This is a genomic window from Achromobacter sp. Marseille-Q4962 (assembly GCF_943737005.1).
GTDB lineage: Bacteria > Pseudomonadota > Gammaproteobacteria > Burkholderiales > Burkholderiaceae_B > Achromobacter.
Genome location: NZ_CALSFU010000007.1, coordinates 167,882 through 215,115 on the forward strand (window position 1 = coordinate 167,882; position 47,234 = coordinate 215,115).

The 47,234-nt window shown below is 69.4% G+C and carries 49 protein-coding genes and 1 pseudogene (1 of these 50 cut by a window edge); 20 read left to right on the forward strand and 30 right to left on the reverse strand.

Annotated elements, in window-relative coordinates; translation table 11 throughout:
- From NGJ44_RS08200 to NGJ44_RS08235, 8 genes are all read right to left on the reverse strand, one after another.
- A protein-coding gene (locus tag NGJ44_RS08200; RefSeq protein ID WP_251863641.1) for a MaoC family dehydratase crosses the window boundary here: on the reverse strand, positions 1 to 92 show its 5' portion. Its footprint begins 352 nt before the window's first position; only the first 92 of its 444 coding nucleotides appear in the window; its start codon is at positions 90 to 92; its stop codon lies off the left edge, out of view.
- Positions 93 to 244: 152 nt separating this feature from the next.
- Positions 245 to 1,804, reverse strand: a complete 1,560-nt coding sequence (locus NGJ44_RS08205) for an acetolactate synthase large subunit (RefSeq protein WP_251863642.1) — start codon at positions 1,802 to 1,804, stop codon at positions 245 to 247.
- 159 nt (positions 1,805 to 1,963) lie between these two features.
- On the reverse strand, positions 1,964 to 2,713 hold the full coding sequence (locus NGJ44_RS08210; protein ID WP_286012349.1) for an amino acid ABC transporter ATP-binding protein: 750 nt from the start codon (positions 2,711 to 2,713) through the stop codon (positions 1,964 to 1,966).
- Between the two features lie 4 nt (positions 2,714 to 2,717).
- A complete protein-coding gene (locus NGJ44_RS08215) occupies positions 2,718 to 3,410 on the reverse strand; it encodes an amino acid ABC transporter permease (RefSeq protein ID WP_053245516.1) in 693 nt (230 codons plus the stop codon).
- Between the two features lie 30 nt (positions 3,411 to 3,440).
- On the reverse strand, positions 3,441 to 4,232 hold the full coding sequence (locus tag NGJ44_RS08220) for an ABC transporter substrate-binding protein (protein ID WP_053245515.1): 792 nt from the start codon (positions 4,230 to 4,232) through the stop codon (positions 3,441 to 3,443).
- Between the two features lie 40 nt (positions 4,233 to 4,272).
- On the reverse strand, positions 4,273 to 5,181 hold the full coding sequence (locus NGJ44_RS08225; RefSeq protein WP_251863670.1) for an arginase family protein: 909 nt from the start codon (positions 5,179 to 5,181) through the stop codon (positions 4,273 to 4,275).
- A 313-nt stretch (positions 5,182 to 5,494) separates the two neighbouring features.
- Positions 5,495 to 6,337 carry an IclR family transcriptional regulator gene (locus tag NGJ44_RS08230; protein ID WP_251863643.1) on the reverse strand — a complete coding sequence of 281 codons (843 nt, stop codon included), beginning with the start codon at positions 6,335 to 6,337 and terminating at the stop codon, positions 5,495 to 5,497.
- 51 nt (positions 6,338 to 6,388) lie between these two features.
- Positions 6,389 to 7,666: an MFS transporter gene (locus NGJ44_RS08235; RefSeq protein WP_251863644.1), complete on the reverse strand. Its 1,278-nt coding sequence runs from the start codon at positions 7,664 to 7,666 to the stop codon at positions 6,389 to 6,391.
- A 115-nt stretch (positions 7,667 to 7,781) separates the two neighbouring features.
- Between NGJ44_RS08235 and NGJ44_RS08240 the strand changes: the two genes are divergently transcribed.
- Positions 7,782 to 8,696 (forward strand): LysR family transcriptional regulator, encoded by a 915-nt coding sequence (locus NGJ44_RS08240; RefSeq protein ID WP_251863645.1) that lies wholly within the window; start codon positions 7,782 to 7,784, stop codon positions 8,694 to 8,696.
- A gap of 46 nt (positions 8,697 to 8,742) precedes the next feature.
- On the opposite strand, the gene NGJ44_RS08245 is transcribed toward NGJ44_RS08240, so the two are convergent.
- Positions 8,743 to 9,765, reverse strand: coding sequence for an amino acid ABC transporter substrate-binding protein (locus NGJ44_RS08245; RefSeq protein ID WP_053245518.1), 1,023 nt, complete (start codon positions 9,763 to 9,765; stop codon positions 8,743 to 8,745).
- Positions 9,766 to 10,094: 329 nt separating this feature from the next.
- On the opposite strand from NGJ44_RS08245, the gene NGJ44_RS08250 reads away from it, so the two are divergent.
- Genes NGJ44_RS08250 through NGJ44_RS08265 form a run of 4 tightly spaced genes read left to right on the forward strand, consistent with a single transcriptional unit; the run spans position 10,095 to position 13,322 of the window.
- Positions 10,095 to 11,114 carry a Bug family tripartite tricarboxylate transporter substrate binding protein gene (locus tag NGJ44_RS08250; RefSeq protein ID WP_053245519.1) on the forward strand — a complete coding sequence of 340 codons (1,020 nt, stop codon included), beginning with the start codon at positions 10,095 to 10,097 and terminating at the stop codon, positions 11,112 to 11,114.
- A gap of 48 nt (positions 11,115 to 11,162) precedes the next feature.
- On the forward strand, positions 11,163 to 11,843 hold the full coding sequence (locus NGJ44_RS08255) for a 3-oxoacid CoA-transferase subunit A (RefSeq protein ID WP_053245520.1): 681 nt from the start codon (positions 11,163 to 11,165) through the stop codon (positions 11,841 to 11,843).
- 10 nt (positions 11,844 to 11,853) lie between these two features.
- Positions 11,854 to 12,495, forward strand: coding sequence for a 3-oxoacid CoA-transferase subunit B (locus NGJ44_RS08260; protein WP_053245521.1), 642 nt, complete (start codon positions 11,854 to 11,856; stop codon positions 12,493 to 12,495).
- On the forward strand, positions 12,495 to 13,322 hold the full coding sequence (locus NGJ44_RS08265; RefSeq protein ID WP_053245522.1) for an IclR family transcriptional regulator domain-containing protein: 828 nt from the start codon (positions 12,495 to 12,497) through the stop codon (positions 13,320 to 13,322). Before NGJ44_RS08260 ends, NGJ44_RS08265 begins: the two co-directional genes overlap by 1 nt.
- Positions 13,323 to 13,331: 9 nt before the next feature.
- Here NGJ44_RS08265 and NGJ44_RS08270 read toward each other — a convergent pair whose 3' ends face one another.
- The 6 genes from NGJ44_RS08270 to NGJ44_RS08295 all read right to left on the reverse strand — a co-directional run bounded on the left by NGJ44_RS08270 (position 13,332) and on the right by NGJ44_RS08295 (position 18,031).
- On the reverse strand, positions 13,332 to 14,384 hold the full coding sequence (locus NGJ44_RS08270; RefSeq protein WP_251863646.1) for an L-threonylcarbamoyladenylate synthase: 1,053 nt from the start codon (positions 14,382 to 14,384) through the stop codon (positions 13,332 to 13,334).
- Positions 14,385 to 14,387: 3 nt separating this feature from the next.
- Positions 14,388 to 15,578, reverse strand: a complete 1,191-nt coding sequence (locus NGJ44_RS08275) for a 5-(carboxyamino)imidazole ribonucleotide synthase (RefSeq protein ID WP_053246763.1) — start codon at positions 15,576 to 15,578, stop codon at positions 14,388 to 14,390.
- 4 nt (positions 15,579 to 15,582) lie between these two features.
- On the reverse strand, positions 15,583 to 16,104 hold the full coding sequence (gene purE, locus NGJ44_RS08280; protein WP_053246762.1) for a 5-(carboxyamino)imidazole ribonucleotide mutase: 522 nt from the start codon (positions 16,102 to 16,104) through the stop codon (positions 15,583 to 15,585).
- 96 nt (positions 16,105 to 16,200) lie between these two features.
- The gene (locus NGJ44_RS08285; RefSeq protein WP_251863647.1) at positions 16,201 to 16,782 is read right to left on the reverse strand and encodes a disulfide bond formation protein B; all 582 of its coding nucleotides are present in this window, start codon (positions 16,780 to 16,782) and stop codon (positions 16,201 to 16,203) included.
- Between the two features lie 7 nt (positions 16,783 to 16,789).
- Positions 16,790 to 16,951 (reverse strand): DUF5993 family protein, encoded by a 162-nt coding sequence (locus NGJ44_RS08290; RefSeq protein WP_251863648.1) that lies wholly within the window; start codon positions 16,949 to 16,951, stop codon positions 16,790 to 16,792.
- A 198-nt stretch (positions 16,952 to 17,149) separates the two neighbouring features.
- Positions 17,150 to 18,031: a phosphoribosylaminoimidazolesuccinocarboxamide synthase gene (locus NGJ44_RS08295; protein ID WP_053246761.1), complete on the reverse strand. Its 882-nt coding sequence runs from the start codon at positions 18,029 to 18,031 to the stop codon at positions 17,150 to 17,152.
- Between the two features lie 252 nt (positions 18,032 to 18,283).
- On the opposite strand from NGJ44_RS08295, the gene NGJ44_RS08300 reads away from it, so the two are divergent.
- Positions 18,284 to 18,742 (forward strand): GFA family protein, encoded by a 459-nt coding sequence (locus tag NGJ44_RS08300; protein WP_053245943.1) that lies wholly within the window; start codon positions 18,284 to 18,286, stop codon positions 18,740 to 18,742.
- 184 nt (positions 18,743 to 18,926) lie between these two features.
- On the opposite strand, the gene fba is transcribed toward NGJ44_RS08300, so the two are convergent.
- Together fba and NGJ44_RS08310 are read right to left on the reverse strand one after the other, a co-directional pair.
- Entirely contained in the window at positions 18,927 to 19,991 is a 1,065-nt protein-coding gene (gene fba, locus NGJ44_RS08305; RefSeq protein WP_053245942.1) for a class II fructose-bisphosphate aldolase, read from the reverse strand.
- A 187-nt stretch (positions 19,992 to 20,178) separates the two neighbouring features.
- The gene (locus tag NGJ44_RS08310; protein WP_251863649.1) at positions 20,179 to 21,078 is read right to left on the reverse strand and encodes an SMP-30/gluconolactonase/LRE family protein; all 900 of its coding nucleotides are present in this window, start codon (positions 21,076 to 21,078) and stop codon (positions 20,179 to 20,181) included.
- A gap of 248 nt (positions 21,079 to 21,326) precedes the next feature.
- Here NGJ44_RS08310 and NGJ44_RS08315 point away from each other — a divergent pair, with 248 nt between their 5' ends.
- The 5 genes from NGJ44_RS08315 to NGJ44_RS08335 all read left to right on the forward strand — a co-directional run bounded on the left by NGJ44_RS08315 (position 21,327) and on the right by NGJ44_RS08335 (position 24,836).
- Positions 21,327 to 22,604, forward strand: a complete 1,278-nt coding sequence (locus NGJ44_RS08315) for a dicarboxylate/amino acid:cation symporter (RefSeq protein WP_152968142.1) — start codon at positions 21,327 to 21,329, stop codon at positions 22,602 to 22,604.
- 110 nt (positions 22,605 to 22,714) lie between these two features.
- On the forward strand, positions 22,715 to 23,137 hold the full coding sequence (locus tag NGJ44_RS08320) for a hypothetical protein (RefSeq protein ID WP_053246113.1): 423 nt from the start codon (positions 22,715 to 22,717) through the stop codon (positions 23,135 to 23,137).
- 89 nt (positions 23,138 to 23,226) lie between these two features.
- Positions 23,227 to 23,655, forward strand: a complete 429-nt coding sequence (locus NGJ44_RS08325) for a GFA family protein (protein ID WP_053246109.1) — start codon at positions 23,227 to 23,229, stop codon at positions 23,653 to 23,655.
- Between the two features lie 487 nt (positions 23,656 to 24,142).
- Positions 24,143 to 24,403: a translation initiation factor IF-1 gene (gene infA, locus NGJ44_RS08330; RefSeq protein ID WP_053246108.1), complete on the forward strand. Its 261-nt coding sequence runs from the start codon at positions 24,143 to 24,145 to the stop codon at positions 24,401 to 24,403.
- 145 nt (positions 24,404 to 24,548) lie between these two features.
- Positions 24,549 to 24,836: a hypothetical protein gene (locus NGJ44_RS08335; protein WP_053246107.1), complete on the forward strand. Its 288-nt coding sequence runs from the start codon at positions 24,549 to 24,551 to the stop codon at positions 24,834 to 24,836.
- 9 nt (positions 24,837 to 24,845) lie between these two features.
- Here the strand turns inward: NGJ44_RS08335 and NGJ44_RS08340 are convergent, their stop codons facing one another.
- From NGJ44_RS08340 to mog, 3 genes are read right to left on the reverse strand one after another with little or no spacing between them, the layout of a single operon-like run.
- Positions 24,846 to 25,733: a peptidoglycan DD-metalloendopeptidase family protein gene (locus NGJ44_RS08340; RefSeq protein WP_251863650.1), complete on the reverse strand. Its 888-nt coding sequence runs from the start codon at positions 25,731 to 25,733 to the stop codon at positions 24,846 to 24,848.
- A 6-nt stretch (positions 25,734 to 25,739) separates the two neighbouring features.
- Positions 25,740 to 26,078, reverse strand: coding sequence for a hypothetical protein (locus NGJ44_RS08345; RefSeq protein ID WP_053246106.1), 339 nt, complete (start codon positions 26,076 to 26,078; stop codon positions 25,740 to 25,742).
- Between the two features lie 58 nt (positions 26,079 to 26,136).
- The gene (mog, locus tag NGJ44_RS08350) at positions 26,137 to 26,769 is read right to left on the reverse strand and encodes a molybdopterin adenylyltransferase (RefSeq protein ID WP_251863651.1); all 633 of its coding nucleotides are present in this window, start codon (positions 26,767 to 26,769) and stop codon (positions 26,137 to 26,139) included.
- A 195-nt stretch (positions 26,770 to 26,964) separates the two neighbouring features.
- Here mog and NGJ44_RS08355 point away from each other — a divergent pair, with 195 nt between their 5' ends.
- Positions 26,965 to 28,440, forward strand: a complete 1,476-nt coding sequence (locus tag NGJ44_RS08355; protein ID WP_053246105.1) for an inorganic phosphate transporter — start codon at positions 26,965 to 26,967, stop codon at positions 28,438 to 28,440.
- 16 nt (positions 28,441 to 28,456) lie between these two features.
- Here NGJ44_RS08355 and NGJ44_RS08360 read toward each other — a convergent pair whose 3' ends face one another.
- The 5 genes from NGJ44_RS08360 to NGJ44_RS08380 all read right to left on the reverse strand — a co-directional run bounded on the left by NGJ44_RS08360 (position 28,457) and on the right by NGJ44_RS08380 (position 31,558).
- Complete coding sequence (locus tag NGJ44_RS08360; protein ID WP_053246104.1) at positions 28,457 to 29,083, reverse strand: glutathione S-transferase family protein; 627 nt, start codon at positions 29,081 to 29,083, stop codon at positions 28,457 to 28,459.
- A gap of 55 nt (positions 29,084 to 29,138) precedes the next feature.
- Positions 29,139 to 29,492 carry an AzlD domain-containing protein gene (locus tag NGJ44_RS08365; RefSeq protein WP_251863652.1) on the reverse strand — a complete coding sequence of 118 codons (354 nt, stop codon included), beginning with the start codon at positions 29,490 to 29,492 and terminating at the stop codon, positions 29,139 to 29,141.
- Positions 29,489 to 30,196 carry an AzlC family ABC transporter permease gene (locus tag NGJ44_RS08370; RefSeq protein ID WP_251863653.1) on the reverse strand — a complete coding sequence of 236 codons (708 nt, stop codon included), beginning with the start codon at positions 30,194 to 30,196 and terminating at the stop codon, positions 29,489 to 29,491. Before NGJ44_RS08370 ends, NGJ44_RS08365 begins: the two co-directional genes overlap by 4 nt.
- A gap of 93 nt (positions 30,197 to 30,289) precedes the next feature.
- A complete protein-coding gene (locus NGJ44_RS08375) occupies positions 30,290 to 30,613 on the reverse strand; it encodes a chaperone modulator CbpM (RefSeq protein WP_251863654.1) in 324 nt (107 codons plus the stop codon).
- Between the two features lie 3 nt (positions 30,614 to 30,616).
- Positions 30,617 to 31,558, reverse strand: a complete 942-nt coding sequence (locus NGJ44_RS08380) for a DnaJ C-terminal domain-containing protein (protein WP_251863655.1) — start codon at positions 31,556 to 31,558, stop codon at positions 30,617 to 30,619.
- 178 nt (positions 31,559 to 31,736) lie between these two features.
- Between NGJ44_RS08380 and NGJ44_RS08385 the strand changes: the two genes are divergently transcribed.
- The 7 genes from NGJ44_RS08385 (at position 31,737) to fabI (ending at position 38,649) form a co-directional block, all read left to right on the forward strand.
- Positions 31,737 to 32,066, forward strand: a complete 330-nt coding sequence (locus tag NGJ44_RS08385; RefSeq protein WP_251863656.1) for a DHCW motif cupin fold protein — start codon at positions 31,737 to 31,739, stop codon at positions 32,064 to 32,066.
- A gap of 111 nt (positions 32,067 to 32,177) precedes the next feature.
- On the forward strand, positions 32,178 to 32,813 hold the full coding sequence (gene yfcF, locus NGJ44_RS08390; protein WP_251863657.1) for a glutathione transferase: 636 nt from the start codon (positions 32,178 to 32,180) through the stop codon (positions 32,811 to 32,813).
- A gap of 6 nt (positions 32,814 to 32,819) precedes the next feature.
- Positions 32,820 to 33,215: a VOC family protein gene (locus NGJ44_RS08395; RefSeq protein ID WP_251863658.1), complete on the forward strand. Its 396-nt coding sequence runs from the start codon at positions 32,820 to 32,822 to the stop codon at positions 33,213 to 33,215.
- 155 nt (positions 33,216 to 33,370) lie between these two features.
- Positions 33,371 to 35,719, forward strand: a complete 2,349-nt coding sequence (locus tag NGJ44_RS08400; RefSeq protein WP_251863659.1) for a DUF3141 domain-containing protein — start codon at positions 33,371 to 33,373, stop codon at positions 35,717 to 35,719.
- Positions 35,716 to 36,660: a phosphate acetyltransferase gene (locus NGJ44_RS08405; protein ID WP_251863660.1), complete on the forward strand. Its 945-nt coding sequence runs from the start codon at positions 35,716 to 35,718 to the stop codon at positions 36,658 to 36,660. The genes NGJ44_RS08400 and NGJ44_RS08405 overlap by 4 nt, the downstream gene beginning before the upstream one ends.
- Positions 36,661 to 36,694: 34 nt before the next feature.
- Complete coding sequence (locus NGJ44_RS08410) at positions 36,695 to 37,879, forward strand: acetate/propionate family kinase (protein WP_251863661.1); 1,185 nt, start codon at positions 36,695 to 36,697, stop codon at positions 37,877 to 37,879.
- Complete coding sequence (gene fabI, locus NGJ44_RS08415) at positions 37,876 to 38,649, forward strand: enoyl-ACP reductase FabI (RefSeq protein WP_251863662.1); 774 nt, start codon at positions 37,876 to 37,878, stop codon at positions 38,647 to 38,649. Before NGJ44_RS08410 ends, fabI begins: the two co-directional genes overlap by 4 nt.
- A gap of 15 nt (positions 38,650 to 38,664) precedes the next feature.
- On the opposite strand, the gene NGJ44_RS08420 is transcribed toward fabI, so the two are convergent.
- Positions 38,665 to 40,353 (reverse strand): SulP family inorganic anion transporter, encoded by a 1,689-nt coding sequence (locus tag NGJ44_RS08420; RefSeq protein WP_251863671.1) that lies wholly within the window; start codon positions 40,351 to 40,353, stop codon positions 38,665 to 38,667.
- Between the two features lie 289 nt (positions 40,354 to 40,642).
- Here NGJ44_RS08420 and NGJ44_RS08425 point away from each other — a divergent pair, with 289 nt between their 5' ends.
- Entirely contained in the window at positions 40,643 to 41,632 is a 990-nt protein-coding gene (locus tag NGJ44_RS08425; RefSeq protein WP_251863663.1) for a Bug family tripartite tricarboxylate transporter substrate binding protein, read from the forward strand.
- A gap of 287 nt (positions 41,633 to 41,919) precedes the next feature.
- On the opposite strand, the pseudogene NGJ44_RS08430 reads toward NGJ44_RS08425, so the two are convergent.
- The 4 genes and pseudogenes from NGJ44_RS08430 to tkt form a co-directional block, all read right to left on the reverse strand.
- Positions 41,920 to 42,345 (reverse strand): annotated as a pseudogene (locus NGJ44_RS08430) (transposase); the annotation flags it as partial.
- 251 nt (positions 42,346 to 42,596) lie between these two features.
- Positions 42,597 to 43,790, reverse strand: coding sequence for a phosphoglycerate kinase (locus tag NGJ44_RS08435; RefSeq protein ID WP_053246467.1), 1,194 nt, complete (start codon positions 43,788 to 43,790; stop codon positions 42,597 to 42,599).
- Positions 43,791 to 43,890: 100 nt separating this feature from the next.
- Positions 43,891 to 44,901 carry a type I glyceraldehyde-3-phosphate dehydrogenase gene (gap, locus tag NGJ44_RS08440; protein WP_251863664.1) on the reverse strand — a complete coding sequence of 337 codons (1,011 nt, stop codon included), beginning with the start codon at positions 44,899 to 44,901 and terminating at the stop codon, positions 43,891 to 43,893.
- 15 nt (positions 44,902 to 44,916) lie between these two features.
- On the reverse strand, positions 44,917 to 46,956 hold the full coding sequence (tkt, locus tag NGJ44_RS08445; RefSeq protein ID WP_251863665.1) for a transketolase: 2,040 nt from the start codon (positions 46,954 to 46,956) through the stop codon (positions 44,917 to 44,919).
- Positions 46,957 to 47,234 lie beyond the last annotated feature (278 nt).

A 47,234-nucleotide genomic window follows, 5' to 3' on the forward strand; every position in this document is an offset into this window, starting at 1 on the left:
TAGCGCGTGGCGAATTCCAGGATTTCTTCCTGCGTGACGGCGACCGGCCCGCCCTTGATCACCATGCCGTCTTTGAATTCGGCGAATTTCATCTTGTGCAGTTCCCCTCGCGAACACGGGCGCCCGCGGCGCCCGTCCATGGCGCATGGCGCCTGTTCTGGATGTCGGCAATGGCCCCGCCGCGGCCGGGCCCGCCTTGCAGGATAGTCCAATCCGCGGCGGATTGCACCGCCGCGGACGGCGTTCAGATGACGGCTTCGATGAGAAACGGGCCGCGCCGCCGCAGCCCTTCCTGCAGCGCCCGCGCGAAGCCTTCCACCGTGTCCGTGCTGACCGCCTCCACGCCCATGCCGCGCGCGAGGTGGGTCCAGCCGAGATGGGGCTCTTCGAGGTCGAGCATGCGGCGCGCATTGCGGCCCGGCGCCTCCACGCCCACGTTCTTCATTTCGCCGTGCAGCGTGGCATAGGAACGGTTGGCGAGAATGATGGTGAGGCAGTCGAGGTTCTCGCGCGCCTGCGTCCACAACGCCTGCAACGTGTACATGCCGCTGCCGTCGGCCTGCAGGGTGACCACCTTGCGGTCCGGGCAGGCCACCGCGGCCCCCGTGGCCATGGGCAGGCCGATGCCAATGGCCCCGCCGGTCAGCAGCAGCCAGTCGTGCGGGGCGCTGCCCTGGCTCAGGCGGGAGAATTCGCGTCCCTGGGTAATGGATTCGTCGCATACGATGGCCTGCTCGGGCAGCAGGCGCGCCACCAGCATGTTCACGGCGGCGCCGGTGAGTTTGCCCTGGGACGGCGGCTCCCAGGCGGGCGCGGGCGGCAGCAGGCGGGGCGCGTCGGCGGGCACGCCCAATTCGTCGGCCAGCCATTGCAGCGCGTGCTCCAGGTCGTGCTCCTGCGTGGCCAGCGTCACTTCATGGCAATCGGGCGGCGCCAGCAGGCTGGGCTTGCCCGGATAGGCGAAGAAGCCCACGGGCGCGCGCGCGCCCGCCAGCACCAGATGCCGCACGTCTTTCAGCATGGCCACGGCCTGGTCGATGGGATAGGGCAGGCGCTCGACCGGGGTGCGCGAGCCGCCGCGTTCCACCCGCCGGTTGGAGGTTTCGGACACCAGGCGCACGCCGGCGGCGCGGGCGATGCGGCCGGCCGTTGCCAGCGCGCCGCCGCGCAGCGCCTTGCCGCCCAGCAGCAGCACCGTGGTTTCGCCCGAGCGTATGGCCTGCGCGGCGGCGCGCACCGCTTCGGCCGAAGTGTGCGGCGCCGCCTCGACGCGCGCCCGCGCGGGTTCCGCCGCGCCGCCGGGCAGCGCCGTCCAGGCCGCGTCGGCGGGCAGGATGAGCGTGGCGACGTTGCCGGGCTCGCGGCGCGCCACGGCGATGGCCTCGGCGGCATCGGCCGAGACTTCGGCGGCCGTCTGCGTGCGCCGCACCCAGTGCGACATGGGGCGCGCCACGCCCTCCACGTCGCTGGTGAGCGGGGCATCGTATTGCACGTGATACGTGGCGTGGTCGCCCACGATGTTGACCATGGGCGTGCGCGCGCGCTTGGCGTTGTGCAGATTGGCCAGGCCGTTGCCCAGGCCCGGACCCAGGTGCAGCAGCGTGGCCGCGGGCTTGTCGGCCATGCGGGCATAGCCGTCCGCAGCCCCCGTGACCACGCCCTCGAACAGCCCCAGCACGCAACGCATGCGCGGCTTGCGGTCGAGCGCCGCCACGAAATGCATTTCGGACGTGCCCGGATTGGCAAAGCACACGTCCACGTCATTGGCCAGCAAGGTGTCGCAAAGGCTGTCGGCGCCGTTCATCGTCGTTCCATGGAAAAAGGCTGAAGAGCCCGCGCCGTGCGCGGGCGCGAGGCGGGAAAGGGCATCATAGGAAGGGCCGCCGCGCGCGGCTAGATCCATTCGCGCGGCGCGGCATGGAACCAATTCCCGACGGTTCCGCAGGACGGAATTCCGGGCCGGTCAGGCCAGGATCTGCCCCAGAAAAGCCTGCGCGCGCTCCGAGCGCGGCGCGCGGAAGAAATTGTCCGGCGTATCGGATTCGACGATGGTCCCCTGGTCCATGAACACCACGCGGTCCCCCACTTCGCGCGCGAAGCCCATTTCGTGCGTGACGCAGACCATGGTCATGCCTTCCCGGGCCAGCTCCACCATGGTGTCGAGCACTTCCTTGACCATCTCGGGGTCGAGCGCGGAAGTCGGCTCGTCAAACAGCATGATCTTCGGCTGCATGCACAGCGCCCGCGCAATGGCCACGCGCTGCTTCTGGCCGCCCGACAGCTGCCCCGGATACTTGGCGGCGTGCTGCGGTATGCGCACCCGCTCCAGGTACTGCATGGCGCGCGCCCGCGCGTCCTGCGGCGCCACGCCCTTGACCAGCATGGGCGCCAGCGTGCAGTTCTCCAGCACGGTGAGATGCGGAAAGAGATTGAAGTGCTGGAACACCATGCCGACTTCGGCGCGGATGCGCTCGATGTTCTTCATGTCGTCGTCGAGCTCGATGCCGTCCACCACGATGGTGCCCTGCTGGTGCTCCTCCAGCCGGTTGAGCAGCCGGATGGTCGTCGATTTGCCCGAACCGGAAGGCCCGCACAGAATCAGCTTCTCGCCCGGCATCACGTCCAGCGTAATGCCGTCCAGCACCTTGAAGTCGCCGTACCACTTGCTTACGCCGCGCAGCGTGATGATGGGTCGATAGTTCATTGCGTCCATGGCGTCAGGCCTTGGTGATGTCGTGGTTTTCGCCGGCCCCGCTCCAGTAGCCCGGCACGGTGAGGCGACGCTCGGAGCGGCGGAAGAAATAGGAGAGCGCGCTGCACAGCACGAAATAGATCGCGCCCACCAGCGTGTACACCGTCAGCGCCTGAAAGGTGGCGCCGGCCAGCATCTCGCCGGCGCGCATCAATTCATAGACGCTGATGACCGCCACGAGCGAAGTCTCCTTGACCAGCACCAGCGCATAGTTGCCCAGCGCCGGGAACACTGTGCGCAGCGCCTGCGGCAGCACGATGCGGCGCAGTCGCTGCGTCTTGCGCAGGCCCAGCGCGCGCGCCGCCTCGTACTGGCCCGCATCCACCGACTGGATGCCGCTGCGGAACAGCTCGGCCAGATAGGCGCCAAAATTGAGCGTGAGCCCCAGCACGCCGGCGACGAAGCCGTTGATCACCACGCCCAGCTCCGGCAGCCCATAGTAGATGTAGAACAACTGCAGAAGCAGGGGCGTGCCGCGTATGACTTCGATGTAGAAACGCGCGGGCCGGTTCAGCAGCGGCGAGCGCGACAGGCGGCACAGGCAGACCAGCAGCCCCACCGCCATCGCGAGGAATGCCGAACAGAAAAACAGCGCCAGGGTCCAGACGGTGCCCTCGGCCAGGGGCTCCAGGTACATGCGCAGGGTATCGAGATCCACGTCGTGCTCCTTGTCCGTGCCGCGCGGGCGTCATTGGCTGAGCAGGTCGGATACGCCCCACTTCCGGCCAATGGCGGCCAGCTCGCCGTTTTTCTTCATCTCGGCCAGCGCGGCGTTCACGGCTTCCAGCAGCGCCGGATTGCCCTTCTGCACCGCCATGCCCACCTGCCACTTGCGCTGCGGCCGGTAGCCGGTGTCCAGCTTCACGCCCGGGATGTTCTTGGACTTGATCTGGTAGAGAATGCTGGGCGGATCGACAATGCCCAGGTCGATGCGGCCGGCGCGCACGTCGGCCAGCAAGGTGGAATAGTCCTGGTACGTGGAGACCTTGGTGTCGGGCATGTCCTTGATCATGTTGAACTGCACCGAGTCCACCAGCACGCCCACCCGGCTGCCCTTCATGTCCTCGAACCGGGTGTAGCGGCGGTCGGTCTTTGCGCTGACCACCACGCCTTCGCCCCACTCGTAGACCGGCGCCGAAAAGTCGATGACGCGGGCGCGCTCCTCGGTAATGAAGAGCGGCGCCGACATCAGGTCGGCGCGGCCCGAGGTAAGCGTGGGAATGAGCCCGGAGAACGGCACGTCGGCGAGCTTGTCGGACACGCCCAGATGCCTGGCCACCCCGGCGGCCACGTCCACCATGATGCCTTCGAGCTGGTTGCTCTTCGGGTTCTTGAAGCCATGCGGCGGCGCGGAGGCGGTGGTCACCACGTTGAGCGCCTTGTCGGCGCGGATCTCGTCCAGCGTGCGCGCGCCGGCCTGCACGGCCTGCATCGCCATGCCTGCGGCAAGCAGGCCCAGCAGCATCGATTTCAATTTCATGATTTCCCCTTGCTTGGATGCGGATGTGGAGATGGCCGGATCAGGCCGGACGGCCTTGCGGAAACCGCTGTACTGCCGCCGCCGCCAGTGCGCAGAACTCCTGCATGACGGTGGCGGCCAGGAAGGCCGTGGCGCCGCCCACGTCCTGCGGCGGCGAAACGGTATTGACGTCGAAGGCCACGAAGTTCAGGCCGGAGATCCGGCGCAGCAGCGCCAGCCCCTCCTTGGCCGAGAGGCCGCCCCATTCCGGCGTGCACACGCCCGGCGCGCACGACGGATCGAAGATGTCCATGTCGAAGCACAGGTACACCGGCCGCATGCCGATGCGTTCGCGGATGGCCGCCAGCGTGGCGCCCGGGTCGTGATCGAACTCGTCGTAGGGCACGATGGTGTAGCCCACCTCGCGGCCGAACTCGACCACGCCGGCCATGAAGCTGCCGCCGCGCGTGCCGACGTGGAAACTGCGGGCCACGTCCAGCAGCCCCTCCTCGGCGGCGCGGGTGAAAGTGGTGGCGGTGTTGTAGCCGGGAATGGGATAGGTGTCGGTGTGCGAATCGAAATGCAGCACGACGAAGTCCGGATGACGCCGGGCCACCGCGCGCAGCTGCGGCAGCGTCACCGCGCCGTCGCCGCCCATGGAAATGGGAATCGCGCCCGCGTCCAGGATGGCGCCGATGCCCGCCTCGATCAGCGGGTACGAGGCCCCGGGGTCCCCCGGATGGCAAGCCACGTTGCCGACGTCCACGGCCCGCAGGAACTCGGAGGGATTGGCAACCCCGGCCCGCTGGAACAGGTCGAAAGGCCGCACCAGGCGCGACTGCTCCCGGATGGCGTCGGGCCCTTGGCGCGCGCCGACCCGGAACGGATGCGTGCCGCAATCGAAGGGAATCCCCACCACGCAGGCGCGCGGCGCGCCCTGGCTCGCGGGCCGCGCCGGCGGCAACCCCATGAATCCCGGAACGGGCGTGAACAAGACTTCGGCGGATGGCTGCAATGCACACTCCTGGCCGGCACGATCCGCCGGCATTGTTTAGATTCAATCAAATCGCATAGCGATACGATCGTGTCATAAATAGCGTAGCAAGCAGCATGCCAAATGGCCAATCAGGGATTTTCCCTGAGATGCGGATTGAGTTTCCTACTTTGGGAAAGTGGTTATATCGGCCAAAATGCCCTGCGCTGGCGCACCGGCGGCGCACCAGCGCAGGGCAGGGGCGGCCATCGGGGAGCCGCGGTCCGGCAGCGGGCGTTTCTTTGTTTTTTTATTTGTCGCGCAGCGCGCCGCCGGGCGGCTCCAGCTCATAGAACGGGTAGCCCCGCCCCAGCGTGCGCGACGCGCTGATCGCGTGCGCGGTTTCCATGACTTGCGGCCCGAATACCGCCTGCGCCTGCTCGAACGACCAGCGCGAAGACGGCACCGACACATTCACCGCGCCCACCGGCGTGCCGCCGGCGTCGGTGACCGCCGCGCTGATGGTGATATCGCCGGGATAGAACTCGCCATTGGAGCGCGCATAGCCATGGCGGCGCGCGAAGTCCACCTCGGCCATCAGCGCATCCAGGTCGGTAATGGTGGCGGGCGTATATGCCACCCGCTCGCAGCGGTGCAGCAGTTCGCGCGCGCGGCCGGCGTCCAGGCGCGACAGCACCGCCCGCCCCGCTGCCGTGCAGTACAGCGGCAGGCGCATGCCCACCGGCATGTTGACGAACATTTCCTTGTGCGTGGCGAACCGCGCCACATACACCATGTCCAGCCCGTCGGGCTCGGCCAGGCTGCAGGTTTCCTGGCTGTTGCGGTTGAGCACATGCAGGAACGGATTGCCGCCCAGCACCAGCGGGCTGGTCTGCACATAGCGCATGCCCAGTTCCAGCGACCACGGACCCAGCGAGAACTTCTTGGTGGCCGGATCCTTGCGCAGGTAGCCCAGCGTCCAGAGCGTGTGGGCAAAACGCTGCACCGAGCTTTTGCTCAGGCCGGTGGCCTCGGCCAGCTCGGGCAGCGTCATGGCGGGACGTCCTTCGCTGAAAGCGCGCAGCAGCGAAATGCCGCGCGCGAGGGCGGCGATGAACAGGGGAGAATCCTCGGCGTTAGGGGCGGCGGTCATGGCGCGTGCAGGCAATCCGGCGGCAACGGTCAAAACGCATAGCGTACCGTATTACGGTTCGCTTATATCGCGTGGCGATGCCAGAAAGATGGCCATCATGGCCGCGCCGATCGCAACGCCCAGCGTGGCCACGCCGGACCATCCGCCCGCGTGCCAGACAGCCGCACCGCCGGCCGAGCCGGCCGCCCCGCCGAGGAAGAAAATGCCGACGAAAAGCGCGTTCAGGCGACCGCGCGCCTCCGGCCTGATCATATTGACCGAACGGCGTCCCAGGGTCTGGTCGGCCGTCACCGCGCCGTCCAGGGCGATGGCGGCCAGCGCCAGCAGGGCCAGGGCCGGCGCGGTATGCGCGCCGGGGTCGAATCCCAGGCCGCCCGCTCCCGCCAGCCCCGCCAGCGCCCACGACGCCGCCACCGCCGCATGGGCCCGGAGACTGGCGCGGCGCGTATGCCCGCGATCGCCGGCGCGGCCCGCATAAGGCGCGACCAGCGCGCCCGCGACTCCGCTCAAGGCCAGCAGCGCCACGCCTTCGGCGCCCACGGAGAAGGGCGGCTGCGCCAGCATGAGCGACACCGAGGTCCAGAACGCGCTGTAGCCGGCCATGCCCAGCGCCGCGAGCAGCGCCCGCCAGCGCAGCACGGGCTCCTGGCGCAGCAGCGCGGCCATCGACGCCAGCAGCGCCGGATACGACGGCCCGGGCTCGGGCGCGCGGGTGGGCAGCAGGCGGCTCAGGGCGAAACCCAGGCAGGCCGAGGCCGCGGCGAATCCCGCATAGATGGCGCGCCAGCCCCAGGCTGCGTCGAGCAGGCCGGCCAGCGGCCGCGACAGCAGCACGCCGACCAGCAGGCCGCTCATGACATTGCCCACGATGGCGCCGCGGCGTTCGGGCGGCGCCATCAGGGCCGCCAGCGGCACCAGCACCTGGATGGCGCTGGAGGCCATGCCGCCCAGGAAAATGCAGGCCGTGAACACCGCCGCGCCGGGTGCGGCGGCGGCGCCGGCCATGCAGCATGCGCAAAGCGCGATGACGGTCACGGCCAGGCGGCGGTTTTCCAGCCGGTCGGCCAGCGGCACCACGAATACCAGCCCGCAGGCATAGCCCAGTTGCGGCAGCATGGCGATCAGCCCGATGGCGGCGGGGTCCAGCCCCAGCGAACCGGCGATGGACGGCGCGGCCGTCTGCACGGCAAACAGGTTCATCACCATCACCGCCACGGCGGCGGCAAACAGCAGCACCCGCCCGCGCGTCAGTTCGGCAGGCGATCCTGCGGCAGCGCAGGCGCTCTCCCGCCGGGCGGCGGCGTCCGGCGGGACGGGGGAAGTTCTCACGGTCTGCTCTCCTTGACGGTTCGGCACCGGGGCATTGTGGAGAGCGGAACATATTGCGTCTATTGAATAATTTTTTGATTTATTATGCGATTTTATTTTTATAGCAGAGCCGCCTGTGAATACGCGCGACATCGAGGCTTTTGTGGCGGTGGTGGAAACGGGTTCCATCGTGGGCGCCTCCGCCCGGCTGCACCTGACCCAGCCCGGCATCAGCCGGCGCCTGCAAAGCCTGGAAGAAAGCCTGGGCGCGGTGCTGCTGGACCGCCAGTCCAAGCCGCTGCGCCCCAGCCCCGAGGGGCGGCGGGTCTACGAGCTGGGCCGCAAGGTGCTGGGCGCGGTGGACGAGCTGCGGCGCGGCGCCGCGCCCGAGGCCGAGCCGGAAGGGGAATTCCGCCTGGGCGTGCCGCCTTTCCTGGCCGAGCAGGCGCTGACCGAACCGCTGGACGTGCTGCGCGCCCGCTATCCGCGCCTGATGCTGCGCATCAGCGCGGCATGGTCGCCCGCCCTGGTGCCGCAGGTCGAAGCCGGCGCGCTGGACGCGGCCGCCGTCATGGTGCCCGACAACACCACCCTGCCCGCTCACCTCACGGCCCTGCCGCTGGCGCAATCGCCGGTGGCCATCGTGGCCTCGCCCGCGCTGAAAATTCCGCGTCCCGCGAGCGGCGTGACGCTGCGCAGCCTGTCGGCGCACCCCTGGGTGCTGAACCAGGACGGCTGCGGGCTGCGCAGCGCGATGCGCCAGGCCTTCGACGATGCGGGCCTGCCTTTCGTGGTGGCGGTGGAAGCCTTCGGCGCCGAACTGCAGCTCTCCCTCGTCGCCCGGGGCATGGGCGTCGGCCTGGTCACGCCGGGCGCGCTGGCGCGCAGCCGCTACCGCGACGCGCTGGATGTCCTGAATGTGCCGGATTTCGACGTGGGCCTGCGCGCCTACCTGGTCCACCTGCCCCGGCTGGGCGCGCTTGCGCGGCCCGTGGAGCGGCTGCGCGACGTGCTGACGCGCTCTCTGCAAAACGGGGCGGACCGCCTGTAGGGCCCGCCCCCGGGCCGCCGCGCGCGCCGCACGGCGGCCGGCCCGCTCAACGGATGGGCCAGGGATACATGGCCCCGCCCTGGCTCCACAGGGCGTTGGTGCCGCGCTGCAGGCCCAGCTTGCTGTTCTTGCCCACGTTGCGGTCAAAGATCTCGCCGTAGTTGCCCACCGCCTTGATGGCGTTGTAGGCCCACTTCTCGTCCAGCCCCATGTTCTTGCCCGCGCCCGGGGTCACGCCCAGGATGCGCTGCACGTTGGGGTTCTGGCTCTTGAGCATCTCGTCCACGTTTTTCTGCGTGATGCCGTATTCCTCGGCCTCCAGCAGCGCGAAGAGCGTCCAGCGCACGATGCCCAGCCAGTTCTCGTCGCCCTGGCGCACCATGGGGCCCAGCGGCTCCTTGGAAAAGCGCTCGGGCAGGATTTCGTAGTCGTCCGGGTTGGCGACCTGTGTCGCGCGCACCGCCGCCAGTTGCGAGGCGTCGTCCGTGAACGCATCGCAGCGGCCCGACTCGAAGGCGCGGACCACTTCCGTCACCTTGTCGATCACGACCGGCTTGAATTCGATGCCATGGGCGCGGAACCAGTCGGCCAGGTTGAGCTCGGTGGTGGTGCCGGGCTGCACGCACACGGTGGCGCCATTGAGCTCCTTGGCGCTCTTCACGCCCAGCTTCTTGCTCACCATGATGCCCTGGCCGTCGTAGAAACTGACCGCCACGGCCGACATGCCCAGCGCGGTGTCGCGCGTCTGCGTGAGCGTCACGGTGCGCAGCAGCACGTCAACCTCGCCGGACTGCAGCGCGGTGAAGCGCTGCTGGGTGGAAAGCGCCGTGCCCTTGAACTTGGACGGGTCGCCGAACACGGCGGCCGCCACGGCGCGGCAGATATCCACGTCCATGCCCTGCCACTCGCCCTTGCTGTCGGCCGCGCTGAAACCGGACACGCCGTCGCTCAGGCCGCACTGCACGAATCCTTTTTTCTTCACCGCGTCCAGCGTGGGGCCCGCCAGGGCCGCCTGGGACGCACAGGCCAGCGCGAACGCGCCCGCCAGCACTGAAATCAAGCGTTTCATTGGCTTCTCCTCTCTGTCGGCGCCCGGCTCCGGCCGGAGCCGGCGCGCCATGCACCCCGAGAGCATACGACGCACGCCTGGCGGCCACAATCGAGCCCACCCCGGAAACCGCCGATTGCGGCATCGTCCGGTGATCGAACTTTATTGAATGGCCGGCGCGCCATGAGCGCTGTCGCCCGATGCCATACTTTTTGCGCGGGCCGTCCGATAGCCGGCGAACGGGACTCCGTCTCCCTGCCCTCTCGCTTCCCGCAATTCCCCCTGGCGGCGCGTCATCAAAAAAACCAGGCGCGCCGCTTCACATGCCGATTCATGGAGGAGACAAATCCATGGCCAACGCTTCGAACCCGCCCCAAAGCGGGCAGTCGACCCCTTTGCGCCGCCGCGCCCTCAAGTTCCTGGCCGCCGCTGCCTGCGCCGCCGCGGGACTGGGCTCCGTGCCGGCCCACGCCGCCGACAAGTGGCCCAGCCACCCGATCCGCGTCATCGTGCCCTACACGCCCGGCGGCTCCACCGACACCGTAACGCGCATCGTCATGGAAAAGCTCGGGCCGCGCCTGGGCCAGACCATCGTGGTGGAAAACCGGCCCGGCGCGAACAGCACCCTGGGCGCCGCCATCGCGGCCAAGGCCGAGCCGGACGGCTACACGTTCCTGAGCGTGCTGCCCGCCTACATCATCAATTTCCACCTGTACAAGCTGGGCTACACGCCGGACGACCTGGTGCCGGTAGCGCAAATGGCCGACCTGCCGCTCTTCCTGTTCGTCGCCAAGGACGTGCCCGCCAACAGCGTGGCCGAGCTGGTCGACTACGCCCGCAAGAACCCCGACAGGCTCACCTACGCCTCCAGCGGCAACGGCTCCAGCGCGCACCTCACCGGGGCCGACTTCGCGCTGCGCAACAAGGTGGTCATGACGCACGTCGCCTACAAGGGCAGCGCGCCCATCCTGACCGACCTGCTGGCCGGGCGCGTCTCGATGGTGTTCGACCCCATCCTGGTGCCCATGCAGTACGTCAAGCAGGGCAAGCTCAAGGCGCTGGCCTTTACCGGCAAGGAACGCTGGCCCACCGAGCCCGGCATCCCCACCATGGAGCAGGCCGGCATGCCGGGCTTCGTCACCGGCTCGTGGGCGGGCCTGATGGCGCCGGCCAACACGCCCAAGCCCATCATCGAGCGCATGGCCAAGGAGATCAACGAGATCGTGCGGGAGCCCGACGTCAAGCAGAAATTCCTGGACGCGGGCTTCCTGCCGGCCGGCGGCACCGCGGCCGAATTCGCCGACCTCATGAAGAAAGACTCGGCCCGCTACGCCGAGATCATCAAGCAAGCGCACATCACCCTGCAATGACGGGCGGCGGGGCGCGGCCGCGCCCCGCCCGACGGATACATACCTCTCATGATCGACAAATTCATCGACACCGCCGCGGCGGCGGTCGCGGACATTCATGACGGCGCCACCGTGCTCATCGGCGGCTTCGGCGGCGCGGGCATGCCCACCGAGCTCATCCACGCCCTCATCGACCAGGGCGCGCGCGAACTCACCGTGGTCAGCAACAACGCGGGCAACCACGAAACCGGGCTGGCGGCGCTGGTCAAGGCGGGCCGGGTGCGCAAAGTGATCTGCTCGTTTCCCAAGGCCTCGCACTCCTGGGTCTTCGACGACCTGTACCGGCGCGGGCGCATCGAGCTGGAATGCGTGCCGCAGGGCACCATCGCCGAACGGCTGCGCGCCGCCGGCGCGGGGCTGGGCGGCTTCTACACGCCCACCGCCTACGGCACCGAGCTGGCCCGCGGCAAGGAAACCCGCGTGATCGACGGGCGCGGCTACGTGTTCGAGAAGCCGCTGCACGGCGACTTCGCCCTGGTCAAGGCGGAGCTCGCCGACCGCTGGGGCAACCTCACCTACAACAAGAGCGCGCGCAATTTCGGGCCCGTGATGTGCATGGCGGCGCGCACGGCCATCGCGCAGGTGCGCGCCACCGTGGGGCTGGGCGAACTCGATCCCGAATGCGTCGTCACGCCCGGCATCTTCGTCAAGCGGGTCGTCACGGTCGCCAACCCCGCGTTTTCGAGCTGAGGAGACTGGCATGCATACTCCCCTGAGCCGCGAGGCCATCGCGCGCCGCCTGGCGCTGGACATCCCCGACGGCAGCTACGTGAACCTGGGCATCGGCATGCCGGTGCTGGTGGCGGCGCATCTGCCGCCGGACCGCGAAATCGTGCTGCACAGCGAGAACGGCATCCTGGGCATGGGCCCGCCGCCCGCGGAATCGGCGCGCGACCTCGATCTCATCAACGCGGGCAAGCAGCCCGTCACGCTGCTGCCCGGCGGCTGCTATTTCCATCACGCCGATTCCTTCGCCATGATGCGCGGCGGCCATCTCGATTACTGCGTGATGGGCGGCATGCAGGTGGCGGCCAACGGCGACCTGGCGAACTGGTCGCTCGACCGCCCGGGCGAGGCGCCCGCGGTGGGCGGCGCGATGGACCTGGCGGTGGGCGCGCGCCGCGTCTACATCATGATGGAGCACAACAGCAAGAACGGCGAGCCCAAGATCGTGGAACGCTGCACCCTGCCGCTGACCGGCGCCGGCGTGGTCGACCGCATCTATACCGACCTGGCCGTCATCGACGTCACGCCGGACGGGCTGCAGGTTCGCGATATGATCGACGGTATCACCTTCGAGGAACTGCAGGCGCGCACCGGCGCGCCCTTGCGCAAAGGCTGATGCTGCCCACCCTGCCCCCGCCCGGCTACGCGGCGCCGCTGGCCGAAGAAGACCACCCCGACCGCCTGCGCGGCGACCCGGACTACATGCTCACGCTCGCGCGCGGCCTGCACGTGATCCGCGCGTTCGGCACGCGCCGCCATCCGCAGACCGCGGCCGACCTGAGCCGCCGGGCCGGCCTGCCGCGCGCGGTGGTGCAGCGCTGCCTGCACACCCTCACGCTGCTGGGTGTGGCCGAGCGGCACGGCAGGCACTATGTGCTCACGCCGCGCATCCTCAACCTGGGCTACGCCTACTTCTCTTCCACGCCCCTGGTCTCGCTGGCCCAGCCCGTGCTGGACGAGCTCAGCGCCACCGTCAACGAGACCTGCGCGCTCGCCGTGCTCGAAAGCCACGAGATCCTGTACCTGGCGCGTTCCGAGGTGCACCGCATCCTGGCCACGTCCATGGGACTGGGCAGCCGGCTGCCCGCGTACTGCACCTCCATCGGCCGCGCCGTGCTGGCGCACTTGTCCGAAGCGGCGCTGGACCGCTATTTCGCGGCGGTGGAACTCAAGCCCTATACGGAATTCACCGAAGTCAACGAGACGCGCCTGCGCGCCGAACTGGCCCGCGTGCGCGAACAGGGCTACGCGGTGGTCGACCAGGAGCTGGAGCTCAACGTACGGGCGATCTCGGTGCCGGTGCGCTCGGCCAGCGGGGCGGTCTGCGGCGCGGTGAACGTCAGCGTCAAGGCCGCGCGCGTGCCCACCCCGCGGCTGGCCGAGACATTCCTGCCTCCCATGCGCCAGGCGGTCGAGCGCATCGGCGAGCTGCTTGCGGCCTGAACGCCGCCGCTACCGCAGGCCGGTGGTTTCCAGCGTGAAGGCGGCCGCGGCGCGGCCGATGCGGTCGTTGACCGCATGCCAGGCATCGTCGGCGGGCGGAGCCTGGACGACGATGCGCGCATAGCCCTGGCTGTCCAGGTCGCGCAGCAGCGCGTAGAGCGCCTGGGCATAGCGCGCCGGATCGGCCGGCACGGCCTGCCATTGCACGCGCGGGTCGCGCGCGGCGGGCTCGGGCGTATACCCCACCACCACCACCTTGCCCTGCGACGGCAGCCCGCGTCCCTGCAGCACCTCCTGCAGGCGCGAGGGCGAAGCCAGTTCGAGCTCGGTGCGCGGCGCGTAGTGGGCCTTCAGCGTGCCGGAGGCGCGCGGCGCGGCCGCGTCGGGCGCGCGCACGGGTTCGCCCAGCACCGCCTCGATCTGCGCCGCGGTGATGTGGCCCGGCCGCAGCAGCACCACGCCGGCGCCGCTGTCCAGCCGCGACAGGTCGACGATGGTGGATTCGATGCCCACCTCGGACGCGCCGCCCTCCAGCACCGGCATGCCGGCGGCCACTTCTTCGGGGAATTCGCTGCGCACGTGTTCGGCGCGCGTGGGCGACACCTGGCCGAACTTGTTGGCCGACGGCGCGGCCAGCCCGCCCTGCCCGTTGGGTCTGGCGGCCGCGAACGCGGCCAGCAGCGCCTGCGCCACCGGATGCGAGGGGCAGCGCAGGCCCACGCTGTCCTGGCCGGCGCTGACCGCGTCGGGAATATGCGCGGCCCGCTTCAGAATGAGCGTAAGCGGCCCCGGCCAGAAGGCGTCGATAAGGCGGCGCGCCTGGTCGGGCACCTGCGCGGCCCAGTAGCCCACATCGCCCCGGGGCGCGATGTGCACGATGACGGGATGGTCCGACGGCCGGCCCTTGGCCGCATAGATGCGGGCCACGGCCTGCGGGTTTTCGGCGTCCGCCCCCAGCCCGTACACGGTCTCGGTGGGAAAGGCGGCCAGCTCGCCGTCGAGCAGGCGCCGCACGGCCTGCGCGATCTCGGCCTGCGAGGCCCGGGCGGAGACTTGGCTCATGGCTTACTCGGGCGCCTGCATGCCCAGCGCCGCCGCCACGCGCGCGGCGTCGGCGCGGGCCTGTTCCAGCGTTGGCGCCACGACGTTGACATGGCCCATCTTGCGCCCGCGCCGCGCCTCGCGCTTGCCGTACAGATGCAGCTTGGCGGTGGGCACGGCCAGCGCGGCCGCCCAGTCGGGCTCGCGCTGCGTGTCCGCCCCGGGCGAGGCATACCAGACGTCGCCCAGGATGTTCAGCATGACGGCTGGCGCGAGCAGGTCGGGCCCGCCCAGCGGCAGCCCCGCCATGGCGCGCGCCTGCTGCTCGAACTGGCTGGTGAGGCAGGCGTCCATGGTGTAGTGGCCGCTGTTGTGCGGCCTGGGCGCGATTTCGTTCACGATGAGGCTGCCGTCCTTGAGCACGAAGAACTCCACGCACAGCACGCCGTGGTAGCCCAGCCCCTGCGCGATGGATTGCGCCGCCTCGGTGGCGCGCGCCTGCTGGCGCGCCAGGGACTCGTCTCCCGCGGCCGGCGCCACGGTGGACACGGCCAGGATGCCGTCGCGGTGCACGTTGCGGGCCGCCGGAAACACCACGCAGGCCCCGTCGAAGCCGCGCGCCAGCACCACGGAGATCTCGTAGTCCAGAGGCAGCAGCGCTTCGAGCACGCAGGCCACGCCGCCGAATCCGGCGAAGGCGGCCAGCGCCTGCTCGCGGTCGGCGACACGGGCCTGGCCCTTGCCGTCGTAGCCCAGGCGCGCCACCTTCAGGATGCCCGGAAACAGATGGCCGGGCGCCGCGCGCAGATCGGCCTCGGTGCGGATGGCGGCGTGCGGGGCCACGGGAATGTTCTGCCCCGCGATGAACGCCTTCTCGGCGATGCGGTCCTGCACGATGGCCACGGCGTCGGCGGCCGGGCTGACGCGGCAGCGTGCGGCCAGCGCGCGCAGGCTGTCGGCCGGCACGTTCTCGAATTCGGTGGTCACGGCTTGGCAGGTGGCGGCCAGGCGCTCGAGCCCGGCCTCGTCGTCATAGGCGGCCTGGATGTGCAGGTCGGCCACCATGCCCGCCGGGCACTCCTGCGCCGGGTCCAGCACGGCCACCCGGTAGCCCAGGCTTTGCGCGGCGTGGCAGAACATGCGGCCCAGCTGGCCGCCGCCCAGCAGGCCCAGCCAGCCGCCGGGCGGGATCGTGAAAGCTTGCGTAGCGCTCATGGTGTCAAGCCTCGGGGGGAACCTTCATGTCGCGCGCGGCCTGTGTCTGGCGGGCGCGGAAATCCACCAGCTTGCGGCGCAGGGCCTCGTCGGTGCAGGCCAGCGTGGCGATCAGGTGCAGCGCCGCGTTGGCCGCGCCCGCCTCGCCGATGGCGAAGGTGGCCACCGGCACGCCCTTGGGCATCTGCACGATGGACAGCAGCGAATCCTCGCCGCGCAGGTACTTGGAAGGCACCGGCACGCCGAACACCGGCACTTCGGTAAGGGCGGCCATCATGCCCGGCAGGTGCGCCGCGCCGCCCGCGCCCGCGATGATGCCGCGCAAGCCGCGCGCGTGCGCCTGCGCGCCGTACTCCGCCATGTCGTGCGGCATGCGGTGCGCGGAAATCACGCGCGCTTCGCAGGGCACGCCGAAGTCTTCGAGCATGGCCACTGCGTGCTTCATGACCTCCCAATCGCTGGAGGAACCCATAATCACGCCGGCCACGGGGGATGCCCCGGCGCCTGCGGAAGTCTTGGCTGTCATAACGGTGTCTGAGCGGTGTGGAAATGAGGAAAGCGCCGGCGCCGCCGCGCGGGCCATGCGCGGCCCGCACGCGGGCCGGCCGCGAAACCGGGTATTTTACCCGGCGCGCGCGCCGTCCTGTCCGGGCGCGTCCGGCGCGCCCACGGCCCGCATGCCGCATGCGCCGCCTTCGCATTGCGCGAAAGCGCCCCCCACGCTGCCCAGGCTGGCCAGGAAGAACAGCGCCATGACGGCGGCGCCGGCCGCCGGCACGCGCCGCTTGATGGCGCTGTCGCCCCACTTGCGGTCCATGCACAGCATCAGCGCGCAGAAGGCGATGAGGGCCGCGCAGGCCATGAAAGTCCAAGTATAGAAATGCAGGCCGCCGAGCAGCGCCCCGTGGCCGGGATCGTCCGGCGCGATGTGCCGCAGCATCTGGCGGCCCGCCGCCGCCATGCCGGCCAGCGCGGCCGCGATGGTCATGCCGTAGTGCAGCGGCGACGGCCCGAGCCGCAGGTTGAGCAGCAGCCCGGCCCCGGCCAGCACCAGCGCCGCACGCTGCAGCAGGCAGAGCGGACACGCCGGCTCGCCCTGCACGAACTGCCGGAAGAGGGCGAGCCCCAGGAACAGGCTCACGCCCAGCAGGACTACCGCGTTGACGGCGCGCGAACCGCGCGCGGGATTGGCGGAGAACATCATGGCCGGCTCACCAGGACAGGCCCAGCGGCGCGCCCAGGTGCAGGCGCAGGCCCACCCCGAAGACGGCCAGGGACACCAGCCAGAGCGCCACGCAGGCGCGGCGCCTGCCCAGCATGCCGAACCACACGGCGGCCAGCCCGGCCAGAAAAGGCAACACGATTATTACCATCCGCAGCTCCTTCTTCCCCAGGACAGGCGCCTGCGACTTCCAGGACGGGCCCCGCCCGGCGCGGCGGGAACGCGAACGGCCGCTCCCCCTTCCGTCAAAGAGAGGGAGTATAGCGTAACAATGCGAAATATTTGAAAAGAACGGACAGATTCGCTGCCCGCGCGCCCGGCCGCCGGGGGGAAGGCCGGGCGGGACGCCTCAGGCGGTCAGGCGCTCGAGCGCCTCGCGGTACTTGGCCGCGGTCTTTTCCAGCACGTCCTTGGGCAGGCGCGGCGCGGGCGGGGTCTTGTCCCAGGGCTGGGTTTCGAGCCAGTCGCGCACGAACTGCTTGTCGAACGAAGGCGGGCTGATGCCCACGCGGTAGCCGTCGGCCGGCCAGAAACGCGAGGAATCGGGCGTGAGCACTTCGTCCATGAGGTGCAGGGCGCCGTTTTCGTCCAGGCCGAACTCGAACTTGGTGTCGGCGATGATGATGCCCTTGGAGGCCGCGTAGCGCGCCGCCTCGGTGTAGAGCCTGAGCGTGACATCGCGGATGCGCTCGGCCATTTCCTGGCCCACTTCCTTGACCACGTGGGCGAAGTCCACGTTTTCGTCGTGCATGCCGAACTCGGCCTTGGCCGCCGGCGTGAAGATGGGCTCCGGAAGCTGGCTGGCCTGCTGCAGGCCGGGCGGCAGCTCGATGCCGCAGATCGCGCCCGTGGCCTGGTAATCCTTCCAACCCGACCCGATCAGGTAGCCGCGCGCCACCGCTTCCACGAGGATGGGCTTGAGCCGCTTGACCACCACGGCGCGGCCGCGCACCTGGTCCACCTCGTCCGGGGCGACCACGTCTTCGGGCCTGATGCCGGTGGAATGGTTGGGCAGGATGTGCGCCAGTTTCTTCAGCCAGAACTCGGTCAGCTCGGTCAGCACCTGACCCTTGCCGGGGATGGGGTCGTCCAGGATGACGTCGAACGCGGAGATGCGGTCGGACGCGACGATCAGCAGCTTGTCGTCGCCCACGGCGTACATGTCGCGCACCTTACCGCGGCCCAGCAGCGGCAAGGACTTGATGCTGGATTGATGCAAAGCAGAAGTCACGGGGAATGGCCTATGGCAATAATGAAGATGCCCGCCGCGGACCGGGCCGGGGCGGGACAGAAGGGATAGGGGCGCGGCCGGCGCATGCCGCAAAGCGCATAGGTTACTGCAAATGGGCGCCGCTTGTCCGCGCCGCCGGGGCCCGCCGCCCTCGACGGCGCGGCGCCGGCGCGTTAGGCTGTGAGCCACGCAAACCGCAGCGCCGGCCACCCTTTCCAGGGTGTCACGGCCTCACCCAGGGAGGAGAAACTCGTGCAGGACGCGATACGCAAACGCCCGGCGGGCCCGGACGCGCAAGTGCATCTCACGGGCGGCTGCCAGTGCGGCGCCATCCGCTTTGCCGTTACCGATGAGCCTTTCACCGCCGCCACCTGTCATTGCCGGGATTGCCAGTATTCCAGCGGCGGCGCCCCCGCCCATGCCCTGCTGTTCCGGGCCGGCTCGGTCACGCTGCTGCGCGGCCGCCCCAAGGAGCACCGCTACAGGGGAGACTCCGGGCACACGGTGATGCGCAGCTTCTGCGCCGACTGCGGCACGCCGCTGTTCGGCGGGTCGGACGGCATGGGATACGAGATCGTGCGCGCCGGCGCGCTGGACGATCCCGAGGCGTTTCATTCTCAGGCCACGCTGTGGACGGCCTCCGCGCCGTCATGGCACCACGTCGACACGTCGGTGCCGCATTTCCCGCGCAACGCGCCGGCGCCGGGCTGAACGCGCCGCGCCGGGGCGCTGAGAAGCAACCTTACCTCCGGTTTTGACCTGTACGGATATTCCGGGGGCACGTCAAATAAAAACCCCCGAAGGTTGGATATACGTCCAACTTTCGGGGGCCAGTTCAAGGCTGATCCGTTTTGCAGGGATGGCGCGAGGCGCGCGGCCCCGGCGCCATGCCGGCTTACTGCACCACCTGGGCCAGCTTGCCCGAGGCGTATTGCGCGGCGATCTCGGTCAGCGGGACCGGCTTGATCTTGCTGGCGTTGCCGGCGGTGCCGAACTGCGTGTAGCGGGCGACACAGATCGCCTTGGCCGCGGCGCGGGCCGGCTTCAGGTATTCGCGCGGGTCGAACTTGCTGGGGTTCTCGGCGAAGAAGCGGCGGATGGCGCCCGTCATGGCCAGGCGGATGTCGGTGTCGATATTGATCTTGCGCACGCCGAACTTGATGGCTTCCTGGATTTCCTCGACCGGCACGCCGTAGGTTTCCTTCATGTCGCCGCCGAATTCGCGGATCTCGGCCAGCAGTTCCTGCGGCACGCTGGAGCTGCCATGCATCACCAGGTGGGTGTTGGGCAGGCGGGCGTGGATTTCCTTGATGCGCGAAATCGACAGGATGTCGCCGGTGGGCTTGCGGGTGAACTTGTAGGCGCCGTGGCTGGTGCCGATGGCGATGGCCAGGGCGTCGAGCTGGGTCTTGCGCACGAAGTCGGCGGCCTGCTCGGGGTCGGTGAGGAGCTGGTCCATGGTGAGCTTGCCGTCGGCGCCGTGGCCGTCTTCCTTGTCGCCCTGCATGGTTTCGAGCGAGCCCAGGCAGCCCAGTTCGCCTTCGACCGTGACGCCCAGCTTGTGCGCGGCGTCCACGACCTTCCTGGTCACTTCGACGTTGTAGTCGTAGTCGGCGATGGTCTTGCCGTCTTCTTTCAGCGAGCCGTCCATCATTACGCTGGAGAAGCCGAGGTCGATCGCGCCCTGGCAGACCGCGGGCGACTGGCCGTGATCCTGGTGCATGACCACGGGAATGTGCGGGTATGACTCCACCGCGGCCTGGATGAGGTGCTTGAGGAAGGTTTCGCCCGCGTATTTGCGCGCGCCGGCGGAGGCCTGCATGATGACCGGGCTGTCGGTCTCCGCCGCGGCTTCCATGATGGCCTGGACCTGCTCCAGGTTGTTGACGTTGAACGCGGGAATGCCGTAGCCGTGCTCGGCGGCATGGTCGAGCAACTGGCGCATGGAGACTAGGGCCATGAGTGGTCCTCCTTAGGTGCTGTCTATTGAAAGATGGTTGAAGCCTTGCTGAATGGCGTGATTTTACGGGGGAATCGGTGAAAGGTCTTGCAACGGCCGGTATCCCTCTACACCAGGACTAAACCGGCCGCAGCGGGGCGCGCGGCGCGGCGCCGCCAAAAGCATGAGGCCGGCGGCGGCGACGTTCTCAGGGCCGGCCGGCGTGCGGCACGTCCACCCGGGTCATGAGGATGCGGCCTTCGGGGCGCGCGCGGCGGTTGGCCTCGATGAAGTCCGGCGCCGCGGCCATGAAGAGCGTGCGGCCGTCGGGGCCGCCCAGCGCGGCCGCGAAAATGCCCAGCACGCCCGTGTCGATCTGCTCCAGGATGCGGCCGCCGCGCGCCACGCGGACGATGCGCTTGCCGATGGCGTCGGCCACCCACAGCGCGCCCTCGGCGTCCAGCGCGCCGCCGTCGGGGCCGATGGCCGAGGCGGCGATCAGCGCCTGCAGGTCGTCGGTGCGGGGCAGTTCGCCGAAGCTGGCCCAGTCGCGCCGCGGGCCGAGGCCGCCGTCGTCCAGGATGTCGAACTCGGAAATCCGGTTGCCAAAGGTTTCATTGACGATCAGCGTCCTGCCGTCCGGCGTGATGAACGAGCCGTTGGGGAAACAGAGGTCGTGCGCCACCGCGCGCACGCTGCCGTCGGGGTCGGCGCGGGCAATGACGGTATTGCGCACCGGCTCGCCGGCCATGAGGTCGAAACCGAAGTTGCCCACATAGGCCCGGCCCCGCGCATCCACCACCATGTCGTTGACCGGCCCGCCCGCCAGGGCCGACAGGTCGGCATGCTCGACCAGCGCGCCGTCGCGCTCGCGCCGCAGCAGCTTGCGGTCTTTCATGGACGCGACCAGCAGGCGGCCGTCGGGCAGCCAGCCCAGGCCCGACGGCTGGGCCGCCACGCGGCAGATCTCCTCGACCTTGCCGCGCAGGTCCACGGCGATCACCTTGCCGGTATAGAAATCCGACGCCCACAGGCGCTCGTCGTGCCAGCGCAGGCCTTCCAGATAGGTGTATCCGCCGGCCAGTTCGGCCAGTTCGCGTTTCGGCATTGCGTGTCTCCTCTTTTTCTCATGGCTGTCATCCCCGGGAAGCCGCCCGGGCGCGGCCATTGTGTCACGTCCTGCCGGCGCCGGGCATCGGCCGGCCGGGCGGATGTTCCGTCCCCGAACTGACAACAAGCTGTCAGGCTGGAACGCTAACATCCCGGCCTCGGGTTAACCCTGGTCGGGACACCCGTCTTTCCACGCCGGACGTCCAGGCGCTCGCCCGGGCCATCCGCTCCTGTTTTCTGTCGAATATGAATACAAAAAAGCTGACGCGCTATATCGGCATCGCCATGGTGCTGGGCGTCGTGGTGGGCTATTTCTGCAACAAGTATGCGCAGGACGCCCAGGAGGCCAAACAGATCGCCTCGTACTTCGGAATGGTCACCGACGTGTTCCTGCGCATGATCAAGATGATCATCGCCCCGCTGGTCTTCGCCACCCTGGTGTCGGGCCTGGCCAGCATGAGCGACGCCAGCGCCGTGGGCCGCATCGGCCTGCGCGCCATGTTCTGGTTCATCACGGCCTCCGCCGTCTCGCTGCTGCTGGGCCTGGCGCTGGTGAACCTGTTCGAGCCGGGCGCGCACCTGAACCTCGCCCTGCCCGACGCCGGCGCCACGGCGGGCCTGAAGACCGGCGACTTCACGCTCAAGGCCTTCCTGGCCCATGTATTCCCCAAGAGCATCGTCGAGGCCATGGCCAACAACGAGATCCTGCAGATCCTGGTGTTCTCGCTGTTCTTCGGCTCGGCCCTGTCCTTCATCCGCAGCCGCGGGCACAACACGATCTTTCACATGGTCGAGGAGCTGGCCAAGATCATGTTCCGCGTCACGGACTACGTGATGCGCTTCGCGCCCTTCGGCGTATTCGCCGCCATGGCCGCCGCCATCACCACAGAAGGTCTGGGCGTGCTGGTGAGCTACAGCAAGCTGATCGGCGAGTTCTACCTGGGCCTGGCGCTGCTGTGGGCGATTCTCTTCGGCGTGGGCTACCTCTTTCTGGGCCGTTCGGCCTTCCGCCTGGGCGGCATGATCAAGGAGCCCACCCTGCTGGCCTTCTCGACGGCCAGCAGCGAATCGGCCTACCCCAAGACCATCGAGGCCCTGGAGCGCTTCGGCGTGTCCAAGCGCATCTCCGGCTTCGTGCTGCCGCTGGGCTACTCGTTCAACCTCGACGGCTCGATGATGTATCAGTCGTTCGCGGTGCTTTTCATTGCCCAGGCCTACAACATCCCCATGAGTCTGCCGCAGCAGCTCACCCTGCTCCTGGTGCTGATGGTGACGAGCAAGGGCATGGCCGGCGTGGCGCGCGCCTCGCTGGTGGTGGTGGCCGCCACCCTGCCGATGTTCCACCTGCCCGAAGCCGGCCTGCTGCTCATCATGGGCATCGACCAGTTCTTCGACATGGGCCGCACGGCCACCAACGTGGTGGGCAACAGCCTAGCCACGGCGGTCATCGCCAAGCTGGAAGGTCCGCTGGACGAAGCCGCGGCGCCGGCGCCGGAACGGGAAAAGCTGGAGCGCGCCGCCTGAGGCGCTGCGGCGGCGCGCCTTGACCCTGGCGCGCCAGCGGTAGCAACATAGCCCTTCCGCAATCCGCCGGACGGCGGCGCGCGATGCGCGCCGCGTCTTATCCATGCGCCATGAAACGCGCCCTGACATCCGCCCTTTCGTCCCGCGCGCTGGCGGCCATCCTGCTGGCCGCCGCGGCGCCCGCGGCCTGCGCCTGGACGCGCATCTCCTGCGACCTGCAAGGCAAGGTCGCCAACGCCCCGCTGGAAATGCGGCAGTACCGCACGGACGGCAGCGCCATCGCCCGCCTGCTGTTCCGGCTGCGCGTGAACGAGGCCGTCATTCCCCAAGGCGAGCGCGCCGACACCGACTGCACCGAATTCGTCAACCGCGAGATCGACGTCGCGCTGGAAAACGCCAGCCTGCGCGCCATCCGCCGCGGCCAGCCGCTGCGGCTGCGATACCGCTACGACGAATCGCGCGGCGAGGCGCTGGCGACGCAGTTCGAGCTGGAAGATCCGAAACCGGCCCGCGCCCCGGCCGCGGCGCGCTGAAAACAGGCTCCGCCGGCGTCGTGCAACGCCGGCGCGCCGGCGGGGTATAGTCGTGGCATGCCCTCCCCATTTTCCACCGGGTGCCTGCCATGATCAAAGGATCCTGCCTCTGCGGGCGCGTGGCCTACGCCATCAACGGCCCGCTCACCGATGCCGTCAATTGCCACTGCGTGATGTGCCGCAAGGCGCACGGCGCGGCCTTCCGCAGCCGGGCCACGGTGCAGGCCGGCGATTTTTCCTGGACCAAAGGCGAAAACCACGTCACGTGGTACAGCTCCTCGCCCGGCCATTACCGGGGCTTCTGCGAGGCCTGCGGCACGCCCCTGCTCACGCGCTTCGACCAGCAGCCCGACGTGTACGGCCTGGCGCTGGGCGCGCTGGACGACGATCCCGGCGTCAAGCCCATGGCGCACTGCCACGTGGCGAGCAAAGCCCCGTGGTACGACATCACCGATGACCTGCCGCAATACCCCGGCGCCATCGAACGCGCGCCCCAGCCCGATGGCGAGGCGGCCTGAGGTTCGGGGCCCACTGAGGTTCCGGTCCGGAATTCCGGGCCTGCGGCCGGCGCTCGGGCCCCGGCCGCGCCATCACCGCCCTATCGCCGCCGATGCGGACATAAATCCTGGCTAAAACCTCGGGTTTGCGCTAACATAGAACAGTGAAATTTCCGCACAGAAACCAGTTCGGCCCCGGCCACGGCAGCATCGTGGCGCATGGTCCGGCCGGTTTCTCCTGAGCGCGGCCGTTCGTGGCTGCCGCTCCAACCGCTTCTTCCGGCAGCGCACAGCAGCGCCGCCGCGACCAAGCCGCGCACCGCGCGCACCGCCCTCGCGGCGTGAGTATCCGTCATACCAGACATCCACTCGGGATGCCGCCGTGGCCCATACCCACGCCTGTCCGGACGTTTTTTACGTTCAACCCCGGACCCTGCCGCCCGGCAGCGTCCGACGCGCCAGCCGCCTCGCGGCACGCCGCGGCGCGTACCGAACAAAGGAGTAGAGAATGGCGAAAGAAGAACTCATCGAACTCAACGGCATCGTGGACGAAGTGCTGCCCGACAGCCGCTATCGCGTCACCCTGGACAACGGCATCGAAGTCGGCGCCTACGCCTCCGGCCGCATGCGCAAGCACCGCATCCGCATCCTGGCCGGCGACCGCGTCACCCTGGAAATGTCGCCCTACGACCTGACGAAGGGCCGCATCAATTTCCGCCACAAGGACGAGCGCGCGCCCGCGCCGCACCGCCCCCAGACCCGCCGCTGACGCAGGGCGCCGGCCGGATGCTTCCGGCCGGCACGCCCTTTTCCTTTTCTTGCCGCCGGCCCCGCGCCCGGCCTGATGCGCAAAACCGCGCGTTGGGCGAAAATGCGTGCCGCGCCCCGACGTCCGCGGGCAGGCACGAAGCAAGATGGAACCCAAGGAAGAGCTGCAAACCGCCGCCGACGCGCTGACCCGCGCGCGCCGGAGATTCGCCCGTGGCGAGGAAGGACTGCGCCTGCTGCGCCAGTCGCGCGAGGCTTTCATCAACAGCCTGCGCAACACGGGCCTCACGTATTCGGAAGCCAAGACCAAATACGACAACTGCCTCGAAGAGCAGGAAGCCGAGCAGGCCCGCGTGCTTGAGGATCTGCGCTACGCCGAGCGCGTGTACCAGTACGTGGTGGCGCGCATCGCCCAGCCCGCCGGGCAGGACTGACCCCGCGCCTCAGGGACGGAAAGCGCCGATGAAGATCGCGGGGTCCACCCGCGCATCGTTCAGGCTGACGTTCCAGTGCAGGTGCGGCCCCGTGGCCCGGCCGGTGGCGCCCACCTTGCCGATCGGCGCGCCGCGCGGCACCTCGTCGCCCTGTTTCACATCGATGGCCGACAGGTGGCAGAACATGCTCACCAGCCCCTGCCCGTGGTCCAGGAAGACCGTCTTGCCATTGAAAAAGAGTTCGCCCACCAGGGTGACGACACCCGCTGCCGGCGCCTTCACGAGCGTGCCGGCCGGCGCGGCGAAATCGAGCCCCGAGTGGGGGTTGCGCTCCTCGCCGTTGAAAAAGCGCCTGAGGCCGAAGGGGCTGGACAGGCGCGCGCCGTCCACGGGCCGGTCCAGCACGAGGTTGCTCGGGATCACGCCGGCGCGGTAGCTGCGGTAGGCCGCGTTCTGGAGATCCAGTTCGCGTTCGATACGGGCGAGATCGTCCGGATCGGGATGAACCTGGCGGCGATTCTTGAGCGTGATGTGCTGGGCGGCGTATGTCTTGGCCCGCACGACGAACTCCAGCTCGCGCTCGCCCGCCGCATCGCGCACCCGCGCCGATTGCCGCCCCGGCTTGACCGACAGCGGGATGCCCAGCACGGCGATCCAGCGCCGCCCTTCCTCGCGCACCACCAGCGCCCGACGCCCCAGGTAGGCGACTTCGGGCGCCTCGGGCGCGTCTCCCAGGCCCAGCACGGCCACGCCGCCCGGCACGGGAATGTTCAGCTTGCGGGTGATGAATCCTTCCTGGGCGCGCGCCGGGCCGGCCGCGCTCCAGGCCAGCGCGGCCAGCGCCAGACGCAGTGCGTCGCGGCGCCCGAAACGGCCGTCAGCGGAAGCGGTCGGCATCGGCGTTCAGCGGCACAGGTTCGCGGCCTCGACGATGCTCTGGTCGCGGTGGTTGATGCGCGTGGACAGGCGCGTCTCGGTCTTGCCCTTCCAGTGCGTGGTGGTCAGCACCGCCTCCACGCCCATGCTGTTGCGCAGGACGAGTTCCTGCCCGTTGCGCACGTCGTGCCGCTCGGGCTGCAGGCCCATGCCTTTCCAGGCCTCGGCCACGCACGCCGTGTATTCCTCGGCGCTGCGCGGCGTGGACCCGTAGAAGATGGGGTCGCGTTCGCGCACGTCTTTCACGTTGGCGCAGGCGGACAACAGGGTCAGGGCGGCAAGGGGCAGAACGATACGGGCCTTCATCGGGAACTCTCTGGATGCGCGGATGGAAAACGCGGCCAACTATACCGCAGCGCCCGGCTCACCCGCGGGCCTGACGGCGCGCCGACTTGGGCCGGAAGGCCGCGATCACCTCGGGCCGCGTCTCGGCGTAAGGGCCGCCGATGAGGTCGATGCAATAGGGAATGGCGGCGAAGATGCCCGGCGCCAGCACCGCGCCGTCCTCGGACTTCAGCCCTTCCAGCGTCTCGCGTATGGCCTTGGGCTGGCCGGGCAGGTTCACGATGAGCGCCGCATGGCTCGGCGTTTCGCGGATGACCGCCACCTGGCGCGACAGAATGGCGGTCGGCACGAAGCGCAGGCTGATCTGGCGCATCTGCTCGCCAAACCCCGGCATTTCGCGGGTGCCCACGGCCAGCGTGGCCTCCGGCGTGACGTCGCGCCGCGCGGGCCCCGTGCCGCCGGTGGTGAGCACCAGGTCGCAGCCGTTGTCGTCCACCAGTTCGATCAGGGCCTGTGAAATGCGCTCGCGCTCGTCGGGGATGAGCCGCTCCACCGCCTGCCAGGGCGAGGCCAGCGCCGAACCCAGCCATTCGCGCAGCGCGGGCAGCCCCTGGTCTTCGTAGACGCCGGCGGAGGCGCGGTCTGAAACCGACACCAGGCCAATGACGAGCTCATCGGGATGGCGGCGGACGATGCGGGCGGAATCGGTCATGGGATGCGGAGAGAAAAGATACACAAAGATACAAAATAGGGCGACGCGGCCGCAGGGCGCAACATCCAGGCCGCACGCCGTTCCCGATGCTATCGCATTTGCGCGGCGATGAATTCATGGCCGCTGCCGGAACGGGGACAGTTCACAAATCTGCAATAATCTCGCCACCTTGCCGGAACCTCTCCCCGCTCCCCCATGTTCGACCTCTTCCACGGCCTGGATTTCTGGGTCGGCCTCAGTCTCGTGCTGGCGCTCGCCTTCGTGCTGGCCTTCGAATTCATCAACGGTTTTCACGACACGGCCAACGCCGTGGCCACGGTCATCTACACCAAGGCCATGCCGCCGCACCTGGCCGTGGTGCTCTCCGGCATTTTCAACTTCCTGGGCGTACTGCTGGGCGGCGTGGGCGTGGCCTACGCCATCGTGCACCTGCTGCCGGTGGAACTGCTCATCAATGTGGATACGGGCCGCGGGCTGGCCATGGTGTTCGCCATGCTGGCCGCGGCCATCGCCTGGAACCTGGGCACCTGGTATTTCGGCATCCCGGCCTCCAGCTCGCACACGCTCATCGGCTCCATCCTGGGCGTGGGGCTGGCCAATGCGCTCATTACCGGCCTGCCCGTGGCCGACGGCGTGAACTGGGGCAAGGCCATCGACATCGGGCTGTCGCTGGTGGTTTCGCCCGTGGCGGGCTTCGTGGTGGCCGGCGCCCTGCTCCTGGTGCTGAAGCGGCTGCGGCCGCTGTCCAAGATGCACAAGACGCCCGAGCAGCGCCGCGCGCTGGACAACAAGAAGCATCCCCCCTTCTGGAACCGCCTGGTGCTGGTGCTCTCGGCCATGGGCGTGAGCTTCGTGCACGGCTCCAACGACGGCCAGAAAGGCATCGGCCTCATCATGCTGGTGCTGATCGGCATCGTGCCCGCCAATTTCGTGCTCGACGCGGGCAGCACCACCTACCAGATCGAGCGCACCCGCGACGCCGCCACCCACCTGAGCGCGTTCTACCTGCGCAACCAGACCCTGCTCGGCGACTACCTGGCGCTCGGAAGCGCGCGCCAGACCGACCCGCTGCCGCCCGGCTTTCGCTGCGACGCCAAGCTCACGCTGCCGACCATCGCCGCGCTGCAGGCCGACCTGCAGGGCGTGCACAACTACGCCGAGCTGCCGGCCGCCAAGCGCATCAACGTGCGGCGCTACCTGCTGTGCCTGGACGACACGGCCAAGAAAGTGGCCGCGATGCCCGACCTGCCCGCGCGCGAGCGCACCGACCTGCAGCGCCTGCGCGCCGACCTCACCGCCACCACCGAATACGCGCCGTTCTGGGTGATCGCCGCCGTGGCGCTGGCCCTGGGCGCGGGCACCATGGTCGGCTGGCGGCGCGTGGTGCTGACCGTGGGCGAGAAAATCGGCAAGCAGGGCATGACCTACGCCCAGGGCATGTCGGCCCAGCTGACGGCGGTGGGCGCCATCGGCCTGGCCAATGTGTTCAGCCTGCCCGTCTCCACTACCCACGTGCTCTCCTCGGGCGTGGCGGGCACCATGGTGGCCAGCAAGAGCGGACTGCACGGCAATACCGTGCGCAACATCCTGCTGGCCTGGGTGCTGACCCTGCCCGCCGCCATGCTGCTGGCGGCCGGCCTGTTCTGGGTAGGCGTGCAGATCACGGGCTGAGCGGCCCGCGCGGAGGTCAGGTCGCGCCGCTCTCGCCGATGTCGCCGTCGCGCTGCAGGGCGCGGTGCATGGCCGGCCGCTGCGCCAGGCGCTCGACGTAGGCGTTGAAGACCGAGGTTTCGGGCATGAGCTTGACCCGCATCAGGTGCTGCATCGAGCCGCCCAGCACGATGTCCACGGCGGAGAACTTGTCTCCCAGGAAGAACGGACGCGACTCCAGCACGCGCGTGAGCACTTCCTCGACCTCGTCGGCCGAGGCCCAGCCCAGCGCGGCGCTGCCCGCGTGCGGCAGCTTGAACGCGCGCTCGACCAAGGCGGGCTCCAGCACCCCCGTGGAATACGAAAGCCAGGTCAGGTAGGGCCCGCGCTGGCGGTCGCCCACCACCGGCCCCAGGCCCGCCTGAGGAAACAGGTCGGTGAGATAGAGCGCGATGGCGGGCGTCTCGAACACGGGAACCCCGTCGTGGACCAGCGCCGGCACCTTGCCGTGGGGATGAATGTCGATGTAATCGGCCGGCGGCCGGTGCCCGTCGTCGCCGCGGCGGATGGACACCATTTCGGTGTCGTACGGGACGCCCAGTTCTTCGAGCAGCCACAGTATCCGGAAGGACCGCGAGCGCGGCGCGTGATAAAGCGTAAGCATGGCCTGTCTCCGTATGGGAACCGGACCATTATGCCGTAGCGCGCCCTGCGGCGTGTCACCCCTGGCCCGACAGCGCCAGCAGCAGCCCGTACCCCGCCATGCCCAGCAGCACCGCCGCGCCGGTATTGCTCATCAGGCGCGAGGCCACCGCGGTGGCGGCCAGGCCGCCGGCATAGGCGCCCAGGCCCGGCATGCCCGCCCCGGCGTCCAGCAGGTCGGGCACGATGACGGCCGCCGCGATGCCCGCCAGCAGGCTCGGCCCCAGGGCCGAAAGGGCCGAGCCTTCGCGGGCGAGCCGGCGCAGCAGCCTGCTGCGCTCGGACAGCAGGAACGGCAGCGCGCGCGTCAGGTAGGTGATGACGGCCATGGCGGCGACGGCCGCCCAGAACCCCGGACCGCTCGCGTTCATGCGCGCCTCCGCAGACGGAAGGCCAGGCAGCCGATGACCGCGCCCGCCAGGATGGCGAGGCTGGTGTGGCCCAGCGCGGCCAGCGCGCCCGCGCCGGCCAGGGCGGCCGCCACGGACAGACCCAGTCCGCCGCGCGCGCTCTGGCAGACCAGGGCGGTAAAAAGCGCCGGCAGCGCGAAGCGCATCACCTGCGCCAGCATGGGGAAATGGCGCTCCAGGCCGTCGCCGGCATGGGCGCCCACGGCGGTTCCGGCGATCCAGGTAAGCCAGGCGCCCAGTCCCAGCGCCGCCATCCAGCGCCCGCGCCGCGCCGGCGCCACGCTTTCCAGGCGGTTGAACGCCGTGGCGAAGACTTCGTCGGTCAGCAGGAACGCGAGTCGCAGCCGCTCGCGAAGGGCGGGCGGAAGCAGGCGCGCCAGCAGCGGGCCGTAGAGCAGGTGCCGCACGTTGAGCAGCGAGCACAGCGCCACCACCCATATCCAGGGCGTGCCGGCCTTGATCGACGCCAGCAGCAGGAACTGGCTGGCCCCGGCGTAGATGAGCGCGGAAACCAGGATGACCTGCGGGCCCGTGAGGCCGGCGGCCGTGCCGGCGATGCCGAAGGTGACGGCTACCGGAAAGTACCCGATCATGACGGGCAGGCAGGCTTTCAGGCCGTCGAGGCGTGCGCCTGCCGGAAGCGTGGAACTGGCGGAATGCGGCAAGGTGAGATCCGTGGGGACGAAGCGGAAATGCGCCGGAACGCGGCAAGGCCGCTAGGGCCTGTTGGCGCTGACAGGCCCTAGTGTAGGCCAGCCTCACACGTCCAGGTCGGCGCCGCCCAGCGCCCGCAGCCTCGCTTTCAGGCGCCGCACCTCCTGGCTCAGGTCGAGGATCAGGGCCACGGCGTCCAGGTCGCCGCCGAAGGCATGCGCCAGCCGGCGCGCCTGCAACGCCCGCTCGAGGTCGGCGCTGTGGAAGCGCCACTCGGCCGGTTGTTCGCCGCGCGCGTTGACGATGCCGATTTCGACCAGTTGGGCCACCCACTCCACTTCGGCGCCGCAGGCGTGCGCGAGATCATCGGCGGAGAGCGGCTGCGACTTGCCCACGACGGTGGAGCTGGCGATGACGAGCTTCTTCATGAATCAGACCCCCATGTGGCGGCGCGGGTTGAAGGAGGGCAGCTCCTGCTGCAGCTTCCGGTAGGCCGACCGGGCGGCCTCCGTGTCGGCGGGGGGCAGCGCCACTTCCAGCACCAGGTAGAGATCGCCCGCAGGTTCGCCGGGAATGCCGCGGCCGCGCAGCCGGAGCTTGCGGCCATTGGCCGAGCCCGGCGGCACCGAAACCTCGACGGCGCCGCCGGGCGTGGGCACGTCGATGCTCGCGCCCAGCGCGGCCTCCCAGGGCGCGACCGGCACGTTCATGTACAGGTCGCGGCCGTCCACGCGGTAGCGCGGATGCGGCTTGAAGCGGATTTCCAGGTAAAGATCGCCGTTTTCGCCGCCGCCGTAGCCCGGCATGCCCTGGCCCGCCAGCCGGATGTACTGGCCTTCGCGCACGCCGGGCGGAATGCGCACGCTGAGCGTGCGCGTCTGCATGTGCGGCCGCCCCTGGGCGTCCATTTGCATGGAGCGCAGGGAGATGTCGCGCGTGGCGCCCTTGATGGCGTCTTCGAGATCGATCTCGACCGCCGCGTGGTGGTCTTCTCCCCGGGCGCGGAATTCCTGGTGCGCGCCGCCGCGGCGGGCGCGCCCGCCGAAGAGCGAAGAGAAGAATTCGCTGAACTGGGCCTCGTCGCCCGGCGCGGCGCCGCGGTGGAATTCGAAGCCTTCGTCCCATCCGGGCGGCGGGGCGAAGCCGCCGTCGGGCGAGACGCCGGCGGCGAGATTGTCGTAGGCCAGGCGCTTTTCCTTGTCGCGCAGGACGTCGTAGGCCTCGTTGACGTCGCGCATGCGGGCCTCGGCGTCTTTTTCTTTGCTGACGTCGGGGTGGTATTTGCGGGCGAGCTTGCGATAGGCGCGCCGGATTTCATCCTCGCCGGCGGTCCGCTCCACCCCGAGGATGCTGTAGTAGTCCTTGAACTCCATGTTCCAGCCCAGTGTGAGGTTGCAGCCGCGCCGGCGGCGCCGGTCCGGCCCTGAATACAAGCAAGATAGGGGCTGCGGCGCTTTTTTTCAATGCGCGGCGCCCCCGCCCGTATCGCGCATAATGCCGGGACAGGCAGCCTTTGCCGCGCCTTTTCTTGTTCAGAGAGCGATATTCGACATGGAAATGAGCAACATTCCCTTCGGCACCACCGACTGGTCCGACGTGGCCCCCACCGAGCACGCCGGCGAGACGGGCATGGCCTATTGGCGCACGCGCCACTTCGGCGACCTGCGTGTGCGCATGGTGGAATACACCCCCGGCTATCTGGCGGACCACTGGTGCGCCAAGGGCCACATCCTGCTCTGCCTGGAAGGCGAGCTGCACACCGAGCTGGAGGACGGCCGCCGGTTCGTGCTCAAGCCCGGCATGAGCTACCAGGTGGCCGACGGGGCCGAACCGCACCGCTCGTCCACGGCCTCGGGCGCCAGGCTCTTCATCGTGGACTGAGGCGCACGCGCGACACGCCGCGGTTTCAATTGCGTTACCCTTGGATCTTGCGGCGGCCCCGGCCGCCCGTCCTTCCCGCCGACAGCACACCCGCCTGACCGGAGACCACACTTGGGCGAGCCTTTCACGCTATATGTCGATTCGCGCTTTCTCAGCCCTTACGCCCTGTCCGCCCACGTGGCGCTGACCGAAAAAGGCGCGCCTTTCGAGGTCCGGCTCGTGGACCTCGAAGCCGGCGAACAGCGGATGCGCCCGTACCAGTGCCGCGCCCTCACCGGCCGCGTTCCCGCCCTGACCCACGGCGACTTCCATCTCACCGAATCCACCGCCATCGCGGAATATCTCGAAGAGATCTTTCCGCCGCCGGAGCACGTCCGGCTCTACCCCGCCGATCCGCGCGACCGGGCCCGGGCGCGCCAGCTCCAGGCCTGGCTGCGCAGCGACCTGGCCCCGCTGCGCGAAGAGCGGCCGACCCAGGTGGTGTTCTGGAACGAACAGCGGCCGCCGCTGGGCGACGCCGCCTGTGCGGCCTCGGCCAAACTGCTGCACGCGGCCGAGTGCCTGATCGGCGCCGGCCAGACCACGCTTTTCGGCGACTGGAGCCTGGCCGACGCCGACCTGGCCGTGGCGCTGCGCCGGCTGTGGCGCGACGACCTGCCCGACACGCTGCGCCGCTACGTGCAGGCGCAATGGGAACGGCCCTCGATGGTCCGCTGGCTCGAGCACAACGCGGCCGCCCGCGCCTGAGCGGCCATGCAGCTCCTGGACCACCTTTCGCTCACCGTGCCCGACCTGGGCGCGGCGCGCGTCTTCTACGACGCCGTCATGGCCCCGCTGGGCGCGGCCAAGGTGTACGACCGCCCGGACGCCCTGGGCTACGGCGAGCGCTGCCGGGCCGGCAGCACCGGGCACACGTACCTCTCCGTGCTGGCCGGCGCCGCCGGCGCGCCCGGCGCGCGCAGCCATTGCTGCTTCAAGGCGCCCAGCCGCGCGGCCGTGGACGCCTTCCACGCCGCGGGCCTGGCCTCGGGCGGCGCCGACGACGGCGCGCCGGGGCTGCGGCCGCACTACCATGCGCATTATTACGCGGCCTTCCTGCGCGACCCCGGCGGCAACCGCCTCGAAGCCGTCTGCCACGATCCGGGCTGAGGCCCGGGCGTCTGGCAAAAACGGGGACGTATTACTTGTCAGAGTTTGACGTCCTGCTCCCCCTCGGTTGTTGCGATGCAACATCCATTGATGTGTAATGGACCGGTGAACAGGCCAGCCATCCGCTGGCGCGAGCATATCTACAGGAGATCGCCATGGCCGGATCCGGCAACGATCGCACCCCCGCCCCGTCCGCCAACCCCTGGACGGCCGCCTACGAATACGCCCTGGACGCCTGGCAGCGCGGCGTCCTGTACGCCGATGTGATGCGCCAGCGCGGCAACCAGTATCACGCGCACATGGCGCAGCGCGCGCCCAATGTGCTGAGCATGGAATTCGAGCTGGTGCTGGACGGCCGCGAGCTGCCCCGCCCCGTCAACTACGGCCTGCTGCGCATCAAGCCGCCCGCCGGCGTCGAAACCGACCCCATCAAGCGCCCCTTCCTGGTGGTGGATCCGCGCGCGGGCCACGGGCCGGGCATCGGCGGCTTCAAGCCCGAAAGCGAGATCGGCGTGGCCGTGCGCGCCGGCCATCCCTGCTATTTCGCCACCTTCCTGCCCCAGCCCATGCCCACGCAGACCGTCGAAGACGTGATGCACGCCGAGGCCCGCTTCCTGGAGGAAATCATCGCCCTGCATCCGCAGGCCGAGGGCAAGCCGGTCGTGGTGGGCAATTGCCAGGCGGGCTGGCAGATCATGATGACGGCGGCCATGCGCCCCGAGCTGTTCGGCCCCATCATCGTGGCCGGCGCGCCGCTTTCGTACTGGGCCGGCTGGCGCGGCATGAACCCCATGCGCTATTCGGGCGGCCTGCTGGGCGGCTCCTGGCTCACCGCCCTGACCAGCGACCTCGGCAACGGCCGCTTCGACGGCGCCTGGCTGGTGCAGAACTTCGAGAACCTCAACCCCGCCAACACGCTCTGGACCAAGCAGTACAACCTGTATTCCAAGGTGGACACCGAAGCCAGCCGCTACCTGGGCTTCGAGAAATGGTGGGGCGGCCACGTGTTTCTCAACGGCCCCGAAATCCAGTACATCGTGGATAACCTGTTCGTGGGCAACCGGCTGGCCACCGCCGGCCTGGTCACCTCGGACGGCATCCGCATCGACCTGCGCAACATCCGGTCGCCCATCGTGGTGTTCTGCTCCAAGGGCGACAACATCACGCCGCCCCCGCAGGCGCTGGGATGGATTCCCGACCTCTACCAGAACGACGACGAAGTGCTGGCCCACGGCCAGACCATCGTCTATGCGGTGCACGAGAGCATCGGCCACCTGGGCATCTTCGTCTCGGGCAGCGTGGCGCGCAAGGAGCACCAGGAGTTCACGTCCAACATCGACATGATCGATGTGCTGCCGCCCGGCATCTACCAGGCCGAGATCGCCGACAAGACGCCCGATACGCCCAACGCCGACCTGGCCTACGGCAACTACGTGCTGTCTTTCGAGCGGCGCGCGGTGGACGACGTGCGCGCCATCGTCGACCGCAAGGAAGAAGACGACCGCCGCTTCGCCGCGGTGGCGCGCATCTCCGACATGAACCTGGGCCTGTACCGCAGCTTCCTGCAGCCCTGGGTGCGCGCCATGGTGACGCCGCAGTCGGCCGAATGGGCGCAGCGCCTGCACCCGCTGCGCCTGCCGTACGAACTGATCTCCGACCGCAATCCCTGGGTCGCGCCCGTGGCCAAGGTGGCCGAGCAGGTGCGCGCCCACCGCAAGCCCGTCTCGCCCGACAATCCCTTCCTGGTCGCCCAGGAAATGTTCTCCAATCTGGTCGAAACCAGCCTCGACATCTGGCAGGAGTTGCGCGACTCCGCGGCCGAGCGGCTTTTCATGACCGTCTACGGCTCGCCCGTGGTGCAGGACCTCGCCGGCCTGGGCGCCAAGGAAGGGCCGCCGCGCAAGCACCCCGGCGTGTCGCCGGAACACCGCCGCTTCATGGAAGAGCGCGCCGCCGAGCTGCGCTCCCTGATCAACGAAGGCGGCGCGCAGGTGGCGGCCATCCGCATGCTGCTCTATGTGGCGGGCGCGGAAGGCGGGCTGGACGAACGCAGCTACGCCCTGATCCGCCGGATGCGGGCCCGGTCCGACACGGCGCTCACGCTGGAGGAATTCAAGGACATCGTGCGCGACCAGGCGCTTATCATGCTCATGGACGCGCGCGGCGCGATCAGCGCCATGCCGCGCCTGCTCGACGACGCGCCAGCCGCCGTCATCCGCAAGGCGCTCGAAACCATGAAACAGGTGCTCGAAGCGGCCCAGCCGCTCAGCGAAGCCGCGCGCGAAAGCCTGGACGAAATGGAGCGCATTTTCCTGGCCGCCGAGCGCCGCGCGCTCAAGCGCGAGGAAACCCAGCCGGCCGCGCCGCGCAAGACGCCCGTGCGCGTGGCGGCCGCCCGCCGCGAAGCGCCCACCGCGAGCGCCGCCACGCCCGCGCCCCGCAAACCGGCCGCCGCCAGGCGCGCGGCCCCGCGCAGAAAATCGACCAAGGCCCAACCGGAATGACGCTGCCCGCCACTTCCCACTACGACCGGCTCATCGCGCGCGCCCAGACCCTGCCGCCCGCGGTGTGCGCCATCGCGCATCCCTGCGACGAGCCCTCGCTCTCGGCCGCCCTGGAGGCGCGCGACCTCAACCTCCTGCGTCCGGTGCTGGTCGGGCCGGAGCACAAGATCCGCGCCACCGCCGAGCAGTTCGGGCTCGACCTGGGCGATACGCGCATCGTCGACGCGCCGCACAGCCACGCAGCCGCGGCGACGGCCGTGTGCCTGGTGCGCGCCGGCGAAGCCGCCCTGCTCATGAAAGGCAGTCTTCATACCGACGAGCTGATGCGCGAGGTGGTGGCGCGCGACACCGGGCTGCGCACCGGCCGGCGCATCAGCCACGTCTTCATCATGGAAGTGCCCACGTACCCGGAGCCGCTCTTCATCACGGACGCGGCCATCAACATCTTCCCCGACCTGGAAACCAAAGCCGACATCATCCGCAACGTCATCGACCTGCACATCGGCCTGGGCCTGGGCGAGCCGCGCGTGGCGATCCTCTCCGCGGTGGAACAGGTCACGCCCACCATCCCCGGCACCATCGACGCCGCGGCCCTGTGCAAGATGGCCGACCGCGGCCAGATCCAGGGCGGCGTGCTGGACGGGCCGCTGGCGCTGGACAATGCCATCAGCCCCGAAGCCGCCCGCATCAAGGGCATCCGCTCGCCGGTGGCGGGCGTGGCCCAGGTGCTGGTGGTGCCCGACCTGGAAGCCGGCAACATGCTGGCCAAGAACCTCACTTTCCTGGCCAACGCCGAGGCCGCCGGCATCGTGCTCGGCGCGCGCGTGCCCATCATCCTGACCAGCCGCGCCGACAGTCCGCGCACCCGCCTGGCCTCGTGCGCCGTGGCGGCCATCTACGCGCACTACCTGGCCCAGCAGCAGGCGCTGCCGCTGGCCTGAGCCCAGGCGCGTCGACACCGAAAGAAGCCCCGCCATGACCGACACCATCCTCGTCATCAACGCCGGCAGCTCCAGCATCAAGTTCCACCTGTACGACATCGAGGGTCCGCAGGAGCTGTCCCCGCGGCTGGGCGGCCAGCTCGACGGCATCGGCACCCGACGTCCCCGCCTGCGCGTGCGCAATGCCGCGGGCGAAACACTGGTGGAGCGCGAGATCGCGCCCGGGCACGCGGCCGACGTGCCCAACGCCCAGGAAGTGGTGGGCACCTGGCTGAGCGGGCACCTGGGCGGCGCGCCGCTCGCCATCGGGCATCGCGTGGTGCACGGCGGGCCCGACCTGGCCGAGCCGGTGCTGGTCGACGACGCCCTGCTCGCCCGCCTGGAAGCGCTCTCGCCGCTCGCGCCGCTGCACCAGCCCAACAACCTCGCCCCCATCCGCGTCATCCGCGAACGCCGTCCCGAGATTCCGCAGGTCGCGTGCTTCGACACGGCGTTTCACCGCACCCACTCCGACGTGGCCGACCGCTACGCGGTGCCGGAGCGCCTGTACGAACAGGGCGTGCGGCGCTACGGCTTTCACGGGCTGTCCTACGAATACATCGCCCAGCGCCTGAAAAAGGCGCTGCCCGACATCGCCATGGGCCGCATCGTGGCCGCGCACCTGGGCTCCGGCGTGTCGGCCTGCGCCATCCACCAGGGCAGGAGCGTGGACAGCACCATGGGCTTCACGGCGCTGGAGGGCCTGCCCATGGGCACCCGGCCGGGCCGGCTGGACGCGGGCGCCGTGCTCTGGATGATGGAGCAGGGCATGGGCCACGACGAAATCGAACACCTGCTCTATTACGAATGCGGCCTCAAGGGCCTGTCGGGCATCAGCAACGACATGCGCGAACTGCTGGCCAGCGACACGCCGGCCGCGCGGCGCGCGCTGGCGTATTTCGCCTGGCGCGTGGCCGAAGGCATGATGGGGCTGGGCTGCGCCATGAACGGCATCGACGCCATCGTCTTCACCGCCGGCGTGGGCGAGAATTCGCCGCAGATCCGGCAGGCCATCGCCGACCACTGGGGCTGGCTGGGCGTGGAGCTCGACCCCGAGCGCAATGCGCGCCACGGTCCGCGCATCTCCACCGAGCAGAGCCGCATCGGCGTCTATGTGGTGCGCACCAACGAAGAGCTCATCATCGCGCAGCACACGCTGGCGCTGGTGAGGCCGCAATGAGCGCCGCCCGGCCGCTGGCCGGCAAGCGCGGGCTGGTCACCGGCATCGCCAACGCGGACTCCATCGCCTGGGGCTGCGCCAAGGCGTTCCGCGCGCTGGGCGCGGAGCTGGCCGTCACCTATCTCAACGACAAGGCGCGCGTGCACGTCGAGCCGCTGGCGCGGCAGGTGCAGGCCGCCATGCTGATGCCGCTGGACCTGTTGCGCGACGGCCAGCTCGAAGCCGTTTTCGCGCGCATCGACAAAGAATGGGGCAGCCTGGATTTCGTGCTGCATTCCATTGCCTACGCGCCGCGCGAAGACCTGCACGGCCGCGTCGCCGATTGCTCGCGCGCGGGCTTCCTGCAGGCCATGGACGTGTCGTGCTGGTCTTTCATCCGCATGGCCAAGCTGGCCGAGCCGCTGATGCCGCGCGGCGGCGCCCTCTTCTGCATGAGCTACTACGGCTCGCAGATGGTGGTCGAGCACTACAACATGATGGGGCCGGTGAAGGCGGCGCTGGAATCGGCCACGCGCTACCTGGCGGCCGAGCTCGGCCCGCATGGCATCCGCGTGCACGCGATATCGCCCGGCCCGCTCAAGACCCGCGCCGCCTCGGGCATCGCCGAGTTCGACGCGCTGCTGGACCGCGCCCAGGCCAAGGCCCCGGCCCGCAGCCTGGTTTCGATCGACGACGTGGGCGAAGCCACCGCCTGGCTGGCCACGGACGCCGCGCGCCTCATGACGGGCCAGACGCTGTATATCGACGGCGGCTACCACATCATCGACTGAAAGCCGCCGGCCCGCTCAGCCCAGGGTCGCGGGCGCCGCCTGGCGCCAGCGTTCGATGGCTTCCACCGCCTGCTCGGCGCTGCCGAAGATGCGCTCGCGCCCGACCTTGTCCGCCAGACCCGACCGCTCCAGCGCCAGCCGGAACTGCCCATGGCCGCCCGCGATGGCCAGCGCGATGCCGCGCGCATCCAGCTCGCGCTTCAGTCCGTACAAGGCTTCCACGGCATCGGCGTCCGCCTGCGTCATGGCCTCCGCGTCCAGCACGAACCATTGCACATCGCCTGCCCGGTCCATGATTTCGCGGGCCCGGCGCCGGAACGCATCGGCATTGAAAAACCAGACCGACGATTCGAACAGCCACACCACGATGCCGGGCACGGGCCGGGCGTCGGGGTTCAGGTGCAGCTTGCCCAGCACGGTTTCGCCCGGCAGCCGGCCCAGCAGGGCATCGCGCGGATTGGCCGACACGTACATGGCGTAGAGCAGCGTCGCGCCCACCGACACGGCCACACCCTGCAGCACGCCGAATCCCACCACCCCCACCGCCGCCAGCAGCGCGAACGCCAGCTCGATCCGGGAAATCCGCGCCAGCCGGCGAAACGCCGCCAGGTCGAACAGACTGGCGGCCGCCAGCAGGAGAATGGCAGACAGCACGGCCTGGGGCAGCCAGTACAGGGGCTTGCCCAGCAGGCTTACCACCAGGGCCAGCGCCACCGCCGCGCTGGCGGCCGTCAGGGGCGAGGAGCCTCCCGCGGCCAGCCCCACGGCCGTGCGCGAATCCGCGCCCGTGACCGCAAAGCCGTGGAACAGGCCCGCCGCCACGTTGGCCGCGCCGAAGCCCACCAGCTCCCGGTTGGGGTCGATGTGCTCGCCCGAGTGTGCGGCAAAGCTGCGCGCCGTGACGATGCCGCTGGAAAAACTCACCACCAGCACGCCGGCCGCCCCCAACAACACGCCGTCGATGCCCGCCATGCGCGGCGGCAGCCCGATCGCCGGCAGGCCGGCGGGCACGTCGCCCACCACGGCGATGCCCAGCGCCGGAAAGTCCAGCATCCAGGAAAGGACGCAGGCCAGCGCCACCAGCAGGATGGGGCCCGGCCAGCTCGGCCGGTAGCGCTTGAGCCAGATGAGCGCCGCGCACGACACCAGCCCGAGGCACAGCGTGGGCAGGCGGATCTCGCCCACCCGCCGCGACAGCTCCAGGAACGGATGGACCAGCCCGCTGTCGCGCAGCCCCACGCCGGTCAGCCCGCTGAGCTGCGACAGCGCCAGCGTGACGGCCACTCCCGCCATGTAGCCCACCAGCACGGGCCGCGAAAGCAGGTTGGCCAGCACGCCCAGCCGCAGGACGCGGGCGGCCAGGCAGCCCAGGCCCACCGTCAGCGCGATCGCGCTGGCGCCGGCCAGGCGTTCCTCGGGCGTGATCAGCGCCATGGTGGACAGCGTGGCGGCGATCAGCGTGCAGGTGGCGGTGTCGGGCCCCACGATCAGCGTGCGCGACGATCCGAAGAGCGCATAGCCCAGCATGCCCGCAATGGCCGCCCAGATTCCGGCCACCGGCGGCACGCCCATCATGGCCGCATACGCCAGCCCCACGGGCAGCGCCACCGCCGCCACGCTCAGGCCCGCCGTGACATCCCGCCTGGCGGAATCGCGCGTGATTCCCCGGAAATGGTTCAAGCCTGGAAAGAGGCGCAGCAGCATGGCGGAAGACGGAAGTGACAAGGGGATAGGCCCGCAGGCGTGTCGGCGACACGCGCTAGCCTACACCAGCCCGGCGCGGGCGTGCCTTGCGGCTGGCAGGCCCCGCCGCATCATTCCTTCACAGAATGAAGTTTCTTAAATTTTTATCTCTTTTCGGAAGAAGCGGCCCTGCGTACAGTCGCGGACGGCACGGCGCGTGCCATGCCCGCGCCGCATCGCGCCCGCGCGACGCGCCGCCAGGCGCTCGCGCGGGCGCGCACGAACAAGCACAACACGATCAGGAGACTGCATGTCCTACGCATTCTGGCGCGGCGCCCGCCGCGCGCTGACGCTCGCCGCCCTGGCGGCCGCCCTGCTTCCCGCCGCAGGCCACGCCGGCCCGGGCTACCCCGACCGCCCCATCAGGCTCGTGGTGCCCTGGCCGCCCGGCGGCGCCACCGATGCGCTGGGCCGCATGCTGGCCCAGCGCCTGGGCGAGCGGCTGGGCCAGACCGTCATCGTGGACAACAAGGCGGGCGCGGGCGGCAACATCGGCACCGCCGCCTTCGTGCGCGAGAAACCGGACGGCTACACGCTGCTGGTGGCCACCAGTTCCACCAACGCGGCCAATCCTCACCTGTATTCGCGCCTGGGTTTCGACCCGGTCAAGGACTTCACGCCCGTGGCGTTCGTGGCGGAAATCCCGAACATTCTGGAGGTGCCCGCGCAGTCTCCGTTCCATTCCGTGCAGGAACTGGTGCAGGCGGCCCGGGCCAGGCCCGGAAAACTCAACTATGGCTCCGGCGGCGTGGGGTCGTCCCAGCATCTCGCGGGCAGCATGTTCAAGGCCCGCACCGGGGTGGACGTGGTGCATATCCCCTACAAGGGCAGCGGCCCGGCCGTGGCGGACCTGCTCGCCGGACAGGTGGACATGATGATAGACACGGGCTCGCTCGCCCAGGTGCAGGCCGGTTCGCTGCGGGCTCTGGCCGTGGCCGCGCGCAAGCGCCTGCCCGCCCTGCCGGACGTGCCCACCTTCGCGGAAGCGGGCGTGGCCGACATGTACGCCTCCGCCTGGTACGGCATCGTGGCGCCCGCGGGCACGCCGCCGGACGTGGCGGCGCGCCTGAACCGGGAAATCAATGCGGTCGCCGCCGACCCCGACATGCGCCGGCGCATGGAGGCCATGGGCGCCCAGGTGCCCGACGCGCAGACGCCGGAAGCGTTCGGCCGGTTCATGCGAACGGAAATCGACCGCTACGCCGGCATCGTGAAACTGTCGGGCGCCAGGATGGAGTAGGCCCAGGGCCCGCCGCCGGGCCTTTCAAGAAAAAATCTATGGTCAGCCCGATTTTTGCCAGCGAGGAAGTGTTGGCGCAAATTGGGCTTTGCCCAAATCTGTTCGGAGCCGGTTGGGGACAAGTCCCCGCTCCATGACGAGAGCCGCGCCCGGCAACCCTCAAAAGCGCCCTAGCATCCAAGTGCTGAATTTTTTGCCGGGTTTCCTGCCAGGCCGTCGAGCCGTTTATGTCTGCACGTACTCGCGTCGCAAAACCAGGAAGTGACAGCGTAAAACGGTGATGAAGGTCAGGCTGCGCCAACCGCCTGCTCACTTCGGTCGTGCGTTCCGTTGGCGAGGATGGCCCAGGCTATCCTCGCCAATTTGTTGGCCAGCGCGCAGGCCGCCACATTCGAGTGACGCCTTGCCGGCAGCTCGCGCCCCCGGATGCCGAGTCGATCCGTGCGCCGCCCGATGCGTTGCATGACCGCTCGTGCGCCTTGCACCAACAATCGTCTGAGATTCTTGTCGCCGCGCTTGCTGATACCCAACAGCGTGGGTGTGCCGCCCGTGCTGTACTGGCGAGGCGCCAAGCCCGCCGAGGCGGCGAACTGGCGTGCCGAGCCGACTTGCCGCGCATCGCCCGGTTCTGTCATCAGCACGCTCGCCGTGATCGGCCCGATGCGGGGGAGTTCCGGGAGCCGCTGGCCGCGCTCAGCCTCGCGCAGCCGCTGGCGCGAGCACTTCTTGCGAAACACCACTCTGCCGGTCGCGTCCTGCCCGTGCAAATGAAAGCCATGCTTGCCCAGATCAATGCCAATTAGCGTGACGGTGTTCATGAGAGGGCTCCCAGAAAGACCGATCCCCACTCAGCGTACCGCTTCGTGGGGATCGGGCTGACCATCTCATTAGCGCCCCTGGCGGGGCGCTGACGGCCGGACGGCGCGGAAAGCGCCGCGCCGTCCGATGCGGATGCGAAGCGCGCTCAGGCGTTTCTTGCTTCCAGCGCCGCCACCGCGGGCAGGGTCTTGCCTTCGAGGAATTCCAGGAAGGCGCCGCCGCCGGTGGAGATGTAGCCCACCTGTTCGCCGATGCCGTACTTGGCGATGGCGGCCAGGGTGTCGCCGCCGCCGGCGATGGAGAAGCCCTCGGAGTCGGCGATGGCGCGCGCCACCGTCTCGGTGCCGTGGGCGAACTGATCGAACTCGAACACGCCGACCGGGCCGTTCCAGACGATGGTGCCCGCCTTCTTGAGGATGTCGGCGAGCTGGGCCGCGGTCCGCGGGCCGATGTCGAGAATCATGTCGTCATCGGCAACCTGGTCGGCCGGCTTCACCGTGGCTTCGGCGTCGGCGCCGAACGACTTGGCGCACACCACGTCCACCGGGATCGGCACCTCGGCGCCGCGCTGCTTCATGAGATCGATGACGGCGCGCGCCTCGGCGACCTGGTCGGGCTCGGCCAGCGACTTGCCGATGGACAGGCCGGCGGCGAGCATGAAGGTGTTGGCGATGCCGCCGCCCACCACGAGCTGGTCGACCTTGTGGGCCAGCGATTGCAGGATGGACAGCTTGGTCGAGACCTTGGAGCCGCCCACGATAGCCACCAGCGGACGCTTGGGTTCGTGCAGGGCGCGGCCCAGGGCGTCGAGTTCGGCCTCGAGCAGCGGGCCGGCGCAGGCCACGGGCGCGAAGCGCGCGATGCCGTGCGTGGTGGCCTCGGCGCGGTGGGCGGTGCCGAAGGCGTCGTTGACGTAGACGTCGCACAGCGCGGCCATCTTGCGCGCCAGGGTTTCGTCATCTTTCTTCTCGCCGGGGTTCACGCGGCAGTTTTCCAGCAGCACGACGCGGCCGGGCTCGACGGTGACGCCGTCCACCCAGTCGCGCACCAGCTGCACGGGCGCGCCCAGCAGCTCGGACAGGCGCTGCGCCACCGGGGCGAGCGAGTCGGCGTCGGTGAGCTGGCCCTCCTTGGGCCGGCCCAGGTGCGAGGTGACCATGACGGCGGCGCCGCCATCCAGGGCGAGGCGGATGCCGGGCACGGAGGCGCGGATGCGGGTGTCTTCGGAGATGCGGCCGGCATCGTCGAAAGGCACGTTGAGGTCGGCGCGGATGAAGACGCGCTTGCCGGACAATTCGCCGGCCTTGGCCAGCGCGGACAGGGTTTTTACCTTGGGCATGGGATTCGTTCTCCTGCGGAGGTTCGTGCAAAGGGGACGAACCCGCTTTCCGCCCGCGCGGAAAGCAAATCCGTCCCCTCCGGGCTTGCCGTCAGGCGGCTTACTTGGCCGACATCAGCGCGACGGTGGTGTCGAGCATGCGGTTGGAGAAGCCCCACTCGTTGTCGTACCAGGACGACACCTTGACCAGGCGGCCGGACACCTTGGTGAGCGTGGCGTCGAAGGTGCTGGAAGCCGGGTTGTGGTTGTAGTCCACCGAAACCAGGGGCTCGGTGTTGTAGTCGAGGATGCCCTTGAGCTCGCCTTCGGAGGCGGCCTTGAGGATGCCGTTCACTTCTTCGACCGTGGTGTCGCGCCTGGCGATGAAGGACAGGTCGACGATGGACACGTTGATGGTCGGCACGCGGATGGCGTAGCCGTCCAGCTTGCCGTTCAGCTCGGGCAGCACCAGGCCCACGGCGGCGGCAGCGCCGGTCTTGGTGGGGATCATGCTCATGGTGGCCGAGCGGGCGCGGCGCAGGTCTTCGTGGTAGACGTCGGTGAGAACCTGGTCGTTCGTGTAGGCGTGCACCGTGGTCATCAGGCCGTTCTCGATGCCGAGCTTGTCATTGAGCGGCTTGACCAGCGGGGCCAGGCAGTTCGTGGTGCACGAAGCGTTGGAAATGACGGTGTGCTCGGCCTTGAGCACGTTGTGGTTCACGCCGTAGACGATGGTGGCGTCCACGTCCTTGCCGCCCGGGGCGGAGATGATGACCTTCTTGGCGCCGCCCTTCAGGTGGGCGCTGGCCTTTTCCTTGGAGGTGAAAAAGCCCGTGCACTCCAGCACCACGTCCACGTTGAGCTCGCCCCAGGGCAGCTCGGCCGGGTTGCGGTTGGCCAACACGCGGATCTTGTCGCCGTTGACGACCATGTAGTCGCCATCGACCTCGACGGTGCCCGGGAACTTGCCGTGGGCGGTGTCGTAGCGCGTCAGGTGCGCATTGGTCTTGGGATCGCCCAGGTCGTTGATGGCGACGATCTGGATGTCGTGCTTCTTGCCGTTTTCGTAGTGGGCACGCAGGATGTTGCGGCCGATGCGGCCGTAACCGTTGATGGCAACGCGAATGGTCATGACTGAGCTCCTTTTTTACAAAACCTGCTTGACGGTCTCGGCCACCTTGTCGGCGGTCAGCCCGAAGAACTTGAACAGCGTGCCGGCGGGGGCCGATTCGCCGTAGCGGTCGATGCCGACCACGGCGCCTTCCAGGCCCACGTACTTGTGCCAGAAGGCCGTGACGCCCGCTTCCACCGCCACGCGCGGCAGGCCGGGCGGCAGCACGGCGCGCTTCCAGCCGGCGTCCTGGCGGTCGAACACGTCGGTGCTGGGCATGGACACCACGCGCACCGCGATGCCTTCCTTGGCAAGCTGGGCCTGCGCATCGAGCGCGATGGACACTTCCGAACCCGTGGCGATGATGACGGCGCGCGCGCCCTCGGCGTCGCGCAGCACGTAGCCGCCGCGCGAAATGGCTTGCAGCGTGGCCGCGTCGCGCTCCACGTAGGGCAGGTTCTGGCGCGAGAGCAGCAGCGCGGTGGGACCGCCGTCATGCACGTCCATGCCGATGCTGGCCGGGCGCGTGACGGCCGCGTTCCAGGCCACGGCGGTCTCGGCCGTGTCGCAGGGGCGCCAGACCGACAGGTTGGGAATCAGGCGCAGACTGGACGCGTGCTCGATGGACTGGTGCGTGGGGCCGTCTTCGCCCAGGCCGATGGAGTCGTGCGTGAACACGTGCACCACGCGCTGCTTCATGAGCGCGGCCATGCGGATGGCGTTGCGGGAGTAATCGGAAAAGGTCAGGAAGGTGCCGCCGAACGGCAGGTAGCCGCCATGCAGGGCGATGCCGTTCATGATGGCGGCCATGCCGAATTCGCGCACGCCGTAGTTGATGTGGCGGCCGAACTGGAGGCCCTTGCCGTCGCCGGCGCGCACCGCGGCCACGCCCTTCCAGTCGGTGTAGTTGGAGCCGGTGAGGTCGGCCGAGCCGCCCAGCAGCTCGGGCAGCGCCTGCGCCAGCGCGGCGATGGCGAACTGCGAGGCCTTGCGGGTGGCCGCGGTTTCGGCCTTCTGTGCGGTGGCTTCCAGGAATGCCTGGAACTGCGCGGCGTAGCCGGCGGGCAGCTCGCCCTTCATGCGGCGCCGGAATTCGGCGGCCAGTTCGGGATACTGCTCGGCGTAGGCGTCGAAGGCCGACTGCCATTCGGCCTGGGCGGCCGCGCCGGCCTTGCGGGCGTCCCAGCCGTCGTAGACCGGCTGCGGGATCTGGAACGGCTCGGCGCTCCAGCCCAGGGCCGCGCGGGTGGCGGCGATTTCGTCCTTGCCCAGCGGCGCGCCGTGCACGTTGTGGGTGCCCGCCATGTTGGGCGCGCCCTTGCCGATCACGGTGCGGCACACGATGAGGGTCGGCTTTTCCGACTGGCCGCGCGCCGCCTTGATCGCCGCGTCCACGGCGGCCACGTCGTGGCCGTCCACGCCGCGGATGACGTTCCAGCCGTAGCCCTCGAAACGCTTGGCGGTGTCGTCGGCGAACCAGTGCTCGACGTGGCCGTCGATGGAAATGCCGTTGTCGTCATACAGCACCACCAGCTTGGACAGCTTCAGCGTGCCGGCCAGCGAGCAGACCTCGTGCGAGATGCCTTCCATGAGGCAGCCGTCGCCCGTGAAGGCGTAGGTGTGGTGATCGACGATGGTGTGGCCGGGCTTGTTGAATTCGGCGGCCAGCAGCGCCTCGGCCAGCGCCATGCCCACGGCGTTGCCCAGGCCCTGGCCCAGCGGGCCGGTGGTGGTTTCCACGCCCGGGGTGATGCCGACTTCGGGGTGGCCCGGGGTCTTGGAATGCAGCTGGCGGAAATTCTTCAGCTCCTCGATGGGCAGGTCGTAGCCCGTGAGGTGCAGCAGCGCGTAGATCAGCATGGAGCCGTGGCCGTTGGACAGCACGAAGCGGTCGCGGTTGGCCCAGGCGGGGTCGTTCGGGTTGTGGCGCAGGTGATTGATCCAGAGCGCCTGGGCGATTTCGGCCATCCCCATCGGCGCCCCCGGGTGTCCGGAGTTGGCTTGTTGCACGGCGTCCATCGCGAGGGCGCGGATGGCATCCGCCAGGGCAGGGTTGGGGGCGGTCGGATTGCTCATTCGGAAGGCTCTTTGAAACCGGCGCCGGCAAGACGGATATGGGGCCGGTTGAGTAGGTTGCGAAGCCAGGGATTTTACCATCCAGGGATTACCCCAGCGCCATCGCCCGGACGCCCGACCTGTCCCGCCGCGGCGCCTCGCCCGGGCGGACCGGCAGGTGCAGCGCCGCGCCCCGGCGCCGGGCCCCTGCCGCGGAAACGGCGGCGGTGGTAGGCTACGCGCTTTACCGCAACCCCGGAGGCGCGTCTCCGGGGTTGCGGTAAAGCGCGTAGCCTACC

Excerpts from the sequence above, each read along its gene's own strand:
- NGJ44_RS08205 (WP_251863642.1), bottom strand. The coding sequence starts at position 1,804 with ATGAACGGCGCCGACAGCCTTTGCGACACCTTGCTGGCCAATGACGTG.
- NGJ44_RS08210 (WP_286012349.1), bottom strand. The coding sequence starts at position 2,713 with ATGGACGCAATGAACTATCGACCCATCATCACGCTGCGCGGCGTAAGC.
- NGJ44_RS08220 (WP_053245515.1), bottom strand. The coding sequence starts at position 4,232 with ATGAAATTGAAATCGATGCTGCTGGGCCTGCTTGCCGCAGGCATGGCG.
- NGJ44_RS08225 (WP_251863670.1), bottom strand. The coding sequence starts at position 5,181 with ATGGGGTTGCCGCCGGCGCGGCCCGCGAGCCAGGGCGCGCCGCGCGCC.
- NGJ44_RS08230 (WP_251863643.1), bottom strand. The coding sequence starts at position 6,337 with ATGACCGCCGCCCCTAACGCCGAGGATTCTCCCCTGTTCATCGCCGCC.
- NGJ44_RS08245 (WP_053245518.1), bottom strand. The coding sequence starts at position 9,765 with ATGAAACGCTTGATTTCAGTGCTGGCGGGCGCGTTCGCGCTGGCCTGT.
- NGJ44_RS08250 (WP_053245519.1), top strand. The coding sequence starts at position 10,095 with ATGGCCAACGCTTCGAACCCGCCCCAAAGCGGGCAGTCGACCCCTTTG.
- NGJ44_RS08255 (WP_053245520.1), top strand. The coding sequence starts at position 11,163 with ATGATCGACAAATTCATCGACACCGCCGCGGCGGCGGTCGCGGACATT.
- NGJ44_RS08260 (WP_053245521.1), top strand. The coding sequence starts at position 11,854 with ATGCATACTCCCCTGAGCCGCGAGGCCATCGCGCGCCGCCTGGCGCTG.
- NGJ44_RS08265 (WP_053245522.1), top strand. The coding sequence starts at position 12,495 with ATGCTGCCCACCCTGCCCCCGCCCGGCTACGCGGCGCCGCTGGCCGAA.
- NGJ44_RS08270 (WP_251863646.1), bottom strand. The coding sequence starts at position 14,384 with ATGAGCCAAGTCTCCGCCCGGGCCTCGCAGGCCGAGATCGCGCAGGCC.
- NGJ44_RS08275 (WP_053246763.1), bottom strand. The coding sequence starts at position 15,578 with ATGAGCGCTACGCAAGCTTTCACGATCCCGCCCGGCGGCTGGCTGGGC.
- purE (WP_053246762.1), bottom strand. The coding sequence starts at position 16,104 with ATGACAGCCAAGACTTCCGCAGGCGCCGGGGCATCCCCCGTGGCCGGC.
- NGJ44_RS08285 (WP_251863647.1), bottom strand. The coding sequence starts at position 16,782 with ATGATGTTCTCCGCCAATCCCGCGCGCGGTTCGCGCGCCGTCAACGCG.
- NGJ44_RS08290 (WP_251863648.1), bottom strand. The coding sequence starts at position 16,951 with ATGGTAATAATCGTGTTGCCTTTTCTGGCCGGGCTGGCCGCCGTGTGG.
- fba (WP_053245942.1), bottom strand. The coding sequence starts at position 19,991 with ATGGCCCTAGTCTCCATGCGCCAGTTGCTCGACCATGCCGCCGAGCAC.
- NGJ44_RS08310 (WP_251863649.1), bottom strand. The coding sequence starts at position 21,078 with ATGCCGAAACGCGAACTGGCCGAACTGGCCGGCGGATACACCTATCTG.
- NGJ44_RS08315 (WP_152968142.1), top strand. The coding sequence starts at position 21,327 with ATGAATACAAAAAAGCTGACGCGCTATATCGGCATCGCCATGGTGCTG.
- NGJ44_RS08320 (WP_053246113.1), top strand. The coding sequence starts at position 22,715 with ATGAAACGCGCCCTGACATCCGCCCTTTCGTCCCGCGCGCTGGCGGCC.
- NGJ44_RS08325 (WP_053246109.1), top strand. The coding sequence starts at position 23,227 with ATGATCAAAGGATCCTGCCTCTGCGGGCGCGTGGCCTACGCCATCAAC.
- infA (WP_053246108.1), top strand. The coding sequence starts at position 24,143 with ATGGCGAAAGAAGAACTCATCGAACTCAACGGCATCGTGGACGAAGTG.
- NGJ44_RS08335 (WP_053246107.1), top strand. The coding sequence starts at position 24,549 with ATGGAACCCAAGGAAGAGCTGCAAACCGCCGCCGACGCGCTGACCCGC.
- NGJ44_RS08340 (WP_251863650.1), bottom strand. The coding sequence starts at position 25,733 with ATGCCGACCGCTTCCGCTGACGGCCGTTTCGGGCGCCGCGACGCACTG.
- NGJ44_RS08345 (WP_053246106.1), bottom strand. The coding sequence starts at position 26,078 with ATGAAGGCCCGTATCGTTCTGCCCCTTGCCGCCCTGACCCTGTTGTCC.
- mog (WP_251863651.1), bottom strand. The coding sequence starts at position 26,769 with ATGACCGATTCCGCCCGCATCGTCCGCCGCCATCCCGATGAGCTCGTC.
- NGJ44_RS08355 (WP_053246105.1), top strand. The coding sequence starts at position 26,965 with ATGTTCGACCTCTTCCACGGCCTGGATTTCTGGGTCGGCCTCAGTCTC.
- NGJ44_RS08360 (WP_053246104.1), bottom strand. The coding sequence starts at position 29,083 with ATGCTTACGCTTTATCACGCGCCGCGCTCGCGGTCCTTCCGGATACTG.
- NGJ44_RS08365 (WP_251863652.1), bottom strand. The coding sequence starts at position 29,492 with ATGAACGCGAGCGGTCCGGGGTTCTGGGCGGCCGTCGCCGCCATGGCC.
- NGJ44_RS08375 (WP_251863654.1), bottom strand. The coding sequence starts at position 30,613 with ATGAAGAAGCTCGTCATCGCCAGCTCCACCGTCGTGGGCAAGTCGCAG.
- NGJ44_RS08380 (WP_251863655.1), bottom strand. The coding sequence starts at position 31,558 with ATGGAGTTCAAGGACTACTACAGCATCCTCGGGGTGGAGCGGACCGCC.
- NGJ44_RS08385 (WP_251863656.1), top strand. The coding sequence starts at position 31,737 with ATGGAAATGAGCAACATTCCCTTCGGCACCACCGACTGGTCCGACGTG.
- NGJ44_RS08395 (WP_251863658.1), top strand. The coding sequence starts at position 32,820 with ATGCAGCTCCTGGACCACCTTTCGCTCACCGTGCCCGACCTGGGCGCG.
- NGJ44_RS08400 (WP_251863659.1), top strand. The coding sequence starts at position 33,371 with ATGGCCGGATCCGGCAACGATCGCACCCCCGCCCCGTCCGCCAACCCC.
- NGJ44_RS08405 (WP_251863660.1), top strand. The coding sequence starts at position 35,716 with ATGACGCTGCCCGCCACTTCCCACTACGACCGGCTCATCGCGCGCGCC.
- NGJ44_RS08410 (WP_251863661.1), top strand. The coding sequence starts at position 36,695 with ATGACCGACACCATCCTCGTCATCAACGCCGGCAGCTCCAGCATCAAG.
- fabI (WP_251863662.1), top strand. The coding sequence starts at position 37,876 with ATGAGCGCCGCCCGGCCGCTGGCCGGCAAGCGCGGGCTGGTCACCGGC.
- NGJ44_RS08420 (WP_251863671.1), bottom strand. The coding sequence starts at position 40,353 with ATGCTGCTGCGCCTCTTTCCAGGCTTGAACCATTTCCGGGGAATCACG.
- NGJ44_RS08425 (WP_251863663.1), top strand. The coding sequence starts at position 40,643 with ATGTCCTACGCATTCTGGCGCGGCGCCCGCCGCGCGCTGACGCTCGCC.
- NGJ44_RS08435 (WP_053246467.1), bottom strand. The coding sequence starts at position 43,790 with ATGCCCAAGGTAAAAACCCTGTCCGCGCTGGCCAAGGCCGGCGAATTG.
- gap (WP_251863664.1), bottom strand. The coding sequence starts at position 44,901 with ATGACCATTCGCGTTGCCATCAACGGTTACGGCCGCATCGGCCGCAAC.
- tkt (WP_251863665.1), bottom strand. The coding sequence starts at position 46,956 with ATGAGCAATCCGACCGCCCCCAACCCTGCCCTGGCGGATGCCATCCGC.